The sequence below is a fragment of the Pantoea sp. Ep11b genome, from assembly GCF_040783975.1.
Lineage (GTDB): Bacteria > Pseudomonadota > Gammaproteobacteria > Enterobacterales > Enterobacteriaceae > Pantoea.
Window position 1 is genome coordinate 1,316,752 of record NZ_CP160631.1, and the last position, 56,230, is coordinate 1,372,981.

The window sequence follows — 56,230 nt, forward strand, 5'->3', positions numbered from 1 at the left end:
TCTATTCGCTGGTGGTGCTGGTGGGCATCTGCGTTGGTGTCTATCTGTGCCATCGCACTGCTAAAGACATGGGCGTACACGATCACGGCAGTATTGTCTGGGATGAGTTTATCGGCATGTGGATTACCCTGATGGCGATTCCGGTCAACAGCTGGCAGTGGGTGGCGGGGGGCTTTGTGCTGTTCCGTATTCTTGATATGTGGAAGCCGTGGCCGATTCGCTGGTTTGACCGCAACGTTCACGGTGGCATGGGCATCATGGTGGATGACATCATCGCTGGCGTGATTGCGGCGGTGATGCTCTACGGCTTTGGGGTCTGGCTGGCGGGCTGACCGCTAAGCCGAATCCCTTCCCAAAGGGTGTGACGCCCGGCCAGGGCGTCACGTCTGGCACTACTCGAACCCCACCGCCTGATGCGGCTGGTAAACCTCTTCCAGCAGGGTAATCTCCTCGTCACTCAGCGTGACATCGACCGCCTTCACCAGATCCGCAAACTGCTCCGCACGCGACGCGCCGATAATCGGTGCCGTGACGGCAGGCTTGCTCAGCAGCCAGGCGAGCGCCACCTGCGCACGGGTGACGCCTTTACTCTCCGCCACCTGTGCCAGTCGCCCGGCGATCGCGGCATCGTTCTCTTCAGTGCTCTCATAGAGCTTCGCCATTACCTGATCGGAGACGGAACGTGCGGTGTTTTCACCCCACGGGCGGGTCAGCTTACCGCGTGCCAGCGGGCTCCACGGCAGCACGGCAACCTGCTCTTTCAGGCAGAGCGGATGCATTTCGCGCTCCTCTTCACGCTGAATCAGGTTGTACTGATCCTGCATGGTGACAAAGCGGTGCCAGCCCTGTTCCGACTGCATCTGCAGGGCGCGGGCAAACTGGCTGGCGTGCATTGACGAGGCGCCGATATAGCGGGCTTTGCCCGACTGTACAACGTCATGCAGGGCTTCCAGCGTCTCCTCCAGCGGCGTGTCGTAATCCCAGCGGTGGATCTGCAGCAGGTCTACGTGCTCCATGCCGAGGCGCTGCAGGCTGTCATCGATGGATTGCAGGATATTTTTGCGTGACAGACCCTGAGAGAGATTGCTCAGCGGAAAATAGACTTTTGTGGCAACCACGATCTCTTCACGGCGGGCAAAATCCCTGAGCGCGCGGCCCAGAATCTCTTCGCTGCTGCCATCAGAGTAGCTGTTGGCGGTGTCGAAGAAGTTGATGCCCGCCTCCAGCGCCTGCTGGATCAGCGGACGGCTGCCTGACTCCGGCAGCGTCCAGGCGTGATTGCCGCGCGTGGGCTCACCGTAGGTCATACAGCCCAGGCAGAGGCGCGAAACCTGGAGATCGGTGGTACCCAGTTGAATCATTTTCATGGTGGAGGCTCCTGCGAAAGTGCAAAGGTTTTAGCATAGCAGGATGTTGCGCTCCCCGAGGGGGAGCGCAGAGAGGAGTGACTACTGCGCCAGCCAGCGGGCGATCTGCTGCTGAATGCCCTCCGCGTCCAGCTGATAGTCGTGGCGTATTTCATCCTGCGTCCCCTGCGGGATGAACTCATCAGGCAGACCGATGTTGAGCACCGGTACAGCCAGGCGTTTCGCCATGATAAATTCATTGACGCCACTGCCGGCGCCGCCTTTGATGGCGCCTTCTTCCAGCGTGATCAGCGAGTCGTGCGTAGCGGCCAGCCCGGCGATCAATGCTTCATCCAGCGGCTTCACAAAGCGCATATCGACCAGGGTGGCATTCAGCGCCTCCGCCGTGGCCGCGGCTTCCGGCAGCAGCGTGCCGAAGTTCAGGATCGCCAGCTTTTCACCCTGACGCTTCACCACGGCTTTACCCAGCGGCAGGCTCTGCAGCGGCGCCAGTGGCGTGCCGACACCGGTGCCACGCGGATAGCGCACGGCGCTGGGGCCATCCTGATAGTGATAGCCGGTGTAGAGCATCTGACGGCATTCGTTTTCGTCGCTCGGGGTCATGATCACCATATCCGGCACGCAGCGCAGATAGGCGAGATCAAAGGCGCCCTGGTGGGTCTGGCCATCCGCGCCAACAATACCACCACGATCGATAGCAAACAGGACCGGCAGTTTCTGAATAGCGACGTCATGGATCAGCTGATCGTAGGCGCGCTGCAGGAAGGTGGAGTAGATGGCCACGACCGGCTTATAGCCGCCAATCGCCATACCGGCTGCGAAGGTGACCGCATGTTGTTCGGCAATCGCCACATCAAAATACTGGTTCGGGAATTCGCGTGAGAAGGCCACCATGCCGGAGCCTTCACGCATTGCCGGGGTGATCGCCATCAGCTTCGGATCGTCTGCGGCCATCTCGCACAGCCAGTTACCGAAGATTTTCGAATAGCTCGGCAGGCCCTCTGCGCTTTTCGGCAGTTCGCCAATCGCCGGGTCGAATTTAGGTACCGCGTGCCAGGCAATCGGATCTTCCTCGGCTGGCGCGTAGCCTTTGCCTTTTTTGGTCATGATATGCAGGAACTGCGGCCCTTTCAGGTTGCGCATGTTGCTCAGCGTATTGACCAGCGTCAGAACATCGTGACCGTCAACCGGGCCGATGTAGTTGAAGCCCAGCTCTTCAAACAGCGTCCCCGGCACGACCATGCCCTTGAGATGCTCTTCGGTGCGTCTGACCAGCTCTTTGATCGGGGGCAGGCTGGTCAGCACCCGCTTGCTGCCTTCGCGCAGGCGGGAATAGGTTTTGCCGGACAGAATCTGCGCCAGGCGGTTGTTCAGCGCGCCGACGTTCTCGGAGATCGACATTTCGTTGTCGTTGAGGATCACCAGCATATCCGGCTTGATATCACCGGCGTGGTTCATCGCCTCAAACGCCATACCGGCGGTGATGGCGCCATCGCCAATGATGCAGGCGGTGCGGCGGCCCTGACCTTCACGTTCGGCCGCAGCCGCCATGCCCAGACCGGCACTGATAGAGGTGGAGGAGTGACCGACGCTCAGCACGTCATATTCACTTTCGCCGCGCCACGGAAACGGGTGTACGCCATTTTTCTGACGGATGGTGCCGATGCGATCGCGGCGACCCGTCAGGATTTTATGGGGATAAGCCTGATGACCCACATCCCAGACCAGATGGTCAAAGGGGGTGTTGTAGACATAATGCAGCGCGACCGTCAGTTCGACTACGCCCAGACCCGACGCAAAATGGCCGCTGGAGCGGCTCACACTGTCTAACAGATACTGACGCAGTTCATCACACAGCGCAGGCAACTTCTCTTTGGGCAGGGCGCGCAGCTCCTGAACCGTGTTTGCAAGCGCCAGTGTCGGGTATTTAGCAATATCAAAACTCATCAGAGACTCATTATGGAAGTTATTTGTCGCGTTCAATTATGAAGCTCGCCAGCGCCTGCAGTGCTGTAGTGTTATAAGAGTGCGCAGCGAGCATTTCTAAAGCATCAAGAGCTTCCTGATACAAATCCCGCGCTTTGGCACGGGCATTTTCAAGACCTAACAATGAAGGATAGGTGCTTTTTCCCAGATGCTCATCGGCACCCTGGCGTTTTCCGATGATCGCTGTGTCACCCACCACATCCAGAATATCGTCCTGCACCTGAAAAGCGAGACCGATCGCCGCGGCATAGCGGTCCAGCAGCGGCAGCGCATCACGGCCCGCGTCACCTGCCGCCAGCGCACCCAGACGCACGGCGGAACGGATCAGGGCACCGGTTTTGTGGCGATGAATCTGTTCAAGCTGGTCGAGACCGACCTGTTTGCCTTCTGCGGCTAAATCCAGTGCCTGGCCGCCACACATCCCGGCAACGCCGCTGGCTTGCGCCAGTTCGGAGAGCATCTTAAGACGATATTCCGCGCTGACACCGGGCATCGCTGCATCGGCCAGAATAGAAAAGGCCAGCGTCTGCAGGGCGTCGCCCGCCAGAATCGCGGTGTCTTCGCCATATTTAATGTGACAGGTTGGCTGCCCGCGACGCAGTGCATCATCATCCATCGCAGGGAGATCGTCATGAATCAGGGAGTACGCATGAATGCATTCAACCGCGGCGGCGGGCGCATCCAGACTCGCCGGGTCGGCGTGGAGCATTTCGCCGGTAGCGTAGACCAGAAAAGGACGCAGGCGTTTACCGCCTAATAATGCCCCATAATGCATGGCATTCACCAGAGGAGAACTCTGAAAAGGAAGTGGCTCTATAAAACGCGTCAGCGCGGCGTTAACCTGCTGCTGACGATCGTCGAGTAAGCGGGCAAAATCCATTAGTTGTTTTCCGGCGTGAAAGCAGTGAGATCGGCGTCTTTGTCGTCGTTCAGCAGAATACGGACGCGCTGTTCAGCCTGCTGCAGCGTCTGCTGGCCGGTGCGCGCCAGCTGAACGCCGCGCTCAAACTCATTCAGGGCTTCTTCCAGCGGCAGTTCACCACTTTCCAGACGGCTGACAATCTGCTCCAGCTGCTGCAATGACGTTTCAAAGCTGGCTGGCTGTTCGGCTTTTTTCGGCATATTTCGTGTCGACTCACGGTTGGGACATTATCTCGCAATCGGTCATGGTAGCTGAGACCCTATGATTAGCAAAATAATCAATGCGGCGGCTGATGAAGAAGCAGTCACCTGACAAAGGTGATATACTCCCGCGCCTCGGATGCGGTTGCGCCTTGCAGCCCGCAATTTTGTGATTTTACCAGCTAAGTGCTGCCTGTTTTAGCACTTATTTGCCCAACGAAGCTGTGTCGCCATGAAGTTTATCATCAAGTTATTTCCTGAAATCACCATCAAGAGTCAGTCGGTGCGTTTGCGCTTTATCAAGATTCTTGCCAGCAATATCCGTAACGTCCTGAAAACCGTGAGCGACGACATCGCCGTTGTGCGTTTCTGGGATCACATTGAAGTGCGGTCAAAAAATCCGGCGCTGCGGGACACTATTCCCGATGAGCTGACGCGCATTCCAGGGATCCATCACGTTTTAGCGGTCGAAGATTGTGAGTACACCGACGTCCATCACATCTTCGAACAGACGCTGGCGCAGTATCGTGACAGTCTCGAAGGAAAGAGCTTCTGCGTACGTGTAAAACGCCGTGGTAAGCATAGCTTCAGTTCACAGGATGTGGAGCGTTATGTCGGCGGCGGTCTGAATCAGCACATTGAAAGCGCCCGCGTGCAGTTGAAAAACCCGGAAGTCACGGTTCATCTTGAGGTGGAAGAGAACCGACTGACGCTGGTGACCGCGCGCTACGAAGGCCTGGGCGGTTTCCCGATCGGGACGCAGGAAGATGTGCTGTCGCTGATTTCCGGGGGGTTTGACTCCGGCGTCTCCAGCTATATGCTGCTGCGTCGTGGCAGCCGCGTGCACTACTGCTTCTTTAATCTTGGCGGCGCGGCGCATGAGATCGGCGTCCGTCAGGTGGCACATTATCTGTGGAACCGTTTTGGCCGTTCACACCGCGTACGCTTTGTGGCCATCAATTTCGAGCCGGTGGTGGGCGAAATTCTGGAAAAAGTGGATGACGGGCAGATGGGCGTGGTGCTGAAGCGCATGATGGTGCGTGCCGCCTCGACGATTGCGGAGCGTTACGGCGTGCAGGCGCTGGTTACCGGTGAAGCGGTCGGCCAGGTGTCGAGCCAGACGCTGACCAATCTGCGTCTGATTGATAATGCGTCCGATACGCTGATTCTGCGTCCCCTGATTTCGCATGATAAAGAACACATCATCAAAGTTGCCCGCGAGATCGGCACCGAAGATTTTGCCAGCACCATGCCGGAATATTGTGGCGTGATCTCAAAAAGCCCGACGGTGAAAGCGGTGAAGGCGAAGATTGAAGCTGAAGAGCAGAACTTCGACTTCTCCATTCTGGATCGGGTCGTGGAGGAGGCGACGAACGTCGACATCCGTACCATCGCCGAGCAGACCGAAGAGGAAGTGGTGGAAGTGGAAACTGTCGCCCTGCTGAGTGAAAACGATGTGGTGCTGGATATCCGCGCCATCGACGAGCAGGAAGAGAATCCGCTGGAGCTGAACGCCACGGAGGTGAAGTCGCTGCCGTTCTACAAACTCAGCACGCAGTTTGGCAATCTCGATCAGAACCGCACCTGGCTGCTCTATTGCGATCGCGGGGTGATGAGCCGTCTTCAGGCGCTCTACCTGCATGAGCAGGGCTTTAAGAACGTGAAAGTCTACCGGCCTTAGGGCTGTGCGTATTGCCGGTCACGCCTGCTCAGGGCTGACCGGCTTCACTGAAATACCCTGTTTTAAGCCTGATAGTCGTAAATACCGGGGGCCAGCACCAGCTGTGCCGCAACCTCGCGCGCCCGCTCTTTTCCCACCAGCAGATCGATCAGCTTCAGCGCAAAATCCATCGCCGTGCCCGGTCCCTGGCTGGTCAGCAGATTGACGCGCGGATCCCAGACGACACGACGCTCCATCCATTTCTCCGCCGGGATCGTCTCTTTTAAGCCGGGAAAACCGGTCATGTTGCCGATTGGGAACAGTTCGTGCGGGATTAATACCGTGCCTGCCGCGGCGCAGATCGCGGCAACGATTTTCTCATTCAGGTGAAACTGACGCACCGTTTCGACCAGCAGCGGGCTGTCGCGAAAGGTTTCTGCCCCTTTGAGACCGCCCGGCAGGACAATCGCGGCGAAATCGTTGTCGGCGACTTCGACCAGCGTGACGTCAGCCAGCAGACGCACACCGCGCGAGCAGACGATCTCCCGGCTGCCATCGCTTTCGACGCTGGCAGTGACGACCCTGAGTCCGGCCCGGACCAGCAGGTCGATGGTGGTGACGGCTTCGGTTTCTTCACTGCCATGTGCCAGGCAGACCAGCACCGATGCGTTCGCGCTCATAATGAGACTCCTTGCGTTTAATCATGTCATACAGACGGCTATTCTCCGTCAGCACCAGGCCGTGCGTCCGGGCGCGGCGCAGCAGAAAACCACTGATATAATCGATTTCGGTGAGCCGCTGGGCGCGCACGTCCTGCAGCATCGAAGAGGTGTTGGCCGCGGTGCTTTCAATCACGTCGAAGATAATGTCCTGCAGACTTTCGCTGGCGATACTCTGACCTTCACGCTCCATCACCCAGCTGATCTCTTCGCAGAGTTGCGCGATCTGCGCCGGATAAGCGCGCAGGGCACCGTTCTGGCACTCATACTCCACGCTCAGCGGGTTAATGATGCAGTTGACGGCCAGCTTACGCCAGCAGGCCGCCCGGATGTTATCATGCCAGGCCACATCGGGCAGGGCAGGGTGCAGGATATCGGCCAGATCGCTGTAAGCGGCACTCTTGCGGTTGCCGGGGCCGATGTGGGTGATGCCAGTGGCAATATGTTTGATGACGGTACCATCGCGCATGGCGGCATGGGTCGTCACGCCGCGCAGCAGCGGCTGCGTCAGCCCTTTCAGCTCCTCCAGCGTGCCCATGCCGTTGTGCAGCAGCAGCACCGGGCAGTTTTCCGGCAGGACGCTTTCCAGATTTTTGACGGCGGGCGAAACCTGCGGCGCTTTAAGCGTGACCAGCAGGAGCTGGCTCTCCGCCAGAAACAGCGGATCGTTGGCGATAAACGTGCGATTCGAGATCGTGCCCTGAGGATCGATCACGTTCGCCGAGCAATAGGGCTGCGGCACCCGCAACCATCCCTGCACATCGTGTCCCTGGCGGGCAAGCGCGGTCAGCCAGACCTGACCCAGAGCGCCGCAACCTAACACGGTAATTTTCATACTGCCTCCCGCTGGCGGGCTATCCATCTGTTATTTGCTGTCACACCCTTATTATAGCGTTGTGTGCAGCCTGATTTTATTTAGCACCCTAAGACGCGTATTATGCATGTCACTTTAGCGTCAGGAGAAGAAGAGATGCCATCTTTCGATATCGTTTCAGAAGTCGATCTGCAGGAAATTCGCAATGCGGTGGAGAATGCCAACCGTGAAGTGTCAACCCGCTTCGATTTCCGCAACGTGAGCGCCGAGTTTGAGCTCAACGAAAAGAATGAAACCATTAAAATCACCAGCGAGTCCGACTTTCAGGTTAAGCAGCTGGTCGATATTCTGCGTGAGAAACTGCTGAAGCGCGGAATTGAAGGCGGTGCCTTAGAGGTGCCGGAAGAGATTGAGCACAGCGGTAAGAGCTGGACGGTCGAGGCGAAACTGAAAAAAGGCATTGAAAGCGACGTCGCGAAGAAACTGGTGAAGCTGATCAAAGACAGCAAGCTGAAAGTGCAGACGCAGATTCAGGGCGAAGCGCTGCGTGTGACCGGTAAAGCGCGTGATGATCTGCAGAGTGCGATGGCGATCGTGCGCGGCAGCAATCTGGGGCAGCCGTTCCAGTTTAAAAACTTCCGCGACTAAGCGGGAGAGGCTGAGTTTATTCAGCGCGAAGGCAGTTCAGTGATGAAACCCGGCTCAGGCCGGGTTTTTGATTGACGGGCGGACATCGTCAGAAGGAGGGCGTTTGCATCGGGGAGCCTCTGCCTTTCGCAAAGGGCCGCCATCGCCACAACACCGGTCAGCAACTGCCCAGCAGCGCCTCCAGTTCAGGGCGGCTGGTGACTTTACTGTCGATTTTGATGTAGGCGCTTTTCTCTTCCGGCACGATAAACACGGCGTTCACTCCAGGCTGCGCCTTCAGACGCTGTTCCAGATTCGGCACGGCCAGTGCCGCATCGCTCAGCACGATGCGCAGGCTGCTGACATAAGGCGGCTCCTGCATCGTCATGCTGACAAACAGCCAGGCCACCGCCACGATCGCGCCAGCCAGGAAGACGGTCTGCGCATCGAAATGTCCAAACACCCAGCCGCCCATGCTGCCGCCTACCGCCACGCCCAGGAACTGGCTGGTGGAGTAGATCCCCATTGCTGTGCCTTTATAACCTGCAGGTGACTCTTTACTGATCAGCGAAGGCAGGATCGCCTCCATCAGGTTAAAGGCGAAGAAGAAGAGCTGAACGCCCAGCACTAAAGTCCAGAAATGGCCTTCCGCGCCCCACAGCACGATCTCGGCGATAACAATCATCCCGACGCAGCCGACAAAGACGCGCTTCATGCGACGCTTCACTTCGGCATAGATGATGAACGGCACCACGCCCGCAAAGGCGATCAGCATCGTGGTGAGATAGACCTTCCAGTGCTCGGGCGCCGGGAAGCCCGCCTGCTCAAACTGACCCGGCAGGGCCACAAAGCTCGACATCAGCAGAACGTGCAGGCAGAAAATCCCGACGTTCAGCTTCACCAGACGTGGATTGGCCAGCACTTTGCGGAAGCTGCCTTTCACCATGCCGGACTCGCGGTTCAGAACATGATGAGAAGCGGAGGGCACCACCAGCAGCGTGATCACGATACCCAGCGAGGCCAGAATCGCAATCATCCAGAACAGCGCATGCAGTCCCAGCGCGTGCGTCACCACCGGTCCGACGACCATCGCAATCGCAAACGTGATGCCAAAACTGATACCGATAAACGCCATCGCCTTGGTGCGATTCTGCTCACGGGTTAAATCGGAGAGAAGGGCCATCACGGCCGCAGCAATCGCGCCTGAGCCCTGGAGCGCACGACCCAGAATGATGCCCCAGATAGAGTCGGTGCAGGCAGCGATCACGCTGCCCAGTACAAACAGCAACAGCCCGCCGACGATCAGCGGCTTACGCCCGATGCGATCGGAGAGCAGACCAAAAGGGATCTGAAATATTGCCTGGGCGAGGCCATAGATGCCAATTGCCAGGCCGATCAAGGTTTCACTTGCACCCTGTAATGCCATGCCATAAGTGGTCAGTACCGGCAGGACCATAAACATTCCCAGCATCCGCAGGGAAAAGACCGTACCGAGGCCCCATGTGGCACGCAGCTCCACCGGAGTCATTTTATTATCGTTCATTCCAACCTCTGTTAATGTGCTGCATTTATTCTAGGGGGCGGGGCAGGGCGGGTAAAACAATAGTTTTTAAGCAGTGGTAACAAAAAGAAAGGGCGCGAAAATCGCGCCCTTTTCATGCCATTTCGGTGCTGATTACCAGACGTAAGTCAGCAGGTCCTTCGACACCGGTGCCATCGAATCGACCGACATCATCACGCTCAGCGCGGTGATGGTGACGATAGAGAAGACAAACAGTTTACGCGCCCAGACACGGTCATCCGCCGTTTTGTAACCCGACAGGGCCATGCCCAGCCACCAGACGCTGACCGCAGCGGCCACCACCAGATATTTGTAGCCCGCGTAACCCCCCAGCGTCAGCATCAGCGTGGCAATCATAAACGCCAGAATGTAGAGCGTAATATGATTTTTAGCCACCGAGATGCCTTTCACCACCGGCAGAACCGGGATGTTCGCTGCCTGGTAATCTTTAAAGCGGAAGATGGCAATCGCGTACGAATGCGGCATCTGCCACAGGCTGAAGATCGCCAGCAGGATTAACGCGCCCGCATCAAACTGGTTGGAGACGGCGCAGTAGCCGATAACCGGCGGCGCAGCACCCGACAGACTGCCAATCAGCGTGCCGTAAACGGAGTGACGCTTCATGTAGAGGCTGTAAATGCCCACGTAAACCACGAAGCCCATCACCGCCAGCCACATGGCCAGCGGATTAGCACCGAAGTAGAGCAACGCAAAGCCAGCAATACCCAACACAGTGGCGTAAACCAGGCTTACTTTCGCGGAGATAAGGCCTTTTACCAGCACCCGATTCCTGGTTCTCTCCATCTTGATGTCGATGTCGCGGTCGATCACGTTGTTGAAAACACAACCGGATGCAACCACCAGTGACACGCCCACCAGGGTGATGAGAAACAGGGCGTAATCCGTGTTGCCTTTGGAGGCCAACAGGAATCCGCCGATCACAGAAATTAAATTCCCGAAAATAATTCCTGGTTTTGTAACTTGCAGGTATTGCTTAAACATTACGTGTGACTCTTTAGTGAGGCATCATGTTGTAGTTGAGGTTCCACATGATCCACAGTGAGCCTACTACGACAATCAGGATGATGATGGCCGAGAAGACAATGGCTACCATGTTCCAGCCACCCTCAGATTTGCTGTCTAAGTGCAGGAAGTAGACCAGGTGCACCAGCACCTGAATCACTGCACACACCAGGACAACACCAAGGATCGTACCGTGAGATGCACTGCCATCCATTACCATCCAGAACGGGATCGCCGTCAGGATGATAGAGAGGATGAAGCCGATCATGTAGGACTTCACGCTACCGTGTGAAGCGCCATGTTCGTTAACAGAATGACTCATTACATGGCTCCCATCAGGTAAACAACGGTGAAGACGCAAATCCAGACCACGTCCAGGAAGTGCCAGAACAGGCTCAGGCACATGATACGGGTGCGGTTAGTCGCGTTCAGGCCACGTCTGGAAATCTGGAACATCAGTACCAGCATCCAGATCAGACCGGAGGTCACGTGCAGACCGTGGGTACCGACCAGCGTAAAGAAGCCAGACAGGAAGCCGCTGCGATCCGGGCCAAAGCCTTCGGCAATCAGGTGATGGAATTCATAGATTTCCATCCCGATAAAGCCCAGACCGAACAGGAAGGTCAGCGCCAGCCAGCCGATAACGGCTCCTTTTTGCTCCTTGTTCATGGAGATAACAGCCATGCCGTAAGTGATGGAACTCAGCAGCAGCAGGGCGGTTTCTACCAGAACAAATGGCAGCTCAAAGATATCTTTACCTGCCGGGCCACCGGCAGTGTTGTTGACCATGACAGCATAGGTCGCAAACAGGGTTGCGAAGATAATGCAGTCACTCATCAGGTAGATCCAGAAGCCAAAGACTTTATTGGCTCCTGCATCGTGATGCCCATGCTCCGCATGGGCGTCGTGGTGATGTTTAATCAGAGTTTCAGTTGACATTATTTCAGACCTGCTTTGCTGATTTCGTCAAAGTGCTGGTTTTCAATCTTCTGAACTTCAGCAACCGGAACGTAGTAATCCACGTCTTCGTCGAAGCTTTTCACGATCCAGGTAACGATCATGCCGAGGAATGAAAGACCCGCCATCCACCAGATATGCCAGATCAGCGCGAAACCCATTACCGTTGCGAATGCGCAGATGATGATGGCAGCACCGCTGTTTTTCGGCATATGAATCTCTTCATACGATGCCGGCTGTTTGTACGCTTCGCCTTTCTCTTTCATTTCCCAGAAAGCGTCACGCTCGTGCACATGTGGGATAACAGCAAAGTTATAGAACGGTGGTGGTGAAGAGGTTGCCCACTCCAGCGTACGACCGCCCCACGGGTCACCGGTCAGGTCACGGTTCTGATGACGATCACGTACCGAGACATAGAACATGGTCAGCTGACACAGGATACCCAGTGCAATCAGACCTGCACCGACCGCAGCAACCACCAGCAGAGGATGGAACTGTGGATCGATGTTCTGGCTCAGACGACGGGTCATACCCATGAAGCCCAGTGCGTACAGCGGCATAAAGGCCACGAAGAAGCCGATGATCCAGAACCAGAATGCGCGCTTGCCCCAGGTTTCATTCAGGGTAAAGCCGAACGCTTTCGGGAACCAGTAGGTCACACCCGCCATACAACCGAACACCACACCACCGATAATCACGTTATGGAAGTGCGCAATCAGGAACAGGCTGTTGTGCAGAATAAAGTCAGCACCCGGAACGGCCAGCAGAACACCGGTCATACCCCCGACAGAGAAGGTTACCAGGAAGCCAACGGTCCACAGCATGGCAGAGTGCATCTGGATGCGGCCCTGGTACATGGTGAACAGCCAGTTAAAGATTTTAACCCCGGTCGGAATCGCGATGATCATCGTCATGATACCGAAGAAGGCGTTAACGTTGGCACCCGCACCCATGGTGAAGAAGTGGTGCAGCCAGACGATGAACGACAGAACGGTGATGGCGATGGTCGCCCAGACCAGAGAGGTATAACCAAACAGACGTTTTTTGGAGAAGGTCGCAGTAATTTCTGCGAACACACCAAACACCGGCAGTACCAGGATATACACTTCCGGATGGCCCCAGACCCAGATCAGGTTGACGTACATCATCATGTTCCCGCCCATTTCATTGGTGAAGAAATGGAAGCCGAGATAACGATCAAGCGTCAGCAGCGCCAGGGTCACGGTCAGAACCGGGAACGCAGCGATGATCAGGACGTTGGTGCACAGCGCGGTCCAGGTGAAGACCGGCATTTTGAACAGGCTCATGCCTGGCGCACGCATCTTCAGGATGGTCACGAAGAAGTTAATACCGGTTAAGGTCGTACCAATACCTGAAAGCTGAAGGCTCCAGATCCAGTAGTCGACCCCGACCCCGGGACTGTACTCCGCGCCGGAAAGCGGCGGATACGCCAGCCAGCCGGTCTGTGCGAACTCGCCCACACCCAGAGAAATGTTAACCAGGATCACACCGACCGCAGTAAACCAGAAGCTCAGGTTGTTCAGGAACGGGAACGCAACGTCGCGTGCACCAATCTGCAACGGAACGGCGATGTTCATCAGGCCAACCACAAAAGGCATCGCTACAAAGAAGATCATAATCACGCCGTGCGCGGTAAAGATCTGGTCGTAGTGGTGCGGTGGCAGAATGCCCGCTTCACCGGCCGAAGCCATAACCTGTTGGGTACGCATCATGATGGCATCAGCGAAACCACGCAGCAGCATGACGAACGCCATGATGACATACATGATACCCAGGCGTTTGTGGTCGACTGACGTCAGCCATTCAGACCACAGATATTTCCACTTACCAAAATAGGTGAGCGCAGCGACCAGCGCCAGACCACCTAAGATGATAGCGGCGACCGTAACCATGATAATCGGCTCATGGTACGGCACTGCATCCAGTGTTAATTTTCCGAACATCGTATTATTCCTCGGCTCCCGCGGAAGCGGTGTGACTCATGTCCATACCTTCATGCTGTGGCATGTCCATTTTCCCGTGGCTCATCTTGAACTTGTCGATGACTTGCATGAACAGTTTCGGATCAGCTGAAGAGAAATATTCCACCGGGTGATTTTCGCTTGGCACAGCCACTTTCTCGAAATCATCCATCGTGGTCAGCGTGTTAGGGGCTGCTTTAACTTTAGCCACCCACTGCTGGAATTCCGCATCGTCTTTGGTTGCAATGGCTTTGAACTTCATGCCAGAGAAACCACGACCACTGAAGTTCGCAGAGATACCGTCGAAAGTTCCCGGCTCATTCGCAATCAGATGCAGCTTGGTCTGCATACCGGCCATCGCATAGATCTGGCTGCCGAGCGTTGGGATGAAGAAAGAGTTCATGACGGAGTTAGAGGTGATTTTGAAGTTCACCGGAGTATTTGCCGGGAAGGCAATCTGGTTCACGGTCGCAATACCCTGTTCCGGGTAAATGAACAACCATTTCCAGTCCAGTGCAACCACATCGATCTCAACCGGCTTCACATCAGATTGCAGCGGTTTGCTGGGCTCCAGTGCATGGGTCGATTTCCAGGTCAGCACGCTGAGGAAGAGAATGATCAGGATCGGAATGGTCCAGACCACGGCTTCCACTTTGTTAGAGTGTGACCAGTTAGGGCTGTACTTCGCATTCGTGTTGGACGCCCGATACTTCCAGGCAAACACCACGGCCATCAGGACTGCGGGAATCACGACGATCAACATCAGGCCAAAGGCAGTCAGTATCAGCGAACGTTGCTCCAGTGCAATCTGTCCTTTGGGATTTAACAATGCACTATCGCAGCCACTCATTAATAAAGTGCCTGCAATTAATGACAAAATCCCCAAACTTTTATTGTATTTACTGAGTCTCATTTAACGACCTCAATGACAAAGGGCTCTATTGTCGTTTAAGTGTGCGCGCATTTTACGGGAAGGTTTATGCAGTGTAAACCAGCTTAAGGATGTGTCAGATACGTGTTGACACCTTTTGCTAAGGGTGTCACAGATGTTGCGCCAGGTGACAAATAATTAACGCAGACAAGCAGTTGGCACCAATATAACAAAAACCAATGGAAGCCACTGCGAAAAAATCAGGGAAAGGAATAACCCTTACTTTTAACTCCCAAATATTTAACAAGTCTGCATCATTTATGTGATGAAATTTAACTAAAGTAATTGCTCACCGGTTTTTAGTATTCAGTCTGCGTCTCCTCAGGCCATATTGTTATTTTTTGAAAATAACACGCGATGATAAATGACCGGGGCTTATTCGGCTGCTAAAAAAATAAGCCACGGTCCGTCAACCTATCGATTTCGCTTAAGCGTCAGATGCAGGAGGCGCAGGCGTTTTTTTCAGCGCCCGGTAGTCCAGCAACACGCCAGCCAGCACCGCCAGCAGGGCGATCGTCATGCCCAGCTCAAATAGACGAGCAAGCCACGACGACAGCGCCGTCCAGCCCAGCGCATCCATTGCCAGCGCCACCAGCCAGAGCGCCAGGATGCCGCACCCGGCTGCAAACAGACGATTCGTCCAGCGATAGCCATGAGGATAGTAGCTGCGCGTCAGGAATTTGCCACTCCGCTCCACCTGATTCAGTGTCTGACGACAAAACAGCAGCAGCAGCAGACCCGGCAGACCGGCCACCACCGTGAAGGCATAAAAGGCCGGCCAGCCCCACAGCTCGACCAGCCAGCCTGCCGCCGGGCCGACATAGACCCTGCCGACCGCCGAGAGCGCCGAGAGCAGCGCAAACTGGGTCGCCGAAAATGATTTGTTACACAGCGTCATCAGCAGGGCGACAAAGGCCGCGGTGCCCATTCCGCCACAGAGGTTTTCAACAAAGACCGCGCTGGCCATACTCCATAGCTGTTTGTCGGTCACCGCCAGCAGCCAGTAGCCAAAGTTCGACACCGCCTGCAGCACGCCAAAAATCAGCAGCGCACGGAACAGGCTCAGGCGCTGCATCAGCACCCCGCCGTACAGGGCGCCGATAATCGTCGCCAGCAGGCCCAGGGTCTTGTTGACCAGGCCGACGTCACCGGCGTTGAAGCCGACGCCGCGGATCAGAAAGGTTGTGGTCAGCGAGGCGGCAAAGGCATCGCCCAGCTTGTAGAGAATGATCAGGGTGATCAGCAGCCACGCATTGTTGCGCTGGAAGAAATCCTTCAGCGGATCGACCACCGCCTGACGCAGCGAGTGGGGCGTGGCAATGCGCGTGTCCGGCTCACTGGCCATCAGCGTCGCGAGAATCCCCGGCACCATCATCAGCGCCATCAGCCAGTAGGTGGCCTGCCAGCCCAGATAACGGTCAGCCAGCCACAGCGCCAGCCCGCCAGAAATCAGCATCGCCAGCCGGTAACCCAGCACGGTGATCGCCGCACCGCTGCCGCGCTCCTCTGGCGGCAGGATGTCCGTTTTCCAGGCGTCGAACACGATATCCTGCGAGGCGGAACAGAAGGCGATCAGCACCGCCAGTGCGGCCATCAGGGTCAGATCGCGTCCGGGCTGAAGAAAGCCCATGGCGAGGATGCCGCTCACCAGCGCCAGCTGGCTTACCAGTAACCAGCCGCGACGCCGGCCCAGAAACGGCGGCGTGTAACGGTCCATCATCGGTGACCAGAGAAATTTAAAGACATAAGCCTGGCCGACCAGTGAAAAGAACCCGATGGTTTTCAGATCGACATTATCCACCGTCATCCATGCCTGCAACGTGCCTGAGGTCAGTGCCAGCGGCAGTCCGGAAGCAAAACCGAGGAGTAACAGGACGGCGGCGTTTTTCTGGCGGAAGAGGCGGAGATAGTGATTCATGCGCATCCTGCAGATAACAAAGTGCCCTGCACGAGGCAGGGCAGGAAGGAGAGGAGATTAACGGGCGTTCTGTTTGATGAAGTCGTTGACGCTGGTGTCCTGCGCCATATCGGCGATCACATCGCTCATGGTGGCATTCACGGCATTGGTAATTTTCTGGTTACTGGCGTTGAATGCGCCTTCTACGCTGTAAGTCTGACGGTAGTTTTTAACCTGCTTGTTGCCGTTTTTCGCGGTAGCGATGATAGAGATGTCCGCTTTGGTGGTGATGCTGTAGCGCACATTACCCTGTGTCACATCAGCATAAAGGTTGTTAACCACAATCTGCAGGTCGACCGCGCCATCAGGACCGATCATATATCCGCGTGCGGTCATCTGCTTCTCCAGCACTTCCTGCAGCAGGAAACGCAGATCGCGTGATGGGGTTAAGGTGACTAACTGACCGTCACGGTTCACTTTTGCCAGCGCCTGATCTTTACGCTGGTCGGCACCGTTGATGCTGACGGTCACACCCATCAGGCCCGGATCCTGCTGCGGCAGCTCAATTTTAGGCTGAATAGTCAGGGTATTATTGCTGGTTGCACAGCCGGCTAAAACAAACGCAGCCAACAGGGGGAATAACAGTTTTTTCAACATACTTTTTCTCGTTGGTGTCAGGGGTTGGTTTGCAAAAACTGCGGCCATCATAGCATTGCCCGGCAGTGAAAAAAGCCCTGTCGCGGGTGAAATTGTGTCTGAAATCGTTTTAAAAGGCTCCGCCGCGGCCGGGTTTGCGGTTCGTTTCAGCTGGGTTATGATGCGCGCGGTTAACGTGCAGATCACAAATGCAAAATTTACCCTCTGCTGACGGGTAAGCGCACAAAAAGCGACTAAGATTGAATGAGATGGGGCACTGCGCTCGCCATTGAGGAGTAATAGCCATGATCCGCGAACAAATAGAAGAAAAGCTGCGTGTGGCGTTTCAGCCAGCTCATCTGGAAGTGCATGACGAAAGTTACCGTCACAACGTGCCCGCCGGGTCTGAAAGCCACTTTAAAGTGGTGATTGTCAGTGACTGCTTTGCGGGCCAGCGTTTTCTGGCGCGTCACCGCCTTATCTACGGCGAACTGGCGGCGGAATTAGCGGGCAGCGTTCACGCCCTGGCCCTGCATACCTACACGCTCAAAGAGTGGGAAGGATTGCAGGATACAGTACTCGCGTCCCCCAACTGCCGGGGTGCCGGTACGCTCGCCTGATCTCCCTTCTCTGAAACGGCCTGCGGGCCGTTTTTTCATTTAATTAGCGATAAACGCGATCCCTGGCTCAAAAAAGCAGCAAAGTTGCTGAAAAGTGGTGAGTAAGCGTCCTCGACTCATTCCGGTGATGCCGCTATAATGCTGCGTCTATTTTTCCGGAATGTCTTCGGGACGCTTCTGGTAACAGGGATCAGGTTCTCTTCACGGAAGCCGTCCCGGTTGTTAGATACGGCGCATTTCACGATGTGTGGTGTCTGAAGTTGACCGAGCACGTGATTTTTTGAGGTAACAAGATGCAAGTTTCTGTAGAGACCACTCAGGGCCTGGGCCGTCGCATTACGATTACTGTCGCTGCTGACAGCATCGCAAGCGCAGTAAAAAAAGAACTGGTTGACGTTGCCAGGAAAGTTCGCATCGACGGTTTCCGTAAAGGCAAAGTGCCGATGAACATCGTAGAGCAGCGTTACGGCGCTTCTGTTCGTCAGGACGTGCTGGGCGAGCTGATGACGCGCAACTTCGTTGATGCCATCATCAAAGAAAAAATTAATCCGGCTGGCGCACCGAACTATGTGCCAGGCGAATACAAAGAAGGTCAGGATTTCACCTACGCGGTTGAGTTCGAAGTTTATCCGGAAGTTGAGCTGAAAGGCCTGGAAAACATCGAAGTCGAGAAACCACTGGTTGAAGTGACCGATGCTGACGTTGACACCATGCTGGATACCCTGCGCAAGCAGCAGGCCAACTGGATCGAAAGCGACGCGGCTGCAGGCCCGGAAGATCGTGCGACTATCGATTTCAACGGTTCTGTTGACGGCGAAGAGTTCGAAGGCGGTAAAGCTTCTGATTTCGTTCTGGCCATGGGCCAGGGCCGCATGATCCCAGGCTTCGAAGAGGGCATTGTGGGTCACAAAGCGGGCGAAACCTTCACTATCGACGTGAAATTCCCGGACGACTACCACGCAGAAACCCTGAAAGGGAAAGATGCGAAGTTTGAGATCGTACTGAAGAAAGTTGAAACGCGCGAACTGCCAGAACTGACCGAAGAGTTCATCAAACGTTTTGGCGTTGAAGATGGTTCAGTGGCCGGCCTGCGTACCGAAGTGCGTAAAAACATGGATCGCGAGCTGAAAGGCGCTATCCGCAACCGCATCAAGTCTCAGGCCATCGACGGCCTGGTTGCGGCAAACGAAATCGACGTTCCTGCAGCCCTGATTGACAGCGAAATCGACGTTCTGCGTCGTCAGGCTGCACAGCGCTTTGGTGGCAACGAAAAACAGGCGCTGGAACTGCCACGCGAACTGTTTGAAGAGCAGGCTAAACGCCGCGTGGTTGTCGGTCTGCTGCTGGGCGAAGTGATTCGTACCCACGAGCTGAAAGCAGATGACGCGCGCGTGAACACCATGATTGAAGAGATGGCTTCTGCGTATGAAGATCCGCAGGAAGTGATCGAGTTCTACAGCAAGAACAACGAGCTGATGAACAACATGCGCAACGTCGCGCTGGAAGAGCAGGCGGTTGAAGCGGTCCTGGCGAAAGCGAAAGTGACCGAGAAAGAGACCAACTTCCAGGAACTGATGAACCAGACCGCTCAGGCCTGATCACTCAGTTAACCTTCTGTGCTAAGCCCGTGACCGAAAAGTCGCGGGCTTTTTTGTATTCTGCATCCGGGACGCGCTGCGTCACGGCTATTTGTTTAATTTATCGGCAAATTATTCACGCATCGCTTTTTCCGGTTTAGCGAACAGGGAAAAGATTGTTATGCTTGAAACATGTGTGCAGCATCCCCAGATATTGGGAGTATGCAGAAATGAGAGTAAGGCTGACTGATTAACCGTCCTGAAGGTGTCGGAAAAGATGCGGCGTGGAGTTTCCCGCGCGTCTTACGTAGAATCGGTACAGAATGTTGCCAATGAAATTTATCCAGGAGACGGTAATGTCATACAGTGGCGATCGTGAATATACTGCACCGCACAATGCGCTGGTGCCAATGGTGGTTGAACAAACTTCGCGTGGTGAGCGTTCTTACGACATCTACTCCCGTCTGCTGAAAGAGCGCGTCATTTTCCTGACCGGCCAGGTTGAAGATCACATGGCTAATCTGATTGTGGCGCAGATGCTGTTTCTGGAAGCTGAGAATCCGGAAAAAGATATCTATCTCTATATCAACTCACCTGGCGGTGTGATCACGGCCGGTATGTCGATCTACGACACCATGAAATTTATCAAACCGGATGTCAGCACCATCTGTATGGGTCAGGCCTGCTCCATGGGCGCTTTCCTGCTGACGGCGGGCACTAAAGGCAAGCGTTTCTGCCTGCCTAACTCACGCGTCATGATCCATCAGCCGCTGGGCGGCTATCAGGGCCAGGCAACCGACATCGAAATCCATGCGCGCGAAATCCTGAAAGTGAAGCAGCGTATGAATGAGCTGATGGCCGAGCATACCGGTAAAACGCTGGAAGAAATTGAGCGTGATACCGAGCGCGATCGTTTCCTCTCTGCAAATGAAGCGGTAGAGTATGGATTAGTCGATTCGATTCTGACGCATCGTCAATAAGACCCGACCTGCCGTTGTTCCTGGTCTATAGTTATCGGGACAACGGTACTGTAATGGGTTGAATGAATTTCGGCCGTCTCAGCACGGCCAGCGCCATACGCGGGTATGGCCTGAGAACAGGAAGAGGTTAACTGATGACAGATAAGCGCAAAGACGGTTCAGGAAAGTTGCTGTACTGCTCTTTTTGCGGCAAAAGCCAGCATGAAGTGCGAAAGCTGATTGCCGGGCCGTCAGTGTATATCTGCGATGAGTGTGTTGACCTGTGCAACGACATCATTCGCGAAGAGATTAAAGAAGTCGCTCCGCACCGCGAACGTAGTGCTCTGCCTACCCCACATGAAATCCGCCATCACCTCGATGACTATGTCATTGGTCAGGAAAGAGCGAAGAAAGTGCTGGCGGTGGCGGTCTACAACCACTACAAGCGTCTGCGTAACGGCGATACCAGCAACGGTATTGAACTGGGCAAAAGTAACATTCTGCTGATCGGCCCGACCGGGAGCGGTAAAACGCTGCTGGCCGAAACCCTGGCTCGCCTGCTTGATGTGCCTTTCACCATGGCTGATGCCACCACGCTGACCGAAGCGGGTTACGTGGGTGAAGACGTTGAAAACATCATCCAGAAACTGCTGCAGAAGTGCGATTACGATGTGCAGAAAGCGCAGCGCGGCATCGTCTATATCGATGAAATTGACAAAATTTCACGTAAGTCTGACAACCCGTCGATTACCCGTGACGTGTCAGGCGAAGGCGTCCAGCAGGCTCTGCTGAAACTGATCGAAGGCACCGTGGCAGCCGTTCCGCCACAGGGCGGACGTAAGCATCCGCAGCAGGAATTCTTACAGGTCGATACCTCTAAGATCCTGTTTATCTGCGGCGGCGCATTCGCCGGTCTGGACAAGGTGATCTCCCAGCGTGTTGAAACCGGCTCCGGTATCGGTTTCGGCGCAACCGTCAAAGGGAAATCGCAGAAAGCCAGCGAAGGCGAACTGCTTTCACAGTGTGAGCCTGAAGATCTGATCAAATTTGGTCTGATTCCGGAGTTCATCGGTCGTCTGCCTGTGGTGGCAACCCTGAGTGAACTCAGCGAAGAAGCGCTGATCCAGATCCTGCGTGAACCGAAAAACGCCCTGACAAAACAGTACCAGGCGCTGTTTAACCTGGAAGGCGTTGAGCTGGAGTTCCGTGACGAGGCATTAACGGCAATCGCGAAAAAGGCGATGTCACGTAAAACCGGTGCGCGTGGTCTGCGTTCAATCGTAGAAGGTGCGTTGCTGGAAACGATGTATGACCTGCCTTCGATGGACGATGTAGAGAAAGTCGTGATTGATGAATCAGTTATTGATGGTCAGTCTGATCCTATGTTGATCTACGGAAAGCATGAAGCCCAGGCATCTGGCGAATAAATAAACAGATCGTCCATGTCGTACTCGTAAAAAAGGGGAAAATTTTTCCCCTTTTGCTTTTCTCGCCTCTGTGACGTTGAATGTCGGACAATCATCCCCATATACTCAGATACCTGTGGGTTTAACTGCATACCTGCCTGATGCGGTTCCCATCACCTGGCGGACATTAAACAAAGAGAGAGCTCTATGAATCCTGAGCGTTCTGAACGCATTGAAATCCCCGTGTTGCCGCTGCGCGACGTGGTGGTTTATCCGCACATGGTAATTCCGTTGTTTGTTGGCCGGGAAAAATCAATTCGGTGCCTTGAAGCCGCAATGGATCATGATAAAAAAATCATGCTGGTCGCACAGAAAGAGGCTTCAACGGATGAACCTGGCATTAACGATCTCTTCTCAGTAGGGACCGTTGCATCTGTATTGCAAATGCTGAAACTGCCGGATGGCACCGTCAAAGTTCTGGTCGAAGGTTTACAGCGCGCCCATATTACGACGCTGGCCGATAACGGTGACCATTTTGTAGCACAAGCTGAATATCTGGTGTCGCCAGAGATCGAAGAGCGCGAGCAGGAAGTCCTGGTGCGCACGGCGATCAATCAGTTTGAAGGCTATATCAAACTCAATAAAAAGATCCCACCCGAGGTGTTAACCTCGCTGAACAACATTGACGATGCGGCGCGCCTGGCCGACACCGTTGCGGCACATATGCCGCTGAAGCTGGCCGACAAACAGTCTGTGCTGGAGATGTCCGACGTTAATGAGCGTCTGGAATATCTGATGGCCATGATGGAATCTGAAATCGATCTGCTGCAGGTTGAGAAGCGCATTCGCAACCGCGTGAAGAAGCAGATGGAGAAGAGCCAGCGCGAGTACTATCTGAATGAGCAGATGAAAGCGATTCAGAAAGAGCTGGGCGAGATGGATGACGCGCCGGACGAGTATGAAGCGTTAAAACGCAAAATCGATGCGGCGAAAATGCCGGAAGAGGCGCGTGAGAAAGCGGACGCTGAGCTGCAGAAACTGAAAATGATGTCTCCGATGTCCGCAGAAGCGACCGTGGTTCGCGGCTATATCGACTGGATGGTGCAGGTTCCGTGGAACGCCCGCAGCAAAGTGAAAAAAGATCTGCGTAAGGCGCAGGAGACCCTGGATACCGACCATTACGGCCTGGAGCGCGTGAAGGATCGTATTCTTGAGTATCTTGCGGTGCAGAGTCGCGTCAGCAAAATCAAAGGCCCGATTCTGTGCCTGGTCGGACCGCCAGGGGTGGGTAAAACCTCGCTGGGTCAGTCGATCGCCAAAGCGACCGGCCGCAAATATGTGCGTATGGCGCTGGGCGGCGTGCGTGACGAAGCGGAAATCCGTGGTCACCGCCGGACTTACATCGGCTCCATGCCGGGTAAGCTGATCCAGAAAATGGCCAAGGTCGGGGTAAAAAACCCGCTGTTCCTGCTGGATGAGATCGACAAAATGTCCTCCGACATGCGTGGCGATCCTGCTTCTGCGCTGCTGGAAGTGCTCGATCCTGAGCAGAACATTGCGTTCAACGACCACTATCTGGAAGTCGACTATGACCTTTCCGATGTGATGTTCGTGGCGACTTCGAACTCCATGAACATTCCGGCGCCGCTGCTGGATCGTATGGAAGTCATCCGTCTGTCGGGCTATACCGAGGATGAGAAGCTGAACATCGCCAAGCAGCACCTGCTGACCAAGCAGATCGAACGTAACGCGCTGAAAGCCAGCGAAATTACGGTCGAGGACAGCGCGATTATCGGCATCATCCGTTATTACACCCGTGAAGCCGGGGTGCGTAGCCTTGAGCGTGAGCTGTCGAAACTGTGCCGTAAAGCGGTGAAATCACTGCTGATGGACAAGAGTAAAAAGCACATCACCATCAATGGCGAAAACCTCAAGGATTTCCTGGGCGTTCAGCGCTTTGACTACGGCCGTGCCGACAGTGAAAACCGCGTGGGTCAGGTCACCGGTCTGGCGTGGACCGAAGTGGGCGGCGATCTGCTGACCATCGAAACCGCCTGCGTACCGGGTAAAGGTAAGCTGACCTACACCGGCTCTCTGGGCGAGGTGATGCAGGAGTCAATTCAGGCTGCACTGACGGTCGTGCGTGCCCGTGCAGAGAAGCTGGGCATCAATGGTGACTTCTACGAAAAACGCGATATTCACGTTCACGTTCCTGAAGGTGCCACACCGAAAGATGGCCCGAGTGCTGGTATCGCCATGTGTACGGCGCTGGTCTCCTGTCTGACCGGAAACCCGGTGCGGGCGGATGTGGCAATGACCGGTGAGATCACCCTGCGCGGTCAGGTGCTGCCGATTGGCGGACTGAAAGAGAAACTGCTGGCCGCACACCGTGGTGGCATCAAAACCGTGCTGATCCCGGACGACAACAAACGTGACCTGGAAGACATTCCACAGAACGTGATTGCCGACCTGGAGATCCATCCGGTGAAGCGCATTGAAGAGGTGCTGAATCTGGCCCTGGAAAATGCGCCATACGGTATGCAGGTCGCGACAGCAAAATAGTGATTAACGGCATAAACCGTTAAAAAGCGGAGCTGGCAAGGCAATTGGCGCTTGCCAGCTTTTTTTGTGCCGCTAATTTAGGTGGCTGCCGACGCGACGATCTCAGAGAAAACCCGTTGTTTCGGCTCCACAGGCTTGATATAACTTGCTGCGCGTTCGTACCCGGCCGGAAGCCCGGTGCGATGTGAAATAATAAAGAGGGGATGAAGAGAGTGAATAAGTCACAATTGATCGACAAAATTGCTGCTGATGCTGATATTTCTAAAGCGGCAGCGGGACGTGTTTTAGATGCATTTATGGGTTCCGTTTCAGATGCGCTGAAAGAGGGTGACGAAGTGGCCCTGGTCGGTTTCGGCACTTTCTCCGTGCGTGACCGCGCGGCACGTACCGGTCGTAACCCGCAAACCGGTAAAGAGATCACCATCCCGGCCGGTAAAGTACCCGGTTTCCGTGCTGGTAAAGCATTGAAAGACGCAGTCAATTAATAACAACGAATAGATTCATTGACGCATTTTCTTCAGTGGATTAGAGGACGCTTTGCGCGTTCTCATGTAACATACGGGCACATCAATCAGATGTGCCTTTTTTGTTTTAACCGGTGAGAATCGGGCCGTAAAATGGACCAGGACCGGATTGAGACTGCCAGCGGAGCCAGCAGTTACGCGAGACGCCAGCCAGTGGCGAATTGCGACCGAGCTTTACATTCACACTACAGCGGAGTGTTGCCATACCATGATGGACAATTTACGCGCGGCGTCGAACCATGTCGTGCTCAAGATTATTTTGGGGCTGATTATCCTCTCCTTTGTGCTGACGGGCGTTGGCAACTATCTGATTGGCGGCAATAACGACTATGCAGCCAAAGTAAACGGTCAGGAGATCAGCCGGGGACAGCTGGAGCAGGCGTTTAACAGCGAACGCAACCGTCAGCAGCAGATGCTGGGCGACCAGTTCTCGCAGCTGGCCAGTAACGACGGCTATATGCAGCAGATCCGCCAGCAGGCGCTGTCGCAGCTGATCGATCAGGCGCTGCTCGACAGCTACATCAAAGATCTTCATCTCAGCATCAGCGACGATCAGGTCAAACAGGCGATCTTCAATCAGAAGGCGTTCCAGACCAACGGCAAATTCGACAACGCGAAATATCTGGGCCTGATCGGCAACATGGGCTTTAGCGCGGATCAATATGCGGAAGCGCTGCGCAAGCAGCTCTCCAATCAGCAGCTGATCAATGCGGTGGCGAACACCGACTTCACGCTGAAAGGCGAAGCCAGCAAGCTGGTTGATCTGGTGTCGCAGCAGCGTGAAATCCGTCAGGCCACACTGGACGTCAACGCGCTGGCAGCGAAACAGACCGTAACCGACGATGAAATCAGCCAGTATTATCAGCAGCATAAAAGCAGCTTCATGGCGCCGGAACAGTTCCGGGTCAGCTACCTGCTGATGGATGCAGCCAGCATGCAGCAGGCAGCCAGCGATGCCGATATTCAGGCCTGGTACGATCAGCATAAAGCGGATTACACCCAGCCACAGCGCAACCGCTACAGCGTGATTCAGACAAAAACAGAAGCCGATGCCAATGCGGTGCTGGCGCAGCTGAAAGCGGGAGCCAGCTTTGCTGACGTGGCAAAAGCCAAATCGATTGACCCGATCTCTGCCCGTAAAGGCGGCGATATGGGCTGGCTGGAACCCTCAACGACGCCGGATGAGCTGAAAAATGCCGGGCTGACGGAGAAAGGCCAGATGTCAGGCGTGATCAAATCCTCTGTCGGCTTCCTGGTGGTTCGCCTGGATGATATCCAGCCAGAGCAGGTGAAATCGCTGGATGAGGTTCGCAGCGCCGTAGCGGCCAAAGTGAAGCAGGAGAAGGGCGTGGATGCCTTCTACAAACTGCAGCAGAAGGTCAGCGAAGCAGCCAGCAATGACAACGAGTCACTGGCGGGTGCCGAGCAGGCGTCTGGTCTGAAAGCGAAAGAGACCGGCTGGTTCAGTCAGGATACGCTGCCAGCGGAGCTGAATTTCGATGCGGTGAAACAGGCGATCTTCAATGGCGGTCTGGTGGGCCAGAACGGCGCGCCGGGCAACAACTCTGACATCATCACCGTCGATGGCGATCGTGCTTTTGTGCTGCGTATCAGTGAGCATAAACCGGAAGCGGTAAAACCGCTGGATCAGGTTAAAGCGCAGATCACCGACACGCTGAAGCATGACAAAGCAACGCAGCAGGCCAAAGCTCAGGCAGATAAGCTGCTGGCCGACCTGAAAGCCGGTAAGCAGGATGCGCTGACGGCGGCAGGTCTGACGCTGAGCGCCAGCAAGACCGTAGATCGTAATGCACAGGATCCGGTGGCTCAGACTGCTTTCAATCTGCCTCAGCCAGCGGAAAACAAACCCTCCTGGGGTGTCAGCGAAGATATGCAGGGCAACGTCGTGCTGGTGGCGGTCGATAAGGTTAAAACCGGCAGCATGCCGCAGGCGCAGATTGACGAGATGGTCAAAGGCGTCACGCAGAACAATGCGCAGCTGACGTTTGAAGCACTGCTGCAGAACCTGCGTAAAGAGGCCAAAATCAAGTACGGCGCAGCCGCACAAATGCAGTAAGCCTCGCAGAAACTGCGTAACGACTGTAACAATCAAAGGCCGCATTCGCGGCCTTTTCCATTTCTGTCATCCGGTGTTTGAGCCCTGTGCAGGGCAGTGACACGCTGTCGCTGCTGTTTACACACAAGGAGAAACACAGCATGGCTAAATCACAACTTATTGCCCTCTATTTTTCACTCGCGCTGGGCGGCGCACTCTGTCACAGCGTCTCACTGGCTGCGGAACCGGAACCGGCTGGCAGCGTCGTTACGCAACATGCCTCACCGGGATTGTTGCCGGAGAACAGCCCGCCGCCGCAACAGGAACAGGTCAGCATCAACCAGGCGACAGCCGAACAGCTCTCTGCTGCCATGAATGGCGTGGGGCTGAAAAAGGCTCAGGCGATTGTGAACTACCGCGAACAGTACGGGCCCTTTAGTGCCATTCAGCAACTCAGCGAAGTGCCGGGCATTGGTAATGCGCTGATTGAACGTAATGCAGCCAGGCTGAAACTGTGAGGCAGTACACATCGGTGATGCTTAATCTCCCTGAGCCAGGCCACTCTGCTAAAGTGAACAGGTCCAACCAGTTAACCTGAGCGAGCAGGAGAGCATCACCATGCAGACCATAATAAAAGTGCGCGGCTATCATCTGGATGTCTATCAGCACGTTAACAATGCACGCTATCTTGAGTTTCTTGAGGAGGCGCGCTGGCAATGGCTGGAAGAGGTTGAGGCATTTCACTGGTTGCTGGAACAGAAGCTGGCTTTCGTCGTGGTCAATATCAACATCAACTACCGTCGTCCGGCCGTGCTGGGCGACGTGCTGGCGATAGAGAGTGAGATCACCCAGCTAAATGGCAGAAGCGGCATTATTGCTCAGCGGGTAATGCTGGCAGGCCAGGAGACCGTGGTGGCGGATGCCGCACTGACCTTTGTCTGCATCGATTTGCAGACTCAGAAGGCCGTTGCGCTTGAAGGGGAGCTCCGCGAGCGCCTGATGCGCCTGATGGCCTGAGATGGAAAGGAGGGCAGAGCGAAAAGCTCTGCCGCCTTACCGGATGGCTTCAGTTCAGGCCGCTTTTCGCTTTCATAGCCGCCATCACGCCCGGCCGATCGTCCAGATAGGCCTGTAAACCCCTGGCCCGCAAATGACAGGCCGCGCACTCACCACAGCCGTCGCCTTTTACGCCGTTGTAGCAGGTCAGCGTCTGCTCGCGTACCAGGGAGAGCTGTTGCCAGTAGTCCGCCAGCGCCCAGGTTTCCGCTTTGTTGAGCCACATCAGCGGCGTTTCGAAACGGATCGTGCGCGCCATACCCAGCGTAACCGCCTGGTTCAGGGCTTTGACAAACTCATCGCGGCAGTCGGGATAGCCGGAAAAATCGGTCTCACAGACGCCGGTGATCACCGCTTCCGCCTCGACCTGATAGGCGTAAACCGAGGCCAGCGTCAGGAAGAGAATATTGCGTCCGGGAACGAACGTACTGGGCAAACCGCTGGCCGCAGGATCGTAAGCCGGTACCGGAATGTTATCCCGGGTCAGGCTGCTGACGGCAAGTTCGTTCAGCATGGTGACATCCAGCACTTTATGCGCGCGCGCACCCAGCTTCAACGCCAGATCCTGGGCCACCTCGATCTCTTCCCGGTGGCGCTGTCCATAATCGAAGGTGACACAGTGGACTTCATCATAAAGCTGCAGAGCCTGGATCAGGCAGGTGGTGGAATCCTGTCCACCGCTGAAAACAACAACCGCGCGTTTCATGGCATTTTCCTGGTAATGAATTTTGCGCCTATGGTAATTCCTCATTACGTTGCTGAACAGCGGCAGGATGGATCGATGGGGGGCGGGATCCAGGCGCGGCTGAAATCGAACCAGCCCAGCGTGTTCAGCTCAATGCCCTCTACGCCGGGCGGCGCATGGATCTGATAGCGATAATTAAACAGGGGCAGCAGGATACCGTCGCGCATCAGCCGATCGTAAAGCTGGTGCAGCGCGTGGCTACGGGCTTCACCATCCACGATCTGCCGGATAGTCTGCAGCTGCGCCGCCACCTGTTTGCCCTGCGCGCCAGACCACAGCGGTCGCCAGAGCGGATCAATCTGCAACCAGCTGGCCAGGGTAAAGATCGGCGCATCGCCAATCAGCCGATCGCCCATTACGATATCCGCCTCATCAGGCGGGGCGAGGGTGTGCCAGTTTTTTACCGAATGAAACACCACCTTCAGGATGCAGCCGTGCGCTTCCAGCAGCGCCACCAGCGCCTGCGACATCTCATGCAGCTCCACCGGTAACTGATAATGCAGCGTCAGGGATGCCGGTAAAGGAACCGGGTCGTCATCAAATAGCGGTACGCCCCAGCCGGGTAGCAGCTCCCGGCTGGGAGTGATCAATCCCTCATCCAGTGGTAACCGGCTGACGATGCCGCTCTGCTGGATCAGCTGAAAAAGTCTGCGCGCCTGGCTGGCGGAAAAACCGGCCCGCGGGCGGCAGACCAGGTAGCAGAAGCCGAGACTGATGCTGCTGCTGACCGGCTGCAGCGTCCTGAGTGCGGCGGGTTCGCCTATCGCAATCTGCACCGGATGACGACAGCTGCTGCCCAGGCTGGGATCAAACAGCTGCGGCGTAATCCAGTACTCCACCGCCTGCAGCAGCGGCTGCTGCAGATGCCAGCGCGCATGGCTTTCGATCCTGACCAGCTCGGGGCTGAAGTGTCGCAGTTTCCAGGGGCCGCTGCCGATGGCGGGTTCTGTGGGGTGGGGCAGCAGGCACAGCAGGTGGGCGAGGCGATGGGGCAGCCAGAAATCTGGCTGGCGCAGGGTAAACCGCACAGCCAGCGGATGGGGCGCATCAATGCCGGTCACCTCCGCCAGCAGCAGGCTGACGCGCTTATCCTGCAGCATCTGGCGGAACTGCGTGACCAGTTGTCCGGCCCGAACGGGCTCATCGTTGTGCCACATCAGCTGTGGCCGCAGCCAGAACAGCCAGTGGCAGGCCGTTTCATCGTGCTGCCAGTGATGCGCCAGATCGCCGACCGGCTCATCCTGCTCAAAGCGGGTCAGGCCGGAATAGATCTGACGAACCAGATGCTGCTCAGCGCGACCGGCAATCTGGCGTGGATCGGTGCTTTCCATCGGTCGATAGTAGGGGATGCGCAGAACCGGCGTATCATTCTGCCACTGGCCGCCCATCAGGGGCCGCAGCATATTGATCAGCCTTTCCGGCGGCAGATCCAGCAGCTGCAGGGCCTCCGCCGCCTCGCCAGCTTCAAGCTGCCGTTGCAGGAGCTGCTGGCGTAACTGTTCCGGCGTGCGCAGAAACTGCAGCTGCCCCAGTTTGCCGCGACCGGGTTCGCCCTGCCAGCTGAGCCAGCCTGCCTGCTGCCATTGTGACAGCAGGGTACGCAGATGACGCTCGCTGCAGATGCAGTGGCGGGCCATCTCCGCTACGCAGGTCTGCTGTGGCGCGCCCTGACTTTGCTGCCACAGACGCTGAAACTGATTGAGACGGTTAAGCTGGCGCATCAGAAACCCGGAACAATTTTTTCAAAGTATTCACTATTAGTTCCGCAATTAACAGGCAATAGTGGACTTCCTCTTTCAGCAGGAGATCACTCATGGTGCGTTTAGCGGCGTTCGATATGGATGGCACACTGTTACTGCCAAATCATCAACCGGGAGAGCAGACGCTCGACACTCTGCAGGCGCTGCATCAGCGCGGCATTCATCTGGTGCTGGCGACGGGACGTCATCTGCTGGAGATGCAGATGTTACGTGAGAAAATGGCGCTGCCCGCGTGGCTGATCACCGGCAATGGCACCCGCGTTCATGACCCGTCCGGTCAGCTGATTGCTGCGCAGGATCTGCCCGCTGCCGTGGCAGAAACGGTGATCCACGGTCACTGGACAACCTCCGCTTCCCTGCATGTTTTCAATGATCGGGGGTGGTTTACCGACCGTGCGCGGCCTGAACTGCTCAACGCTCATCAGATGAGCGGATTCCGCTATCAGCTCTGCGATCTGAAAGCACTGCCCGCGCATCAGGTGACTAAAATCTGTTTTATTGACGAGCACCCGCGCCTGCTGGCGCTGAAAACAGAGCTGGATGTGGCGCTGGGCGATCAGGCCGATATCTGTTTTTCCGCTGTGAATTGTCTGGAGGTGCTGCCCGCAGGCTGCAACAAAGGCAGCGCCCTGAGTCAGTTATGTGAGCATCTGTCGCTGACAATGGCGGAGTGTATGGCGTTTGGTGACGCAATGAACGATCGCGAAATGCTGGCGCAGGCCGGACAGGGCTTCATCATGGGCAATGCGATGGCGCAGCTGAAAGCCGCGCTGCCGCATCTGCCGGTAATCGGCCATTGCGAGAGACAGGCCGTGTCTCATTACTTAAATCACTGGCTGGCAACGCCCCACCTCGCGTATTCCCCCGAATGCTGAGGTTTGCCGTGTACCGGACAGGATGTCCGGTTTTTTACGCCAGCTCGCGCTGCCAGGGCGTGATATCGCCGATATGTTTTGCCACCCACTCAGGCTGATAGTAGGTGTCGGGATAACGCTCGCCGCTGTCACACAGCAGGGTGACCAGCGATCCCCGCTGATTTGCGGCCCGTAAACGTTTTGCCACCTGCATCATGCCCCAGAAGTTGGTGCCGGTTGAGGCGCCAGGTTTGCGTCCCAGGATGCTCTCCAGCTTCAGCATCGCCGCCAGCGTTGCACCATCCGGCACTTTCAGCATTTCATCGATCACGTCCGGCATAAATGACGGCTCTACCCGTGGACGGCCAATCCCCTCGATCAGGCTGCCACGCGTGCTGGTCAGCGTGGCATCGCGCTGCTGCCAGTAATCGAAAAAGACCGAGTGTTGCGGATCGACTACCAGCAGTTTTGTTTCCAGTCCCTGATAGCGGATATAGCGGCCCAGCGTGGCCGAGGTGCCGCCGGTGCCCGCACTCATAATGACCGTATGCGGAATCGGGTAGGGCTCATGCTGCATCTGACGGAAGATGCTTTCCGCAATATTGTTATTGCCGCGCCAGTCGGTGGCGCGTTCCGCATAGGTGAACTGATCCATAAAGTGGCCGTTCAGCTCGCGCGCCAGCCGTTCAGATTCTGCATAGAGCTGGCAGGGATCCTCCACAAAGTGGCACTGGCCGCCATAGAAGGTGATCTGCTCGATTTTGCGCTTCGCGGTACTGGCAGGCATCACCGCAATAAAGGGCAGCCCCAGCAGCCTTGCGAAGTACGCCTCAGAAACGGCAGTGCTGCCTGACGAGGCTTCAATAATCGGCGTATTCTGCTTAATCCAGCCGTTGGAGAGGCCGTAGAGAAACAGCGAACGAGCCAGCCGATGTTTAAGGCTGCCGCTGGGATGGGTGCTCTCATCTTTCAGGTAGAACCAGATGCCGGGAAAGTCCGCCAGATCGAAACGGATCAGATGGGTTTCCGCCGAACGTTGAAAGTCAGCGTTAATTTCGTTGATAGCGTGGCGAATCCAGCAGGTGTGCATCTCAGGTGTCCGGTAAAAAATGATGTGACTATTTTATGGCACGTGCAGGAAAAAGAGATTGCATAATTACCGCTAAAATCGCACCAGTGGAGAAAATGATTCTCTCGGAGCCGCAAATGTTAGATAAAACTGACCTTAAACTACTGGCGCTGCTGCAGCAGGACTGTACCCTGTCACTGCAATCGCTGGCGGAGGCCGTCAACCTCACCACCACCCCCTGCTGGAAGCGCCTGAAAAAGCTCGAAGATGATGGCATTATTCGCGCACGCGTGGCGTTGCTGGACGGGGATAAAATCGGACTGTCACTGACGGCCTTTATGTTTGTGAAAACCCAGCAGCACAGCCGCGAGTGGTATCAGACTTTTGTCTCGGTGGTGAGCGGCATGCCGGAGGTGATGGCCTTTTACCGGATGGCGGGGGAGTATGACTATCTGCTGCGGATCCAGGTGGCCGATATGAAGAGCTATGATGCTTTCTACAAACGATTAGTGAATGGTGTGCCTGGCCTGATTGATGTCACCTCCAGCTTTGCCATGGAAGAGATTAAATACACCACGGCCTTACCCGTCGCCCCCTGAGGGCCTGAGATTGAGAACAGCGTTGTGCGATTATTCAGTCAATTAAGTTGGTATTTTCTGCGGGAGTGGCGGCGCTATCTGGGCGCGGTCATCCTGCTGATCGTGATTGCGATCCTGCAGCTCCTGCCGCCACATGTGGTTGGCGTGGTGGTGGATGGCGTGACGCGCGACAACATGAGCACCGGCCGTATCATGATGTGGATCGGGGTCATGCTGGCAACGGCGGTGGTGGTCTATCTGCTGCGTTATGTCTGGCGCGTGCTGCTGTTCGGGGCCTCCTACCAGCTGGCGGTTGAGCTGCGCGAAGATTTCTATCGCCAGCTGAGTCGTCAGCAACCGGCCTTCTATCTGCGTCACCGCACCGGCGATCTGATCGCCCGCGCCACCAATGATGTGGATCGGGTGGTATTTGCCGCCGGAGAGGGCGTTCTGACGCTGGTCGACTCGCTGGTGATGGGCTGCGTGGTGCTGCTGGTCATGAGCACGCAGATTAGCTGGCAGCTGACGCTGCTCGCGCTGGTGCCGATGCCGATCATGGCCATCGTCATCCATCGCTACGGCAATCAGCTGCATCACCGCTTTAAGCTGGCGCAGGCCGCCTTCTCCAGCCTCAACGATCAGACGCAGGAGAGCCTGACCAGTATCCGGATGATAAAGGCCTTCGGACTTGAGCAGCATCAGTCGCAGCAGTTTGCCGATATTGCCCGCGATACCGGGGAAAAGAACCTGCGCGTGGCGCGGGTCGATGCCCGTTTTGATCCGACCATCTATATCGCAATCGGCTTCTCTAACCTGCTGGCGATTGGCGGCGGCAGCTGGCTGGTGTGGCACGATCAGATGACGCTGGGCCAGCTCACCAGCTTTGTCATGTACCTGGGCCTGATGATCTGGCCGATGCTGGCGCTGGCGTGGATGTTTAATATTGTCGAGCGCGGCAGCGCGGCCTGGAGCCGCATCGGCGCGCTGCTGGCCGAGGCACCGGCGGTGGAGGATGGCGACACCACTCTGCCAGCCGAACCTGGCACGCTGCAGGTCGCCATTCGCGCGTTCAATTACCCGGCCAGTGCCGGTCCGGTGCTGAGCGACGTCAGCTTCCAGCTGAAACCGGGCGAGATGCTGGGGCTGTGCGGCCCCACCGGCAGTGGCAAAAGCACCCTGCTGAGCCTGATTCAGCGCCACTTCGATATTCAGCAGGGCGACATCCGCTATCACCAGATCCCGCTGCCGCAGCTGCGGCTGGACAGCTGGCGGAGCCGTCTGGCGGTCGTCAGCCAGACGCCGTTCCTCTTCTCCGACAGCGTGGCAAACAATATTGCGCTGGGGAAACCGGATGCCACCCGCGAGGAGATCGAACGGGCCGCCACGCTGGCCTGCGTGCATGATGATATCCTGCGTCTGCCGCAGGGCTATGAAACCGAGGTCGGGGAGCGCGGTGTGATGCTGTCGGGGGGGCAGAAACAGCGCCTGTCGATCGCCCGGGCGCTGCTGCTGAATGCCGAAATCCTGATTCTGGATGACGCGCTTTCGGCGGTGGATGGCCGGACCGAACACGAAATCCTGCATAACCTGCGGATCTGGGGGCAGGGGCGCACGCTGATTATCAGCGCCCATCGCCTGTCGGCCCTTACCGAAGCCAGCGAGATTCTGGTGCTGCAGCAGGGCCGCGTGGCGCTGCGGGGCGACCACGACGCGCTGACCAGCCAGGCGGGCTGGTATCGCGATATGTACCGTTACCAGCAGCTGGAAGCCGCGCTGGATGATGATGAAAACGAAAAAGGAGTGCCGCATGGCTAAGTCCGGACGCGTGTGGCCGACCCTGAAACGTTTACTCAGCTACGGCAAACCCTGGCGTAAATCCCTGTCGCTGGCGGTGGGGATGCTATGGATCGCTGCCGCAGCAGAAGTGACCGGACCGGTGCTGGTCAGCTACTTTATCGATAACCTGGTGGCGAAACATCAGATGCCCTGGGGGCTGGTGGCCGGACTGGTGGCCGGTTTTATCCTGCTTCAGCTGCTGGCCGCCGCGCTGCACTACTGGCAGGCGCTGCTGTTTAACCGCGCCGCCATCGGGGTGGTACAGCGGTTACGCAGTGATGTGATGAACGCGGCGCTCTGTCAGCCGCTGAGCGCCTTTGATACCCAGCCGGTCGGGCAGATTATTTCGCGTGTCACTAACGACACGGAAGTAATCCGCGATCTCTATGTCACCGTGGTTTCCACCGTACTGCGCAGTGCCGCGCTGGTCGGTGCCATGATGGTGGCGATGTTCACTCTTGACTGGCGCATGGCGCTGGTGGCGATGATGATCTTCCCGCTGGTACTGATGGTGATGTTTATCTATCAGCGCTACAGCACGCCGATTGCCCGCCGGGTTCGCAGCTATCTGGCTGACATCAACAACGGCTTTAACGAAGTGATCAGCGGCATGAGTGTCATCCAGCAGTTCCGCCAGCAGGCGCGGTTCGGTGAGCGGATGGGCGAAGCGAGCCGTTCCCACTATCTGGCACGCATGGAAACGCTGCGTCTTGATGGTTTTCTGCTGCGCCCGTTGCTGAGCCTGTTCTCCGCGATGGTGCTGTGCGGGCTGCTGATCCTGTTCAGTTTCTCCGTGCCTGGCGTGTTTGAGGTCGGGGTGCTCTACGCTTTTATTACCTATCTGGGCCGGCTGAATGAGCCGCTGATTGAGCTGACCACCCAGCAGTCGATGCTGCAGCAGGCGGTCGTCTCCGGTGAGCGCATTTTTGAACTGATGGATGCAGCACAGCAGCAGTATGGTGTCGATCAGCAACCTCTGGCGTCCGGTCGTATTACGCTGAACCAGCTGAGCTTTGCCTACCGCGAAAACCGCAACGTGCTGAGCGACATCAATCTGGAAGTCGCGCCGCGCGAATTTGTGGCGCTGGTGGGGCATACCGGCAGCGGAAAAAGCACCCTGGCGAATCTGCTGATGGGCTATTACCCGGTGACGCCTGGCGCAATCCGGATTGACGGTCGCCCCATCGGCGACCTCAGCCACGCCGTGCTGCGTCACGGTATCGCGATGGTGCAGCAGGATCCGGTGGTGCTCGCCGATACACTTCTGGCAAACGTGCGGCTGGGACGTGACATCAGCGAAGAGGCCGTCTGGCGGGTGCTGGAGCAGGTGCAGTTGGCTCCGCTGGCGCGTGCGCTGCCAGAGGGGATTCATACCCGTCTCGGCGAGCAGGGCAACAACCTGTCGGTGGGGCAGAAGCAGCTACTGGCACTGGCGCGGGTGCTGGTTGACCTGCCGCAGATCCTGATCCTGGATGAGGCGACGGCCAATATCGACTCCGGTACGGAGCAGGCTATTCAGCAGACCCTGACGACGCTGCGCCAGCACAGTACGCTGGTAGTGATTGCGCACCGGCTCTCGACGATTATCGAGGCAGACAAGATTCTGGTGCTGCATCGTGGTCACGTCGTGGAACAAGGCACCCATCAGCAACTGCTGGCGATGCAGGGCCGTTACTGGCAGATGTACCAGCTTCAGCAGGCGGGAGATGAACTGGCGTCGGGCGCGGCGGCGACCGCTGAAAGCTGAGTTGCACCTTTTTTGCGCACCTTTATCAGACTAATCTGTATAAATGCACTCCTTTGACGCCTGAAGCACCAAAGGAGTGCACTCCGCGACTGTGATCTCTGTCATACCGCGCGCCTGCGCAGCAGGCACTCTATACCATCCCTTGCCGCGTCTCGTCTGAACCACTGATTTGTGCCGGTTTTACACTCTGGCACAGGCTTTGCTTATATCCCTGCGTGTCCGTAAACGTTACTTATTTACTCGCTGGAGGGGATCCAATGAAGCTGGTTACCGTCGTAATTAAGCCATTCAAGCTGGAGGATGTGCGTGAAGCTTTATCCTCTATCGGCATTCAGGGGCTCACCGTCTCCGAAGTGAAAGGATTTGGTCGTCAGAAGGGCCATGCAGAGCTTTATCGCGGGGCTGAGTACAGCGTGAACTTTCTGCCCAAGGTCAAGATTGATATCGCGATTGCCGACGATCAGTTAGACGAAGTGGTGGATGTCATCAGCAAAGCAGCTTACACCGGCAAAATTGGCGACGGTAAAATTTTCGTGGCTGAACTGCAGCGCGTTATCCGTATTCGTACCGGCGAAACCGACGAAGCCGCTCTGTAATTACGACTCAGTACTGTGATGGGATGGGATAAAAATGAATAAAATGTTAGCGAAGTTGGGCCTCACCAGCCTGGCACTGTTACCCTCACTCGCGATGGCCGCGCCTGCCGTTGCGGACAAGGCTGATAACGCATTTATGATGATTTGCACCGCGCTGGTGCTGTTTATGTCAATTCCAGGTATTGCACTCTTTTACGGCGGCCTGATCCGCGGCAAAAACGTACTGTCGATGCTGACTCAGGTTGCGGTCACCTTCTCACTGGTCTGCGTGCTGTGGGTAGTCTACGGCTACTCGCTGGCCTTCAGCGAAGGCAACGCCTTTTTCGGCGGCTTCGGCTGGGCGATGCTGAAAAACATTCAGCTCACCGCCGTAATGGGCAGTTTCTATCAGTATATCCACGTAGCGTTCCAGGCCTCCTTTGCCTGCATCACCGTGGGGCTGATTGTGGGTGCCATTGCCGAACGTATCCGCTTCTCTGCCGTGCTGATCTTTGTCGGCGTCTGGCTGACGCTCTCTTACCTGCCTATCGCACACATGGTCTGGGCGGGCGGTTTCCTGGCCCAGGATGGCGCGCTGGACTTCGCTGGCGGTACGGTCGTACACATTAACGCCGCAGTCGCGGGCCTGGTGGGCGCTTACCTGGTGGGCAAACGTGCCGGTTTTGGCAAAGAAGCCTTTAAACCGCACAACCTGCCTATGGTCTTTACCGGAACGGCCATTCTTTATGTCGGCTGGTTCGGTTTCAACGCCGGTTCCGCGTCTGCGGCAAATGAAATTGCGGCGCTGGCCTTCCTGAACACCGTTGTTGCAACCGCGGGTGCCGTGCTGTCATGGACCTTCGGCGAGTGGGCGGTGCGTGGTAAACCTTCTCTGCTGGGTGCCTGTTCAGGCTTTATTGCCGGACTGGTTGCGATTACCCCAGCCTGTGGTTACGTCGGCGTGGGTGGCGCGTTAATTATCGGTCTGGTGGGTGGTCTGGCGGGCCTGTGGGGTGTGACCACCCTGAAAAAATGGCTGCGCGTGGACGATCCCTGCGATGTGTTCGGCGTGCATGGCGTGTGCGGCATCGTGGGCTGTATCCTGACGGGCGTGTTCGCGTCCTCTTCACTGGGCGGCGTAGGCTATGCACAAGGCGTAACCATGGGCCATCAGGTGTGGGTGCAGATCTTCAGCGTGGGCGTAACCGTTGTCTGGTCAGGTGTCGTCGCCTTCGTCGGCTTTAAGCTGGCCGATCTGATTGTTGGCCTGCGCGTGCCGGAAGAGCATGAGCGTGAAGGTCTGGATGTGAACAGCCACGGCGAGAACGCTTACAACCAGTAATCGTCGGGCAGCAAAAGAATCGGGGGGCGAGCAATCGCCCCCTTTTTTTATTCGCTGCGCTGACGCATCACGCCTTCCTGAACGGTTGACGCTACCAGCACACCCTGCTGATTATAAAACTCCCCGCGGACGAAACCGCGCGCGCCGGACGCCGAGGTACTGACCACGCTGTAGAGCAGCCATTCGGTGAAGTCGAACGGACGATGGAACCACATCGAGTGGTCGATCGTCGCGACCTGCATATCCGGCTCCAGAAAGCCTTTGCCGTGCGGCTGCAGGGCAACCGGCAGGAAGTTAAGATCCGAGGCGTAGCCGAGCAGGTACTGATGGATACGCAGATCGTCGGGCAGTGGCCCGGTGGCCCGGATCCAGACCTGACGTTCAGGCTTATCCACATGTCCCCGCAGCGGATTGTGGATCTGCACCGGACGGATCTCCAGCGGGCGTTCGGCAATGAACTTTTCACGCAGTTTTTCGGGCAGCAGATGGGCCATCTTCTGCGCCATCGCCTGCTCGGTTAACAGATTCTCAGGGCCTGCCACCTGCGGCATCGGATTCTGATGTTCAAATCCCTGTTCCGGTGACTGGAAGGAGGCGGTCATATAGAAAATCGGCTGGCCGTTCTGAATGGCACTGACCCGCCGGGCGCTGAAGCTTTTGCCATCGCGCAGCGTTTCCACATCGTAAATAATCGCTTTCTGACTGTCGCCAGGCCGCAAAAAGTAGCTGTGAAAAGAGTGAACGGTGCGATCTTCCGCGACGGTCTGCTTTGCGGCATACAGCGCCTGACCCACTACCTGACCGCCAAACACCTGGCGCAGCCCCAGATCTTCGCTCTGGCCGCGATATAAACCCTCTTCCAGTTTTTCCAGATTCAATAAATTCAGCAGATTTTGCAGTGCCTGACTCATGGCGCATTCCTCAATGTAGTGACCTGCTCAGTGTGAAAGATCGGACCAGTTAACGTCAATCAGACTTTCCGCTTTGCCTGTGCCAGGCAAAATCTCATTTTTGTGCCAACATTAAGGACATACGGCGAGTGAAGCGCTGTAAGCAGGATTCGCTGCCGATAATCATTTTGATCAAATGGAGACGACATCAATGAAACTCAGGCATGTGTTCAGTGGAGTAGTTATGGTGGTTGCTGTTGCGGGATGCGCCGATAAAAGTAAACCTGTGCCCACGCCGACGCTGGGGTCAGCCGTGGCAGGACAGACGACGGCGATTGCGCAGCCGAACGTCAGTGGCTCAATCTTCATCCGTCAGCGCATTGCGCTGCCGCCGGATGCCGTATTAACCGTGACGCTGTCTGATGCGTCGATGGCCGATGCCCCATCAAAAGTGCTGTCACAGCGTGTCGTGCGCACCGAGGGTAAACAGGCTCCGTTCCAGTTCGTTCTGCCGTTTAACCCGGCCGACATCCAGCCCAACGCCCGCATTCTGTTAAGTGCGGCGATTGCCATCGACGGCAAGCTGGCCTTTGTCACCGAAGGCGTGAAGCCGGTGATCAATCAGGGTGGTACCAAAGCGGAACTGCTGCTGGTCCCGGTCCCGTCTATGGCGATGCCAACCCAGCCAGGCGCTGCAACTACCGTGCCTTCTACCTCACCGACGATGGTAACGCCATCCGCTGCGGTTCCGGCACCGACCCACATTTAAGCGTGTTTCGGGGCGACGCTGTCGCCCCTTTTCCTGTCTAAAATCGCCAGCGCCAGGTTGCCAGATCGAGCTGCCCGTCATCACTGATCGCTATACCTTCCGCCGCCAGGGCATCCCGCTGCCGTAACAGACGATCCCCCTGCAGGGAAAGGGTGCCGTGCCGGTTAACGACGCGATGCCAGGGCAGGGTAGTCTCTTCAGGCAGACGGCTCAGTACGCCGCCGACCTGACGTGCTGCGCGCGGAGAACCGGCGAGCAGGGCAACATCGCCATAGGTGGCGACGCGGCCATACGGAATCGCGGCAACAATCTGCCAGATGCGGTGCTGAAAAGTGTCAGGCTGATCCATCTGCTTGTTTCATCCGGAAAAAGGGCCTTAATTTTAGCATGGAGAAGGGCGTCTGAACGCTTTCGGGTCAGGGTTGTTCAAGAAAACAACGGTTGTCCCGACTACGCTTGCAATTGACCCCTCCTTCCCAGATAATGCCCCCGCTCTCGTAAAGAGGGCTTGTCAATGGGGGCCCTGTTGGTTCTCCCGCAATGCTAGCTTGTGAACTCGGTCAGATCCGGAAGGAAGCAGCCGCAGCAGGTGACGCGTGTGCCGGGATGTAGCTGGCAGGGCCCCCACCATTTTCCCCCTGAAAACCCCCACGAATTGCAGACAGCCAAAACCCGCCCGGGCCGATCCTGTGCCGGCAGGCAGGAATGTCTGGTACTAAACAGGGGTAAAACTTAGCAATAATCGATTAGATTAACGGACAAATTTCCACACTGAACCCGGGACTTTATCGTAGAGCTTGTTCATGGTCAGTTCCGCCAGACGATGGTCAGCCGCCGAATAGAATATGGCTAATTCGTCTTCCGGTAATTCATACTTATTTTTTTCAATCACCCTTTCGAGGGTATCCAGCGAGCGGCAGCGCCGCAGTCGCATCAAATAATCGGTTTTTGTCAGGGTTTTGTTCATAAATAAATCGTTCTCATGTCAGTACTATAATGAATGGCTCGGCTGCTGGAGAAAAGCGCACTCTTCAGTGAACAGATTAAATAAGCGCTTCGCTGAACGTTGCCACCGCTGAAGATCCGGGGTTGTGACACCATAGTTGCTGAATAACATAAAGGTATCATCAAGATATTCATCGATTTGCGAAATCAGCGCTTCATCTTCAACGTGCTTGATTTTGTAATTCATGGTGAAAGAGGCGATATGCTCAATCAAATCATTAAGCTGCAGATTGCTTTCGGAAGTCGGATCATTTACCCAGCCATGATGGCTGTCCGTTAATGATGCCATGCTGTCGTCAAACAGGCTCTCACACAGGTATTTAAGCTGGGCAATATCATGCCGTTTCGGTGAGTATTCGTCCATCTTTTTCCCCTCCATAGCTAGCACAGTTGCCGCAGGCCGGCGAGATAAGAGAACACGGCCATGAAGCGATTATCGGGGCAGTTATTAAACGGGACATCTTAAAGATAGTGTAAAACCATTAGTTCTGCTCACCTCCATTACTAAATATTACAATTCATCGCCGGGGGAGGGTTGCTGATTGTCTATCACATCAAACTCAAGTGCGCCGGGCTTAATGTGAAAGTTTACCTGTTCCGACTGTGTGACCGTTTCATTCAGATCCTGGCAGGGGCTAAATAAATTCCAGTCAAAATCGTAAAGTAATTTAAAACTATTCAGATCCTGATATTCAATGGAAATAATTTTTAAACTGCCTGGAACAAACCGGGCATTTTGTGAATACCAGCGTAAATCTCCCACCAGAAGATCGGTTATTTTGAGAATATTCCGCTGAACAATCTCAGCTATTTTTGCGCAGTCCGTTTCGCCTGCGGCAATATCGCACTCAATGCGTGACAGCATATCCGGTTCGCCTTAAACCATTAATAACCTATCATTGGTTTTCTGCAACGGGTTTGCAAGCCCGCTGAGCACAAAAGCGTCTGTTTACCCGGCTGGCCAGCAACACCGAGCCGGTTTCCCCTGTTCAGGTCTGCCAGTCACCGCCAGCCTGTTTATCTTTTGATACACATTCCCCCGTTTAACTGTGCTCAACATCCGTTATCTTAATTGTTATGTTATAACATTTTGGTGAAGTGATGCATCAGAGCGGATTACTTATGTCACTGGGCGGGCGACTGACTGTTGCACTGCTCGTCATCGCCCTGCTGGCCGTGGCGATCAAATGGGGGATCAGCGCATGATCCGGTTTGATTCGCTTCGGGCGGGCTACCAGGGTGAGGCCGTGACCCCGGCCCTGAGCGGCCAGCTTGCCGCAGGCTCGATGACTGCCCTGGTGGGCGCCAACGGCAGCGGCAAATCGACGCTGCTGAAAACCATTGCGGGTTTACTGCCCCCGATAGCCGGGCGCTGCGAACTGCAGATTGCGCGGCGGGATATTGGCTGGCTGCCGCAGCGTACCGAGCTGGAAACCCGCTTTCCCCTGACCGTCTTTGAACTGGTCTCGATGGGCTGCTGGCCTCGCTGCGGCTGGTTCGGCGGTATCAACCGGATGCTGCGTCGGGAAATCTGGCAGGTGCTGGAGGCGGTACAGATGCGTGATTTCGCCGGGGCGCAGCCCGCAACCCTGTCCGGCGGCCAGCTTCAGCGCGTGCTGTTTGCCCGGCTGATGCTGCAGCGCAGCGCGCTCTGGCTGCTGGATGAGCCGTTTAACGGCATCGACAGCCAGACGGTGACGTTGCTGATGGCGATCCTGGAGCAGCAGCAGCGGGCGGGCACCACGCTGCTGGTGGTTCTGCACGATCGTCCGCTGGTCGCCCGCTATTTCAGCCGCGTACTTTCACTGGATGAAGATGAGACCGGCGAATTCTGCTCGCCTCTCTCCCTGCAGCGGAGCCTGGCACCGTGACCCTGATACAGCCTTTTATTGAGTTCGGTTTTATGCGACGCGCGCTGGTCGCCTGCGTGGCGCTGGCTGTCAGCGCCACGCCACTCGGCGTGTTTCTCTCGCTGCGCCGCATGAGCCTGATCGGCGACGCCTTGTCCCACGCGGTGCTGCCCGGCGCTGCCGTCGGTTATCTGATCTCCGGCCTGTCACTGGTCGCCATGGGGGTGGGAGGGCTGATCGCCGGTTTAGCCGTGGCGCTGCTCTCGGGAGCCGTCAGTCGCTACACGCCGCTGAAAGAGGATGCCAGCTTTGCCGGGTTTTACCTTGGCTCACTGGCGCTGGGCGTGACGCTGGTTTCTCTGCGTGGCTCTGGCGTGGATCTGCTGCATGTGCTGTTCGGCTCGCTGCTGGCAGTAGACAACGCGGCGCTGCTGCTGGTGGGCGGCATCGCGGCGTTTACGCTGATTATGCTGGCCATCATCTACCGGCCGCTGGTGATTGACGCTTTCGACAGTGACTTCCTGCGGGCGCAGGGAAAGTGGAGTGCCCCGCTGGTTCATGGTCTGTTTTTAATGCTGGTGGTGCTGAATCTGGTGGCCGGTTTTCAGGTGCTCGGCACCCTGATGTCGGTGGGACTGATGATGCTGCCCGCCGCCAGCGCACGTTTCTGGAGCCGCCATCTGGCCGCCATGCTGCTCATCGCGATGGGGATGGCCATGATGTCGGCGCTGGCAGGTCTGATGCTCTCCTGGCACTTTTCTCTGCCAGCCGGACCTGCGGTGGTGCTGAGCGCCGCCATGCTCTTTTTTCTCTCCATTCTGACAGGACCGTGCGGCGGAATTTTACGCCGCCATTAAATCTATGAGGACGCTATGAAAAAATTACCCCTGACGCTGGCGCTCGCTGCGCTGTTTGCTGCGCCTGTAGCAATGGCAAAAACGGTGGATGTGGTCGCCAGCTTTACCGTGCTGGGCGATATCGTTAAGCAGGTCGGTGGCGACCATGTGAAAGTCAAAAGTCTGGTGGGGCCAAACGGCGATCCCCACACCTTTGAACCCACACCGCAGGACAGCGAGGCGCTGGCGAAGGCCGACCTGGTGTTTGTCAGCGGACTGGGCCTGGAAGGGTGGATGGATCGGCTGGTTACCGCCTCCGGTTATCGCGGTCAGCCCGTGGTCGCTTCAGCGGGCGTCACCACCCGCAGCATGGAGGACGAGGGCAAAACCATTACCGATCCGCACGCCTGGAACAGTATGCAGAACGGCGTGATCTACGCGACCAACGTGATGAATGCGCTGGTTAAAGCCGATCCTGAAGACGCGCCGGACATCCGTCGGCGTGGAGAGGACTACATAGAGCAGCTTCAGGCGCTGGATCGCTGGGCGAAAACCGCTTTTGCGCGAGTGCCGGTCGATAAACGGAAAGTGCTCACCAGCCACGATGCGTTTGGTTACTTCGGCCAGCGCTATGGCGTGACATTCCTGGCACCGGTGGGCTTCTCCACCGAAGCCGAGGCGAGCGCCAGCAACGTGGGGGGGTTAATCACTCAGCTGAAGCAGCAGCACATTACCCGCTACTTTATCGAGAACCAGACCGATCCGCGGCTGGTCAGGCAGATTGCCAGTGCCACCGGTGCGGAGCCGGGAGGCGAGCTTTATCCGGAAGCCCTCTCCACGGCCTCAGGCCCGGCGGCAACCTATCAGGCCGCCTTTAAACATAACGTGAATGCGATGCTGAAGAGCATGCAGTAAGCATAAAAAAGGCCGGGCAAGCCCGGCCACTCATCACGACACACACTAGCGTCTTTTTTTTCTTCCCTGCACCGCTTTGAAACGTGGATTAGTTTTACAGATAACGTAAACACGTCCTTTCCTGCGCACCACTTTGCAATCGCGATGGCGATTTTTGGCGGAGCGCAGCGAGCTGACGACCTGCATGACTCACCTCCTATTTGCGGCCAAGAAAGCGCCCGAAACGCTGGTTAAAGCGTGCGGTACTGCCCTCTTTGGCGAAATCTTTCTGTTTACCGGTGTAGAAAACGTGCGAAGCCGACGACACATCCAGGGTGACGTAGGGCAGGGTTTCGCCTTCAAACTCCACGGTACGGTCGGTTTTGATGGTCGATCCGATTTTGAACCAGACGTCAGCCGACGTGTCGTGGAAGACCACCGGACGATAGTGAGGATGAATATTCGCTTTCATAATGCTCTCAATTGTAATGTTATACTATAACAATAGTATGCGGCAGACCGTCCAGGATTGCAACGATCGTCGTGTCCGGAAGGCGTAAAGTGGGAAGCACGGGGCGAAGGACAAAGCCGCGACCCGCAGAGGGCCGCAGCTGAAAAGAGAATTGCAGGCAAAAAAAAGGCCGCTTGCGCGGCCCTTTAACGGATGACAGCTTAGTGTGTCTGATCAGAGGTGACCGGATGACCTTTTGCTGCGTTATCTTTTTTCCTGCCGAAGCGGCGGCGGACCACCACGAAGAACACCGGCACGAAGAAGATCGCTAACAGCGTTGCGGTGACCATACCCCCGATAACGCCGGTGCCCACTGCGTTCTGCGAACCGGAACCGGCGCCGGTACTGATTGCCAGCGGCAGTACCCCGAGAATAAACGCCAGTGACGTCATCAGGATAGGACGCAAACGCATACGACACGCCTCCAGCGCCGCTTCAATCAGCCCTTTGCCCTCTTTATCCATCAAATCTTTCGCAAATTCGACGATAAGGATGGCGTTCTTGGTCGAGAGGCCGATGGTCGTCAGTAATCCCACCACGAAGTAGACGTCATTGCTTAAGCCACGCAGCGTGGTAAAGATCAGCGCACCGATGACCCCAAGTGGCACCACCAGCATGACCGAGAACGGAATCGACCAGCTCTCATACAGCGCGGCAAGGCAGAGGAAGACCACGATCAGCGAGATAGCGTAGAGGGCAGGGGCCTGGTTGCCTGACAGACGTTCCTGATAGGACATACCGGTCCAGTCATAGCCGATACCGGCAGGCAGCTTCGCCGCCAGCTCTTCCATCAGATCCATCGCGGCACCCGAACTCTTGCCAGGCGCAGCCTGTCCCAGGATCTCCATCGCCGGCAGGCCGTTGTAGCGCTCAAGGCGCGGCGAGCCATACTGCCATTTCGCGGTTGAGAAGGCCGAGAACGGCACCATGGTTCCGCTGCTGTTACGCACGTACCACTTACCGATGTCGTCCGGCAACATACGCGAATCCGCTTTACCCATAACGTACACTTTCTTCACGCGACCACGATCGATGAAGTCGTTGACGTATGAGCCGCCCCAGGAGGCTGCCAGCGTGGTATTGATATCGCTCAGCGATACGCCCAGCGCCTGCGCTTTCTCCTGATCGATTGTCAGCTTGTACTGCGGGGTATCTTCCAGTCCGTTCGGACGCACACCCACCAGGGTATCAGGATGCTGAGCAATCATGCCGAACAGCTGATTACGCGCTTCCGTCAGCTTCTCATGACCGAGGTTGTTCTGATCGATCAGCTCGAAGTCGAAGCCGGTGGCGTTACCCAGTTCGATAATCGCGGGCAGGTTAAACGGAATCACCATCGCATCTTTGATCGCGCCCAGCGCCTGCATGGCACGGCCCGCAATCGCCGGTACTTTCATGTCGCTGCTGGTACGCTCATCCCAGGGTTTGAGGCTGACGAAGGCGATACCGGTGTTCTGTCCGCGACCGGCAAAGCCGAAGCCGTTAACGGTAAACACGGACTTAACCGAATCCTTCTCCTGAGTCAGGAAGTAGTCGGTCACCTGATCCAGGACTTTCTGGGTACGCTCCTGGGTTGCACCGGCTGGCAGCTGTGCCTGAGCCAGCAGCAGACCCTGGTCCTCTTCCGGTAAGAAGGAGGAGGGCAGGCGCATAAACAGAAATGCCATACCGACCACGATCAGCAGATAGATCAGCATATAGCGACCGGTGCTGCGGATCATGTGGCCCACACTGTCCACATAGTGGTTGGTGCTCTTGTCGAACATGCGGTTGAACCAGCCGAAGAAGCCGGTGGTTTTGCCATGCTCGCCTTTTTCAATTGGCTTCAGCATGGTCGCGCAGAGTGCCGGGGTCAGAATAAAGGCGACCAGCACTGACAGGGCCATGGCGGAAACGATGGTGATGGAGAACTGACGATAAATGACGCCGGTTGATCCACCAAAGAACGCCATCGGAATGAAGACGGCGGCCAGTACCAGCGCGATACCGACCAGCGCCCCCTGGATCTGCTCCATGGAACGTTTGGTTGCCTCTTTTGGCGGCAAACCCTCTTCGGCCATGACGCGTTCGACGTTTTCGACCACGACGATGGCGTCATCCACCAGCAGGCCGATCGCCAGCACCATCCCGAACATCGTCAGGGTGTTTATCGAGTAACCAAAAGCACTGATCACGGCGAACGTACCCAGCAGCACCACCGGCACGGCGATCGTCGGGATCAGCGTCGCGCGGAAGTTTTGCAGGAAGAGGTACATGACCAGGAACACCAGCACGATCGCTTCAATCAGCGTTTTTACTACTTCAAAAATCGAGATTTTTACGAAAGGCGTGGTGTCATACGGATAGACCACTTTCATCCCGGCCGGGAAGGTTGACTGCATTTTGGCCAGTTCAGCCTTCACCGCATTGGCGGTATCCAGCGCATTCGCACCGGTGGCCAGCTTGATACCGATACCGGACGCAGGCTTGCCGTTGTAGCGGGCGATGATCTCGTAGTTTTCCGCACCCAGTTCGATCCTTGCCACATCACGCAGACGGACCTGAGAACCATCCTCATTGACCTTGAGCAGGATTTTGCCGAACTCTTCGGTCGAGGTCAGACGGGTTTGCGCGATGATCGAGGCGTTAAGCTGCTGACCCGGAACCGGAGGCGTACCGCCTAACTGACCGGCAGCAACCTGGGTGTTCTGGGTGTTCAGCGCGCTGATCACGTCAACCGGCGTCAGGTTGTAGTTGTTCAGCTTGTGCGGATCCATCCAGATGCGCATGGCGTATTGCGCACCGAAGACCTGAGTATCACCCACGCCCTTGGTACGGCTCAGCGGATCCTTAATGGTCGACGAAATATAATCAGAAATGTCATTCTGCGTCATATTGTCGTCGTCGCTGATGAAACCGGCCACCATCAGGAAGCTGCTGGAGGATTTTTTAACCTGAATCCCCTGTTGCTGAACTTCCTGCGGCAGCAGCGGCGTCGCCAGCTGCAGTTTGTTCTGCACCTGAACCTGCGCGATGTCCGCATCGGTGCCTGACTCAAACGAGAGCGTCAGGGTCAGCGTACCCGAGGAGTCGCTGCTCGAGGACATATACATCAGTCCGTCGATACCGTTCATGTTCTGCTCAATGACCTGGGTCACCGAGTCCTGTAGCGTTTTCGCATCCGCACCCGGATAAGAGGCCTGAATCTCAATCGCCGGCGGCGCAACATTGGGATATTGCTCGATCGGGAGTTTGAGAATCGATAGCGCACCGACCAGCATGATGATGATGGCGAGTACCCACGCAAAGATGGGGCGATCGATAAAGAACTTAGCCATGAATCAACGGCTCCTGTTATGACGATGACTTGTCAGACTGCGGCTTTGCATCGGGTGCCGCTTTCGCATCGTCTGAGACTTCTTGTGGAGTCACCTGTGCGCCAGGTTTGGCACGCTGGAGACCGGTGCTGATCACGCGCTCGCCCGCTTTCACTCCGCCGGTGACCAGCCACTTGTCGCCAATCGCCTGCGAGGTGGTGACCGGACGGGATTCCACTTTGTTATCCGCACCTACCACCATCACCGTCGCCTGACCGGTTGGTGTGCGGGTGACTGCCTGCTGAGGAACCAGCAGCGCATTCGGATTGGTGCCTTCATCCAGACGCGCACGCACAAACATCCCCGGTAACAGGGTGTGGTTCGGGTTCGGTACGATGGCGCGCAGCGTGATGGAACCGGTGGTTTCATCCACGGTCACGTCAGAAAACTCCAGGGTACCCGTCTGCGCGTAGCTGCTGCCATCCTGCATCAGCAGGGTGACGTTGGCTTTGCCATCGTTCTGCTTCAGCTGACCCGACTCCAGCTCTGAACGCAGGCGCATAAAGTCTTCGCTCGACTGCGTAACGTCGACATACATCGGATCCAGCTGCTGAACCGTTGCCAGCGCGGTGGTCTGTGCGCTCTGGACCAGGGCACCTTCAGTCACGGACGATTTACCGATACGGCCACTGATTGGGGAGGTCACGCGGGTGTACGCCAGATTAATACGGGCGGTTTCCACATTGGCTTTGGCAACCTGAACGGCAGCATCGTTTTGCGCGGCGGTCGCCACGGCGGTGTCGTAATCCTGCTGACTGATATATTTCGTGCCGAGCAGCGGCTTGTAACGCTTAACGGTCAGTTGCGCGATACGGGCATTCGCCTGCGCCTGTGTTAAGTCGCCTTTCGCGCTGTCGTAAGCCGCCTGGTAGGTGGCAGGGTCGATCTGATAGAGAGACTGACCGGCTTTGATATCGCTGCCTTCAACGAAATTACGCTTCAGAATGATACCGGACACCTGCGGACGGACTTCAGCCACACGATATGCCGAGGTGCGGCCGGGTAATTCAGTTGAAATCTTAAGGGGTTCAGTTTTCAGTGTCACCACACCGACGGCTGGCGGTTGCTGCTGGGCGGCTTGTTCGGATTTATTGTTGTCACATCCTGTTAACAAAAAGCTGCCTGAGAGCATCAGGGCGGCCGCCAGAGGCGATAACCCTCTGATTTTATTCATAAATAAACCTCTAGTGTCCGATATCAATTGGTCAATGGATCACAAACTGAAAACCCATTGCTGTGTCAAGTCGCAGGTCATGCTATGGTACATACATTCACAAATGTATGTAAACTTACCTGTTTGTAAAAAAAGCCCCCTATGGCACGAAAAACCAAAGCGCAAGCACTTGAAACGCGGCATCAAATTCTCGATGCGGCCATCATTCTGTTTTCACAGCAGGGCGTCTCAGCCACTTCTCTGGCCGATATTGCAACCGCGGCCAGCGTCACGCGAGGCGCAATTTACTGGCACTTTAAAAATAAAGCCGATGTATTACACGAAATATGGCTTCGTTGTGATGCTGGTCTGGACGATGTGGAACTTGAGTATCAGACAAAATACCCGGGGGATCCACTCTCCGTGTTGCGCGCAATGCTGGTCTATATCTTTGATGCGACAGCAAAGGATCCGCAGCGCCGTGCTCTGATGGAGATCATTTTCCACAAATGCGAATTTGTAGGTGAAATGTCAACGCTGAAGAGTATGCAACAAAGTTTACTGCTGGAGTGCTATGACAAAATTGAAGATGTCCTGCGCCAGTGTATTGAAGCAGGACAACTGCCGGGCACTCTCAGTACGCGTCAGGCTGCGCTAATCCTGCGCGGTTATGTTAACGGCATGATGGAGAGCTGGCTGTTTGCGCCAGAGAGCTTTGATCTGGCCGCAGACGCGCCCACGCTGGTCAACGCCTTTATCGATATGCTGCGTCTCAGTCCGACGCTGACCGCCCGTCACTAAGCCGACGGGTGATCGCGCTTGTTCTCGAAATCGCGCTGTACCATCGCCAGCGCGGAGAGCACGGTTTCCACCGGCAGCTGATGCTCTTCCAGAAGCTGAATCAGATCAACGGCCAGTTTGACGTCATCAGGGGCATTTTCCAGGGACATCTTTTCTCCTAAATACGTAATCGGGCCACCACCAGCAGCATCAGCAGGGCGCCAAGTATCGCCATGCCCAGTGCGCCCGCGTGCAGTGTTGCCAGGCTGCCCAGGTCAAAGTAGGTGGCGATATAGCCGCCCAGCAGCGCGCCGATCATCGACAGTGTCAGGGTCGCCACCAGACCGCCGGGCCGTCCCGGCATCAGCCGCCGTTTCAGCCAGCCCAGCAGCAGCCCCGCTATCAGCCAGGTCACTAAACCCATCGTTCTTCTCCACGCAGAATTACACCCAGTATAGAAGCGCTTTTGTCACGCTGCGCTTTATTCGTCCCGGGCGCTGCCGCGCAGCGAGGCGGCCCACTCAACGGCGCGAATTGCCTGGCGGCAGCGGGCCAGCCGGCCCTCCAGCGTCTCCAGGTCCTGTTTCAGCTGCTGCTGAACCGCCAGCGTTTCAGCCGCCGCCAGGCGCGCCTCACGCTGGGCGATCATCGCCAGCAGACGGCGCTCGAATTCGCGATACTCCTGATATTTTGAGGTGCGCGGTTCCCGCAGCGGCTGTTCGCGTCGGAGGCGCAGCTGCTGGGTCGTCGCCTCACGCTGCAGGGCGGCAATCTGATCGACCAGCCGTTCCGCCAGCCAGGCGCTGCGGGCCAGATCGTGGCTGCTGTCGCGCAGCCGGGCGACATTCTCCTCCACCTCCTGCAGGTAGTCCGCCAGCCGCGTGCCCCGGGTGCGGAACAGCTGCGCATCAAAACGCGGCTGACGGCAGGCGCCATCGGGATGGCGGGCGATCTCCTGACGCAGCGCGGTCAGGAGCTGCGCCAGGCGCGCCTGGGTGACAATCGCACTCATAGCGTAACGCTCCGTTGTGTTAACGTAAGCAGATGAGAGGTGAGCTGGGCAGCATTTATGCAACGCATTCTGTTATTGACCCTCGGCTGGCTGGCGATTGTGCTGGGAACGCTGGGCATTGTATTACCTTTATTACCGACCACGCCATTCATGCTGCTGGCCGCCTGGTGTTTTGCCCGGTCATCGCCGCGTTTTCACCACTGGCTGCTGTGGAAATCGCCCTTTGGCCGCTATCTGCGCCACTGGCAGCAGCATCGCGCGATGCCGCCGGGCGCCAAAGTGCGCGCGGTCTGCCTGATCGTCGCGACCTTCAGCCTCTCCCTGTTTCTGGTTCATCAGTTCTGGGTACGCATTATGCTGCTTATCATGCTGGCGGCGCTGCTGCTGTTTATGTGGCGTATTCCGGTGGTGGCAGAAGCAGCGGACGCACCGCAACCGCCGCGATAAAGTTGCAATTAGCCGGTCATTTGCTTAGATTTGGGCGTCTTCATGCGTGGCTTCCCTCTGTGAATCAACTTCCGCTGAACCTTTTATCAGGTATTAGCGCTTTTGAAGCTGCGCGAAACAGAATTTTTTACCAGGCGTATCATTATGACCGACACTGCGCAGCAGCTTGAATTGATTGAAAACAGCATCAAAAGTATCCCCGATTATCCTAAGCCAGGCATCCTGTTCCGCGATGTCACCAGCCTGCTGGAAGATCCTCACGCCTATGCCACGTCGATTTCGCTGCTGGTTGAGCGCTACCGTAATAAAGGCATCACCAAAGTCGTGGGAACCGAAGCGCGCGGTTTCCTGTTTGGTGCCCCGGTAGCATTAGGACTCGGTGTGGGTTTTGTGCCGGTGCGTAAGCCAGGTAAACTGCCTCGTGCAGTCTACAGCGAATCCTATGAGCTGGAATATGGCACCGACACGCTGGAACTGCACAAAGATGCCATCCAGCCCGGCGACGTGGTGCTGGTGGTGGATGACCTGCTGGCGACCGGTGGAACGATCGAAGCGACCGTTAAACTGATTCGTCGCGCAGGCGGTGAAGTCAAGGATGCGGCTTTCATCATTAACCTGTTCGACCTGACCGGTGAATCCCGTCTTGAGGCGCTGGGCGTCGAGAGCTACAGCCTGGTCAAATTCCCCGGCCACTAAGCCACTCTTTCGGCCTTGCGACCCGGCAAGGCCGTCACGCCCCGGCGTCAAGATAACGAGTGCCAGCCAAAAGCGTAGCTGATAGACTACTGCAATCTTATACAGGGGTTGCAGAGCGTCTGCGCTCATCTTTCCATCCAACTTCGTCGAATCCACATGAGCTATCAGGTACTTGCGCGAAAATGGCGTCCCCAGGCTTTTGCTGATGTTGTCGGTCAGGAACATGTACTGACGGCGCTGGCGAATGGATTGTCTCTGGGACGCATCCATCATGCTTATCTCTTCTCCGGCACCCGTGGCGTCGGGAAGACCACCATTGCGCGTCTGCTGGCCAAAGGCCTAAACTGCGAAACGGGCATCACCGCCACCCCCTGTGGCGTATGTGATAACTGCCGGGAAATCGAGCAGGGCCGCTTTGTCGATCTGATCGAGATCGATGCCGCGTCGCGCACCAAAGTTGAAGATACCCGCGATCTGCTCGACAACGTGCAGTACGCCCCGGCGCGCGGCCGCTTCAAAGTCTATCTGATCGATGAAGTGCACATGCTCTCGCGTCACAGCTTCAATGCGCTGTTAAAGACGCTGGAAGAGCCGCCTGCGCACGTCAAATTCCTGCTGGCGACCACCGATCCGCAGAAGCTGCCGGTCACCATTCTTTCGCGCTGCCTGCAGTTTCACCTTAAAGCCCTTGATGTTGACCAGATTCGTCAGCAGCTTGAGCATGTCCTGAAGCAGGAAGAGATCGAAAGCGAAACACGGGCGCTGCAGCAGCTGGCCCGCGCCGCAGATGGCAGTATGCGCGATGCGCTGAGCCTGACCGACCAGGCGATTGCCATGGGGCAGGGCGCAGTGACCAGCAGCACTGTCAGCGTCATGCTCGGCACCCTGGATGATGAACAGCCGCTGGGGCTGCTTGAGGCGCTGGTGGACGGCGACGGTCAGCAGGTGATGAATCTGCTGAGTCAGGCCGCGTCACGCGGCGTGGAGTGGGAGGCGCTGCTGATCGAGATGCTGCGTCTGCTGCACCAGATTGCGATGGTGCAACTGTTACCGACCTCGCTCAACGACGACGATGAGAGCAATGCGATTCGCCTGCGTGAGCTGGCGCGCGTCGTGCCGCCAGCCGATCTGCAGCTCTACTATCAGACCCTGCTGATGGGCCGCAAGGATCTGCCGATTGCGCCCGATCGCCGCATGGGTGTCGAGATGACGCTGCTGCGGGCGCTGGCGTTTCATCCCAAAGCGGCGGTGGCGGAACCCATTGCGCGTCCTGCGCTGACCCAGCAGATGTCACCCGTTGCGCCTGGCGCGGCGGCCGAAACCGTCTCATCCCCGGTAATATCGACCCCGGCTGCGCGCGCCGCAACGCCGTCATCACAGGCCGCCTCACCGATGGCCCGGCAGGCCGCTCCTCAGCCCGCGCCGCGCCAGGTCGCCGCTCAGCCGCAGATGGCCGCGCCCGATCCGGCGCCGCACAGCGCACCGCCACCGGACGCGCCGCCGCCCGAGACAACCTCCGATTCCGCACTTTCCAGTTCCACCAGTCAGCTCCTGCAGGCGCGCACGCAGTTGTTGCGTCAGGGAGCGAACAAACCAAAAAAGAGTGAGCCGGCGGCGCCAGGTGCGCGGCCGGCCAACTCCGCGCTGGAGCGGCTGGCCTCGGTCACCGAGCGCAGCCAGCAGCGTATCCGCGATCGCGAACCGGCCGCCCCGGTAAAAGAGGAGGCCTATCGCTGGAAAGCGGTGAATCAGCCGGTGGAAGTGGCGGAGCCGGTGGCGACACCAAAGGCCTTGCGTTCTGCGCTGGAGCATGAGAAAACCCCAGAGCTGGCGGCGCGACTGGCGGAAGAGGCGCAGGCGCGCGACCCGTGGGCCGCAGAGATCCCCACGCTGCCGCTGCCGAAACTGGTGCAGCAGCTGGCGCTGAATGCCTGGAAAGAGGTCACCGAAACCGGCGTCTGCCTGCACCTGCGCAGCAGTCAGCGTCACCTCAACTCCCCCTCGGCGCAGCAGGTCTTAAGTGAGGCGCTGAGTCAGCGTGCCGGGCAGAGAGTTGAACTCTCGGTAGTTGAAGACGATAATTCATCGGTGTTGACGCCACTGGAGTGGCGTCAGGCCATTTACGAAGAGAAGCTGGCGCAGGCGCGTCAGTCGATCACCTGTGATACCCACATTCAGATGCTACAGCGCTTTTTTGATGCTGACCTGGATGAGGAGAGTATCCGACCTGTTTAGACACGCTGCGGCTATCTCAACGATAGCGCTGCAGCCTCAGCTGAGAGAGAAGACTATGTTTGGTGGTAAAGGCGGATTGGGCAACCTGATGAAACAGGCCCAGCAGATGCAGGAAAAAATGGCCAAAGCTCAGGAAGAGATCGCCGCAATCGAAGTCACCGGCGAATCGGGTGCGGGCCTGGTCAAAGTGACCATTAACGGCGCGCACAACTGCCGTCGCGTGGAAGTGGATCCGAGCCTTCTGGAAGATGACAAAGATATGCTGGAAGATCTGATCGCGGCCGCGTTCAACGATGCGGCACGTCGCATTGATGAAACCCAGAAAGAGAAAATGGCGTCTGTCTCCTCAGGCATGCAGCTGCCACCAGGCTTTAAGATGCCCTTCTGATGCAAACCAGCCCACTGCTTGAAGCATTGATGGAGTCGCTGCGCTGCCTGCCAGGTGTTGGGCCGAAGTCGGCGCAGCGCATGGCTTTTCAGCTGCTGCAGCGCGATCGCAGCGGAGGCATGCGGCTGGCCCAGGCGCTGACCCGGGCGATGTCGGAGATTGGTCACTGCGCCGATTGCCGGACCTTTACCGAGCAGGAAATCTGCACCATCTGCGCCAATCCACGGCGTCAGCAGAATGGTCAGATCTGCGTGGTGGAAAGTCCGGCGGACATTCACGCCATTGAGCAGACCGGCCAGTTTGGCGGACGCTACTTTGTGCTGATGGGCCACCTCTCGCCGCTCGACGGCATCGGTCCGGCCGATATCGGTCTGGACCGTCTGGAGCAGCGTCTGGAGAGCGAACCGCTGCAGGAGGTGATCCTCGCCACCAACCCGACGGTGGAAGGCGAGGCGACCGCCAACTACATTGCGGAGCTTTGCGGCCAGTATGGCGTCGATGCCAGCCGTATCGCGCACGGCGTGCCGGTGGGCGGTGAGCTGGAGATGGTCGACGGCACCACGCTATCCCACTCACTGGCGGGCCGCCAGAAGTTCAGATTTTAAGCATTTGCCGGTGTTGTGACAGACACCGGCTTGAAATTCTCCCTGTCATCCCCACATCAACCTCAACGTTTGTTCAACCTGTTTTGTTGAGGTAGCAATGACCATGAAAGGACAAGAGACCCGTGGCTTTCAGTCGGAAGTAAAACAACTTCTGCACCTGATGATCCATTCTCTCTATTCAAACAAAGAGATTTTCCTGCGTGAGCTGATCTCCAACGCCTCGGATGCGGCAGACAAGCTGCGCTTCCGCGCGCT

At 56.7% G+C, this 56,230-nt stretch carries 58 protein-coding genes, 1 other RNA gene and 1 other annotated feature (2 of these 60 running past the window's edge); of the genes, 30 read left to right on the forward strand and 29 right to left on the reverse strand.

Features of this window, described 5'->3' with window-relative positions; genetic code table 11:
* On the forward strand, positions 1-332 hold the 3' portion of the coding sequence (gene pgpA, locus AB1748_RS06100) for a phosphatidylglycerophosphatase A (RefSeq protein ID WP_255562716.1). It extends 166 nt beyond the left edge of the window; 332 of the gene's 498 nt are visible here — the last part of the coding sequence; the start codon falls outside the window, past its left edge; the stop codon is at positions 330-332.
* Between the two features lie 60 nt (positions 333-392).
* On the opposite strand, the gene AB1748_RS06105 is transcribed toward pgpA, so the two are convergent.
* The 4 genes from AB1748_RS06105 to xseB all read right to left on the reverse strand — a co-directional run bounded on the left by AB1748_RS06105 (position 393) and on the right by xseB (position 4,475).
* Positions 393-1,367: an aldo/keto reductase gene (locus AB1748_RS06105; protein ID WP_367396133.1), complete on the reverse strand. Its 975-nt coding sequence runs from the start codon at positions 1,365-1,367 to the stop codon at positions 393-395.
* 81 nt (positions 1,368-1,448) lie between these two features.
* Positions 1,449-3,314: a 1-deoxy-D-xylulose-5-phosphate synthase gene (dxs, locus tag AB1748_RS06110; RefSeq protein ID WP_111140000.1), complete on the reverse strand. Its 1,866-nt coding sequence runs from the start codon at positions 3,312-3,314 to the stop codon at positions 1,449-1,451.
* A 19-nt stretch (positions 3,315-3,333) separates the two neighbouring features.
* Positions 3,334-4,233, reverse strand: coding sequence for a (2E,6E)-farnesyl diphosphate synthase (gene ispA / locus AB1748_RS06115; protein ID WP_367396134.1), 900 nt, complete (start codon positions 4,231-4,233; stop codon positions 3,334-3,336).
* Positions 4,233-4,475 (reverse strand): exodeoxyribonuclease VII small subunit, encoded by a 243-nt coding sequence (gene xseB / locus AB1748_RS06120; protein ID WP_111139998.1) that lies wholly within the window; start codon positions 4,473-4,475, stop codon positions 4,233-4,235. The genes ispA and xseB overlap by 1 nt, the downstream gene beginning before the upstream one ends.
* Positions 4,476-4,707: 232 nt before the next feature.
* Between xseB and thiI the strand changes: the two genes are divergently transcribed.
* Entirely contained in the window at positions 4,708-6,156 is a 1,449-nt protein-coding gene (thiI, locus tag AB1748_RS06125; RefSeq protein ID WP_293770862.1) for a tRNA uracil 4-sulfurtransferase ThiI, read from the forward strand.
* 62 nt (positions 6,157-6,218) lie between these two features.
* Here thiI and yajL read toward each other — a convergent pair whose 3' ends face one another.
* Together yajL and panE are read right to left on the reverse strand one after the other, a co-directional pair.
* The gene (yajL, locus tag AB1748_RS06130; RefSeq protein WP_111139996.1) at positions 6,219-6,815 is read right to left on the reverse strand and encodes a protein deglycase YajL; all 597 of its coding nucleotides are present in this window, start codon (positions 6,813-6,815) and stop codon (positions 6,219-6,221) included.
* The gene (panE, locus tag AB1748_RS06135) at positions 6,769-7,689 is read right to left on the reverse strand and encodes a 2-dehydropantoate 2-reductase (RefSeq protein WP_367396135.1); all 921 of its coding nucleotides are present in this window, start codon (positions 7,687-7,689) and stop codon (positions 6,769-6,771) included. The genes yajL and panE overlap by 47 nt, the downstream gene beginning before the upstream one ends.
* Before the next feature lie 135 nt (positions 7,690-7,824).
* Between panE and AB1748_RS06140 the strand changes: the two genes are divergently transcribed.
* Positions 7,825-8,316, forward strand: a complete 492-nt coding sequence (locus AB1748_RS06140) for a YajQ family cyclic di-GMP-binding protein (RefSeq protein WP_111142254.1) — start codon at positions 7,825-7,827, stop codon at positions 8,314-8,316.
* Between the two features lie 157 nt (positions 8,317-8,473).
* Here AB1748_RS06140 and AB1748_RS06145 read toward each other — a convergent pair whose 3' ends face one another.
* The 8 genes from AB1748_RS06145 to AB1748_RS06180 form a co-directional block, all read right to left on the reverse strand.
* Positions 8,474-9,838, reverse strand: a complete 1,365-nt coding sequence (locus tag AB1748_RS06145) for an MFS transporter (protein WP_111142255.1) — start codon at positions 9,836-9,838, stop codon at positions 8,474-8,476.
* 132 nt (positions 9,839-9,970) lie between these two features.
* Positions 9,971-10,858 (reverse strand): heme o synthase, encoded by an 888-nt coding sequence (gene cyoE / locus AB1748_RS06150; protein ID WP_111142256.1) that lies wholly within the window; start codon positions 10,856-10,858, stop codon positions 9,971-9,973.
* Positions 10,859-10,871: 13 nt separating this feature from the next.
* Positions 10,872-11,201 carry a cytochrome o ubiquinol oxidase subunit IV gene (locus tag AB1748_RS06155; protein WP_008924889.1) on the reverse strand — a complete coding sequence of 110 codons (330 nt, stop codon included), beginning with the start codon at positions 11,199-11,201 and terminating at the stop codon, positions 10,872-10,874.
* A complete protein-coding gene (locus tag AB1748_RS06160) occupies positions 11,201-11,818 on the reverse strand; it encodes a cytochrome o ubiquinol oxidase subunit III (RefSeq protein WP_111140969.1) in 618 nt (205 codons plus the stop codon). Before AB1748_RS06160 ends, AB1748_RS06155 begins: the two co-directional genes overlap by 1 nt.
* Positions 11,818-13,800, reverse strand: coding sequence for a cytochrome o ubiquinol oxidase subunit I (gene cyoB / locus AB1748_RS06165; protein ID WP_111140968.1), 1,983 nt, complete (start codon positions 13,798-13,800; stop codon positions 11,818-11,820). Before cyoB ends, AB1748_RS06160 begins: the two co-directional genes overlap by 1 nt.
* Before the next feature lie 4 nt (positions 13,801-13,804).
* Entirely contained in the window at positions 13,805-14,731 is a 927-nt protein-coding gene (gene cyoA, locus AB1748_RS06170) for a cytochrome o ubiquinol oxidase subunit II (protein ID WP_111140967.1), read from the reverse strand.
* A 445-nt stretch (positions 14,732-15,176) separates the two neighbouring features.
* A complete protein-coding gene (gene ampG, locus AB1748_RS06175; RefSeq protein WP_111140966.1) occupies positions 15,177-16,667 on the reverse strand; it encodes a muropeptide MFS transporter AmpG in 1,491 nt (496 codons plus the stop codon).
* A 57-nt stretch (positions 16,668-16,724) separates the two neighbouring features.
* Entirely contained in the window at positions 16,725-17,303 is a 579-nt protein-coding gene (locus AB1748_RS06180; RefSeq protein ID WP_111140965.1) for a lipoprotein, read from the reverse strand.
* Positions 17,304-17,587: 284 nt separating this feature from the next.
* Here AB1748_RS06180 and bolA point away from each other — a divergent pair, with 284 nt between their 5' ends.
* From bolA to AB1748_RS06225, 9 genes are all read left to right on the forward strand, one after another.
* Positions 17,588-17,902, forward strand: a complete 315-nt coding sequence (gene bolA / locus AB1748_RS06185) for a transcriptional regulator BolA (protein WP_008924895.1) — start codon at positions 17,588-17,590, stop codon at positions 17,900-17,902.
* A 293-nt stretch (positions 17,903-18,195) separates the two neighbouring features.
* The gene (gene tig, locus AB1748_RS06190; protein WP_111140964.1) at positions 18,196-19,500 is read left to right on the forward strand and encodes a trigger factor; all 1,305 of its coding nucleotides are present in this window, start codon (positions 18,196-18,198) and stop codon (positions 19,498-19,500) included.
* A gap of 335 nt (positions 19,501-19,835) precedes the next feature.
* Entirely contained in the window at positions 19,836-20,459 is a 624-nt protein-coding gene (gene clpP, locus AB1748_RS06195) for an ATP-dependent Clp endopeptidase proteolytic subunit ClpP (protein ID WP_111140963.1), read from the forward strand.
* A 134-nt stretch (positions 20,460-20,593) separates the two neighbouring features.
* On the forward strand, positions 20,594-21,865 hold the full coding sequence (gene clpX, locus AB1748_RS06200) for an ATP-dependent protease ATP-binding subunit ClpX (protein ID WP_111140962.1): 1,272 nt from the start codon (positions 20,594-20,596) through the stop codon (positions 21,863-21,865).
* A 186-nt stretch (positions 21,866-22,051) separates the two neighbouring features.
* On the forward strand, positions 22,052-24,406 hold the full coding sequence (gene lon / locus AB1748_RS06205) for an endopeptidase La (protein WP_111140961.1): 2,355 nt from the start codon (positions 22,052-22,054) through the stop codon (positions 24,404-24,406).
* A 212-nt stretch (positions 24,407-24,618) separates the two neighbouring features.
* Positions 24,619-24,891, forward strand: a complete 273-nt coding sequence (gene hupB / locus AB1748_RS06210) for a nucleoid-associated protein HU-beta (protein WP_033731763.1) — start codon at positions 24,619-24,621, stop codon at positions 24,889-24,891.
* A gap of 247 nt (positions 24,892-25,138) precedes the next feature.
* The gene (ppiD, locus tag AB1748_RS06215; protein WP_367396136.1) at positions 25,139-27,007 is read left to right on the forward strand and encodes a peptidylprolyl isomerase; all 1,869 of its coding nucleotides are present in this window, start codon (positions 25,139-25,141) and stop codon (positions 27,005-27,007) included.
* Between the two features lie 140 nt (positions 27,008-27,147).
* Complete coding sequence (locus AB1748_RS06220) at positions 27,148-27,504, forward strand: helix-hairpin-helix domain-containing protein (RefSeq protein WP_293770844.1); 357 nt, start codon at positions 27,148-27,150, stop codon at positions 27,502-27,504.
* Between the two features lie 100 nt (positions 27,505-27,604).
* Positions 27,605-28,003 carry a YbgC/FadM family acyl-CoA thioesterase gene (locus AB1748_RS06225; protein ID WP_111140959.1) on the forward strand — a complete coding sequence of 133 codons (399 nt, stop codon included), beginning with the start codon at positions 27,605-27,607 and terminating at the stop codon, positions 28,001-28,003.
* 49 nt (positions 28,004-28,052) lie between these two features.
* Here the strand turns inward: AB1748_RS06225 and queC are convergent, their stop codons facing one another.
* On the reverse strand, positions 28,053-28,748 hold the full coding sequence (gene queC, locus AB1748_RS06230) for a 7-cyano-7-deazaguanine synthase QueC (RefSeq protein ID WP_111140958.1): 696 nt from the start codon (positions 28,746-28,748) through the stop codon (positions 28,053-28,055).
* Between the two features lie 44 nt (positions 28,749-28,792).
* On the reverse strand, positions 28,793-30,508 hold the full coding sequence (locus tag AB1748_RS06235; RefSeq protein ID WP_367396137.1) for an SgrR family transcriptional regulator: 1,716 nt from the start codon (positions 30,506-30,508) through the stop codon (positions 28,793-28,795).
* 92 nt (positions 30,509-30,600) lie between these two features.
* Between AB1748_RS06235 and cof the strand changes: the two genes are divergently transcribed.
* Positions 30,601-31,422, forward strand: coding sequence for an HMP-PP phosphatase (cof, locus tag AB1748_RS06240; RefSeq protein WP_367396138.1), 822 nt, complete (start codon positions 30,601-30,603; stop codon positions 31,420-31,422).
* Between the two features lie 34 nt (positions 31,423-31,456).
* Here cof and AB1748_RS06245 read toward each other — a convergent pair whose 3' ends face one another.
* Positions 31,457-32,491, reverse strand: a complete 1,035-nt coding sequence (locus tag AB1748_RS06245) for a PLP-dependent cysteine synthase family protein (protein ID WP_367396139.1) — start codon at positions 32,489-32,491, stop codon at positions 31,457-31,459.
* A gap of 116 nt (positions 32,492-32,607) precedes the next feature.
* Here AB1748_RS06245 and AB1748_RS06250 point away from each other — a divergent pair, with 116 nt between their 5' ends.
* From AB1748_RS06250 to amtB, 5 genes are all read left to right on the forward strand, one after another.
* Entirely contained in the window at positions 32,608-33,069 is a 462-nt protein-coding gene (locus tag AB1748_RS06250; RefSeq protein ID WP_111140970.1) for an Lrp/AsnC family transcriptional regulator, read from the forward strand.
* Between the two features lie 24 nt (positions 33,070-33,093).
* Positions 33,094-34,863: a SmdA family multidrug ABC transporter permease/ATP-binding protein gene (locus tag AB1748_RS06255; RefSeq protein WP_111140954.1), complete on the forward strand. Its 1,770-nt coding sequence runs from the start codon at positions 33,094-33,096 to the stop codon at positions 34,861-34,863.
* A complete protein-coding gene (locus AB1748_RS06260; RefSeq protein WP_367396140.1) occupies positions 34,856-36,631 on the forward strand; it encodes a SmdB family multidrug efflux ABC transporter permease/ATP-binding protein in 1,776 nt (591 codons plus the stop codon). Before AB1748_RS06255 ends, AB1748_RS06260 begins: the two co-directional genes overlap by 8 nt.
* Before the next feature lie 257 nt (positions 36,632-36,888).
* Positions 36,889-37,227, forward strand: coding sequence for a P-II family nitrogen regulator (gene glnK, locus AB1748_RS06265; RefSeq protein WP_003850469.1), 339 nt, complete (start codon positions 36,889-36,891; stop codon positions 37,225-37,227).
* Between the two features lie 34 nt (positions 37,228-37,261).
* Positions 37,262-38,548, forward strand: coding sequence for an ammonium transporter AmtB (amtB, locus tag AB1748_RS06270; protein ID WP_293770840.1), 1,287 nt, complete (start codon positions 37,262-37,264; stop codon positions 38,546-38,548).
* Between the two features lie 47 nt (positions 38,549-38,595).
* On the opposite strand, the gene tesB is transcribed toward amtB, so the two are convergent.
* Positions 38,596-39,459 carry an acyl-CoA thioesterase II gene (gene tesB / locus AB1748_RS06275; protein ID WP_111140293.1) on the reverse strand — a complete coding sequence of 288 codons (864 nt, stop codon included), beginning with the start codon at positions 39,457-39,459 and terminating at the stop codon, positions 38,596-38,598.
* Between the two features lie 190 nt (positions 39,460-39,649).
* Between tesB and AB1748_RS06280 the strand changes: the two genes are divergently transcribed.
* Positions 39,650-40,207: a YbaY family lipoprotein gene (locus tag AB1748_RS06280; protein WP_111140294.1), complete on the forward strand. Its 558-nt coding sequence runs from the start codon at positions 39,650-39,652 to the stop codon at positions 40,205-40,207.
* A gap of 37 nt (positions 40,208-40,244) precedes the next feature.
* Here the strand turns inward: AB1748_RS06280 and AB1748_RS06285 are convergent, their stop codons facing one another.
* Positions 40,245-40,556: an MGMT family protein gene (locus tag AB1748_RS06285; protein ID WP_293770839.1), complete on the reverse strand. Its 312-nt coding sequence runs from the start codon at positions 40,554-40,556 to the stop codon at positions 40,245-40,247.
* Between the two features lie 175 nt (positions 40,557-40,731).
* Here AB1748_RS06285 and ffs point away from each other — a divergent pair.
* An RNA gene (gene ffs, locus AB1748_RS06290) (signal recognition particle sRNA small type) lies at positions 40,732-40,828 on the forward strand.
* Between the two features lie 130 nt (positions 40,829-40,958).
* Here ffs and AB1748_RS06295 read toward each other — a convergent pair.
* From AB1748_RS06295 to AB1748_RS06305, 3 genes are all read right to left on the reverse strand, one after another.
* Positions 40,959-41,174 (reverse strand): HHA domain-containing protein, encoded by a 216-nt coding sequence (locus tag AB1748_RS06295; protein ID WP_111140296.1) that lies wholly within the window; start codon positions 41,172-41,174, stop codon positions 40,959-40,961.
* 24 nt (positions 41,175-41,198) lie between these two features.
* Complete coding sequence (gene tomB / locus AB1748_RS06300) at positions 41,199-41,576, reverse strand: Hha toxicity modulator TomB (protein ID WP_111140297.1); 378 nt, start codon at positions 41,574-41,576, stop codon at positions 41,199-41,201.
* A gap of 147 nt (positions 41,577-41,723) precedes the next feature.
* Complete coding sequence (locus AB1748_RS06305) at positions 41,724-42,077, reverse strand: hypothetical protein (RefSeq protein ID WP_111140298.1); 354 nt, start codon at positions 42,075-42,077, stop codon at positions 41,724-41,726.
* 337 nt (positions 42,078-42,414) lie between these two features.
* Here AB1748_RS06305 and AB1748_RS06310 point away from each other — a divergent pair, with 337 nt between their 5' ends.
* From AB1748_RS06310 to AB1748_RS06320, 3 genes are read left to right on the forward strand one after another with little or no spacing between them, the layout of a single operon-like run.
* Entirely contained in the window at positions 42,415-43,083 is a 669-nt protein-coding gene (locus AB1748_RS06310) for a metal ABC transporter ATP-binding protein (protein ID WP_111140299.1), read from the forward strand.
* Entirely contained in the window at positions 43,080-43,919 is an 840-nt protein-coding gene (locus AB1748_RS06315) for a metal ABC transporter permease (RefSeq protein ID WP_111140300.1), read from the forward strand. Before AB1748_RS06310 ends, AB1748_RS06315 begins: the two co-directional genes overlap by 4 nt.
* 15 nt (positions 43,920-43,934) lie before the next feature.
* A complete protein-coding gene (locus AB1748_RS06320) occupies positions 43,935-44,813 on the forward strand; it encodes a metal ABC transporter substrate-binding protein (protein WP_111140301.1) in 879 nt (292 codons plus the stop codon).
* 45 nt (positions 44,814-44,858) lie between these two features.
* On the opposite strand, the gene ykgO is transcribed toward AB1748_RS06320, so the two are convergent.
* The 4 genes from ykgO to AB1748_RS06340 form a co-directional block, all read right to left on the reverse strand.
* On the reverse strand, positions 44,859-44,999 hold the full coding sequence (ykgO, locus tag AB1748_RS06325; RefSeq protein WP_111140302.1) for a type B 50S ribosomal protein L36: 141 nt from the start codon (positions 44,997-44,999) through the stop codon (positions 44,859-44,861).
* Positions 45,000-45,009: 10 nt separating this feature from the next.
* Positions 45,010-45,264 carry a type B 50S ribosomal protein L31 gene (locus AB1748_RS06330; RefSeq protein ID WP_111140303.1) on the reverse strand — a complete coding sequence of 85 codons (255 nt, stop codon included), beginning with the start codon at positions 45,262-45,264 and terminating at the stop codon, positions 45,010-45,012.
* A gap of 200 nt (positions 45,265-45,464) precedes the next feature.
* Entirely contained in the window at positions 45,465-48,620 is a 3,156-nt protein-coding gene (locus AB1748_RS06335; RefSeq protein ID WP_367396141.1) for an efflux RND transporter permease subunit, read from the reverse strand.
* 16 nt (positions 48,621-48,636) lie between these two features.
* Complete coding sequence (locus AB1748_RS06340; protein ID WP_128086415.1) at positions 48,637-49,833, reverse strand: efflux RND transporter periplasmic adaptor subunit; 1,197 nt, start codon at positions 49,831-49,833, stop codon at positions 48,637-48,639.
* Positions 49,834-49,974: 141 nt separating this feature from the next.
* Between AB1748_RS06340 and acrR the strand changes: the two genes are divergently transcribed.
* The gene (acrR, locus tag AB1748_RS06345; protein WP_111140306.1) at positions 49,975-50,613 is read left to right on the forward strand and encodes a multidrug efflux transporter transcriptional repressor AcrR; all 639 of its coding nucleotides are present in this window, start codon (positions 49,975-49,977) and stop codon (positions 50,611-50,613) included.
* Here acrR and rsmS read toward each other — a convergent pair.
* Genes rsmS through priC form a run of 3 tightly spaced genes read right to left on the reverse strand, consistent with a single transcriptional unit; the run spans position 50,610 to position 51,604 of the window.
* Entirely contained in the window at positions 50,610-50,762 is a 153-nt protein-coding gene (gene rsmS / locus AB1748_RS06350) for a pleiotropic regulatory protein RsmS (RefSeq protein WP_111140307.1), read from the reverse strand. The two genes, acrR and rsmS, sit on opposite strands and share 4 nt — an antisense overlap.
* An 8-nt stretch (positions 50,763-50,770) precedes the next feature.
* Positions 50,771-51,016, reverse strand: a complete 246-nt coding sequence (locus tag AB1748_RS06355) for a GlsB/YeaQ/YmgE family stress response membrane protein (RefSeq protein ID WP_111140308.1) — start codon at positions 51,014-51,016, stop codon at positions 50,771-50,773.
* Between the two features lie 57 nt (positions 51,017-51,073).
* Positions 51,074-51,604: a primosomal replication protein PriC gene (gene priC, locus AB1748_RS06360; protein ID WP_367396142.1), complete on the reverse strand. Its 531-nt coding sequence runs from the start codon at positions 51,602-51,604 to the stop codon at positions 51,074-51,076.
* A 57-nt stretch (positions 51,605-51,661) separates the two neighbouring features.
* On the opposite strand from priC, the gene AB1748_RS06365 reads away from it, so the two are divergent.
* The 6 genes from AB1748_RS06365 to htpG all read left to right on the forward strand — a co-directional run.
* On the forward strand, positions 51,662-52,051 hold the full coding sequence (locus AB1748_RS06365) for a DUF454 family protein (protein ID WP_111140325.1): 390 nt from the start codon (positions 51,662-51,664) through the stop codon (positions 52,049-52,051).
* 144 nt (positions 52,052-52,195) lie between these two features.
* On the forward strand, positions 52,196-52,747 hold the full coding sequence (apt, locus tag AB1748_RS06370; protein ID WP_111140326.1) for an adenine phosphoribosyltransferase: 552 nt from the start codon (positions 52,196-52,198) through the stop codon (positions 52,745-52,747).
* Between the two features lie 156 nt (positions 52,748-52,903).
* Positions 52,904-54,982 (forward strand): DNA polymerase III subunit gamma/tau, encoded by a 2,079-nt coding sequence (gene dnaX / locus AB1748_RS06375; protein ID WP_293770834.1) that lies wholly within the window; start codon positions 52,904-52,906, stop codon positions 54,980-54,982.
* Positions 54,324-54,385, forward strand: a sequence feature (DnaX frameshifting element). (Overlaps the previous gene by 62 nt.)
* 55 nt (positions 54,983-55,037) lie before the next feature.
* Positions 55,038-55,370, forward strand: a complete 333-nt coding sequence (locus tag AB1748_RS06380; RefSeq protein WP_111140311.1) for a YbaB/EbfC family nucleoid-associated protein — start codon at positions 55,038-55,040, stop codon at positions 55,368-55,370.
* Positions 55,370-55,975, forward strand: a complete 606-nt coding sequence (gene recR, locus AB1748_RS06385; protein WP_111140312.1) for a recombination mediator RecR — start codon at positions 55,370-55,372, stop codon at positions 55,973-55,975. Before AB1748_RS06380 ends, recR begins: the two co-directional genes overlap by 1 nt.
* A 97-nt stretch (positions 55,976-56,072) precedes the next feature.
* Positions 56,073-56,230: the 5' portion of a molecular chaperone HtpG gene (gene htpG / locus AB1748_RS06390; protein WP_111140313.1), read on the forward strand. 1,717 nt of this gene lie beyond the right edge of the window; 158 of the gene's 1,875 nt are visible here — the first part of the coding sequence; its start codon is at positions 56,073-56,075; its stop codon lies beyond the right edge, outside the window.

Bases quoted from the DNA above. Each gene is read 5' to 3' on its own strand.
- AB1748_RS06235 (WP_367396137.1), bottom strand. From the start codon at position 30,508: ATGCGCCAGCTTAACCGTCTCAATCAGTTTCAGCGTCTGTGGCAGCAA.
- dnaX (WP_293770834.1), top strand. From the start codon at position 52,904: ATGAGCTATCAGGTACTTGCGCGAAAATGGCGTCCCCAGGCTTTTGCT.
- AB1748_RS06340 (WP_128086415.1), bottom strand. From the start codon at position 49,833: ATGAATAAAATCAGAGGGTTATCGCCTCTGGCGGCCGCCCTGATGCTC.
- AB1748_RS06260 (WP_367396140.1), top strand. From the start codon at position 34,856: ATGGCTAAGTCCGGACGCGTGTGGCCGACCCTGAAACGTTTACTCAGC.
- bolA (WP_008924895.1), top strand. From the start codon at position 17,588: ATGATCCGCGAACAAATAGAAGAAAAGCTGCGTGTGGCGTTTCAGCCA.
- recR (WP_111140312.1), top strand. From the start codon at position 55,370: ATGCAAACCAGCCCACTGCTTGAAGCATTGATGGAGTCGCTGCGCTGC.
- AB1748_RS06335 (WP_367396141.1), bottom strand. From the start codon at position 48,620: ATGGCTAAGTTCTTTATCGATCGCCCCATCTTTGCGTGGGTACTCGCC.
- tomB (WP_111140297.1), bottom strand. From the start codon at position 41,576: ATGGACGAATACTCACCGAAACGGCATGATATTGCCCAGCTTAAATAC.
- lon (WP_111140961.1), top strand. From the start codon at position 22,052: ATGAATCCTGAGCGTTCTGAACGCATTGAAATCCCCGTGTTGCCGCTG.
- AB1748_RS06155 (WP_008924889.1), bottom strand. From the start codon at position 11,201: ATGAGTCATTCTGTTAACGAACATGGCGCTTCACACGGTAGCGTGAAG.
- AB1748_RS06365 (WP_111140325.1), top strand. From the start codon at position 51,662: ATGCAACGCATTCTGTTATTGACCCTCGGCTGGCTGGCGATTGTGCTG.
- AB1748_RS06295 (WP_111140296.1), bottom strand. From the start codon at position 41,174: ATGAACAAAACCCTGACAAAAACCGATTATTTGATGCGACTGCGGCGC.
- ispA (WP_367396134.1), bottom strand. From the start codon at position 4,233: ATGGATTTTGCCCGCTTACTCGACGATCGTCAGCAGCAGGTTAACGCC.
- thiI (WP_293770862.1), top strand. From the start codon at position 4,708: ATGAAGTTTATCATCAAGTTATTTCCTGAAATCACCATCAAGAGTCAG.
- AB1748_RS06140 (WP_111142254.1), top strand. From the start codon at position 7,825: ATGCCATCTTTCGATATCGTTTCAGAAGTCGATCTGCAGGAAATTCGC.
- cyoB (WP_111140968.1), bottom strand. From the start codon at position 13,800: ATGTTCGGAAAATTAACACTGGATGCAGTGCCGTACCATGAGCCGATT.
- AB1748_RS06225 (WP_111140959.1), top strand. From the start codon at position 27,605: ATGCAGACCATAATAAAAGTGCGCGGCTATCATCTGGATGTCTATCAG.
- AB1748_RS06250 (WP_111140970.1), top strand. From the start codon at position 32,608: ATGTTAGATAAAACTGACCTTAAACTACTGGCGCTGCTGCAGCAGGAC.
- apt (WP_111140326.1), top strand. From the start codon at position 52,196: ATGACCGACACTGCGCAGCAGCTTGAATTGATTGAAAACAGCATCAAA.
- amtB (WP_293770840.1), top strand. From the start codon at position 37,262: ATGAATAAAATGTTAGCGAAGTTGGGCCTCACCAGCCTGGCACTGTTA.
- ppiD (WP_367396136.1), top strand. From the start codon at position 25,139: ATGATGGACAATTTACGCGCGGCGTCGAACCATGTCGTGCTCAAGATT.
- acrR (WP_111140306.1), top strand. From the start codon at position 49,975: ATGGCACGAAAAACCAAAGCGCAAGCACTTGAAACGCGGCATCAAATT.
- AB1748_RS06355 (WP_111140308.1), bottom strand. From the start codon at position 51,016: ATGGGTTTAGTGACCTGGCTGATAGCGGGGCTGCTGCTGGGCTGGCTG.
- AB1748_RS06280 (WP_111140294.1), top strand. From the start codon at position 39,650: ATGAAACTCAGGCATGTGTTCAGTGGAGTAGTTATGGTGGTTGCTGTT.
- panE (WP_367396135.1), bottom strand. From the start codon at position 7,689: ATGAAAATTACCGTGTTAGGTTGCGGCGCTCTGGGTCAGGTCTGGCTG.
- cyoA (WP_111140967.1), bottom strand. From the start codon at position 14,731: ATGAGACTCAGTAAATACAATAAAAGTTTGGGGATTTTGTCATTAATT.
- cyoE (WP_111142256.1), bottom strand. From the start codon at position 10,858: ATGTTTAAGCAATACCTGCAAGTTACAAAACCAGGAATTATTTTCGGG.
- tig (WP_111140964.1), top strand. From the start codon at position 18,196: ATGCAAGTTTCTGTAGAGACCACTCAGGGCCTGGGCCGTCGCATTACG.
- ampG (WP_111140966.1), bottom strand. From the start codon at position 16,667: ATGAATCACTATCTCCGCCTCTTCCGCCAGAAAAACGCCGCCGTCCTG.
- clpX (WP_111140962.1), top strand. From the start codon at position 20,594: ATGACAGATAAGCGCAAAGACGGTTCAGGAAAGTTGCTGTACTGCTCT.
- AB1748_RS06320 (WP_111140301.1), top strand. From the start codon at position 43,935: ATGAAAAAATTACCCCTGACGCTGGCGCTCGCTGCGCTGTTTGCTGCG.
- dxs (WP_111140000.1), bottom strand. From the start codon at position 3,314: ATGAGTTTTGATATTGCTAAATACCCGACACTGGCGCTTGCAAACACG.
- AB1748_RS06380 (WP_111140311.1), top strand. From the start codon at position 55,038: ATGTTTGGTGGTAAAGGCGGATTGGGCAACCTGATGAAACAGGCCCAG.
- clpP (WP_111140963.1), top strand. From the start codon at position 19,836: ATGTCATACAGTGGCGATCGTGAATATACTGCACCGCACAATGCGCTG.
- ykgO (WP_111140302.1), bottom strand. From the start codon at position 44,999: ATGCAGGTCGTCAGCTCGCTGCGCTCCGCCAAAAATCGCCATCGCGAT.
- cof (WP_367396138.1), top strand. From the start codon at position 30,601: ATGGTGCGTTTAGCGGCGTTCGATATGGATGGCACACTGTTACTGCCA.
- priC (WP_367396142.1), bottom strand. From the start codon at position 51,604: ATGAGTGCGATTGTCACCCAGGCGCGCCTGGCGCAGCTCCTGACCGCG.
- AB1748_RS06105 (WP_367396133.1), bottom strand. From the start codon at position 1,367: ATGAAAATGATTCAACTGGGTACCACCGATCTCCAGGTTTCGCGCCTC.
- tesB (WP_111140293.1), bottom strand. From the start codon at position 39,459: ATGAGTCAGGCACTGCAAAATCTGCTGAATTTATTGAATCTGGAAAAA.
- rsmS (WP_111140307.1), bottom strand. From the start codon at position 50,762: ATGTCCCTGGAAAATGCCCCTGATGACGTCAAACTGGCCGTTGATCTG.
- queC (WP_111140958.1), bottom strand. From the start codon at position 28,748: ATGAAACGCGCGGTTGTTGTTTTCAGCGGTGGACAGGATTCCACCACC.
- yajL (WP_111139996.1), bottom strand. From the start codon at position 6,815: ATGAGCGCGAACGCATCGGTGCTGGTCTGCCTGGCACATGGCAGTGAA.
- AB1748_RS06145 (WP_111142255.1), bottom strand. From the start codon at position 9,838: ATGAACGATAATAAAATGACTCCGGTGGAGCTGCGTGCCACATGGGGC.
- glnK (WP_003850469.1), top strand. From the start codon at position 36,889: ATGAAGCTGGTTACCGTCGTAATTAAGCCATTCAAGCTGGAGGATGTG.
- AB1748_RS06305 (WP_111140298.1), bottom strand. From the start codon at position 42,077: ATGCTGTCACGCATTGAGTGCGATATTGCCGCAGGCGAAACGGACTGC.
- AB1748_RS06285 (WP_293770839.1), bottom strand. From the start codon at position 40,556: ATGGATCAGCCTGACACTTTTCAGCACCGCATCTGGCAGATTGTTGCC.
- AB1748_RS06180 (WP_111140965.1), bottom strand. From the start codon at position 17,303: ATGTTGAAAAAACTGTTATTCCCCCTGTTGGCTGCGTTTGTTTTAGCC.
- AB1748_RS06330 (WP_111140303.1), bottom strand. From the start codon at position 45,264: ATGAAAGCGAATATTCATCCTCACTATCGTCCGGTGGTCTTCCACGAC.
- xseB (WP_111139998.1), bottom strand. From the start codon at position 4,475: ATGCCGAAAAAAGCCGAACAGCCAGCCAGCTTTGAAACGTCATTGCAG.
- AB1748_RS06310 (WP_111140299.1), top strand. From the start codon at position 42,415: ATGATCCGGTTTGATTCGCTTCGGGCGGGCTACCAGGGTGAGGCCGTG.
- AB1748_RS06160 (WP_111140969.1), bottom strand. From the start codon at position 11,818: ATGTCAACTGAAACTCTGATTAAACATCACCACGACGCCCATGCGGAG.
- AB1748_RS06245 (WP_367396139.1), bottom strand. From the start codon at position 32,491: ATGCACACCTGCTGGATTCGCCACGCTATCAACGAAATTAACGCTGAC.
- AB1748_RS06220 (WP_293770844.1), top strand. From the start codon at position 27,148: ATGGCTAAATCACAACTTATTGCCCTCTATTTTTCACTCGCGCTGGGC.